The following is a 55191-nucleotide window of genomic DNA, read 5'->3' on the forward strand; positions in this document are numbered from 1 at the left end:
TCGGCTCATCCAGATAGATGTGCAGCCGGTGGGCGCCCAGGTCGAGGTGATAGGCGGCAAAATCCAGAATGGCCGTGGTGTCAGCCTTGATGGTGCTGACGATGCCCCATTTGACAGGCTCAGCCGTCATCGCGACCTGTCCTGTTCTTGTAGCGCTGGATACGGCCAAAGATGCTGCGCGGGTCGCTCATCACCATCCGCAGCATCTGCACACCCAAAGGGCGCAGAACCGCGTCATTCTCGGCATGGCGCCACAGCCGGGCGAGCAGGTTCATATCCAGGTCGCCCCGCTCCAGCGCGTAGGGGACCATGCCAAAGGCCAGATCGTCCGGTTTCGGACCGCCGCGCTGCCTGGGAAACCCGTCGCTGTTCTTGCGGCGGCTTTCGCGGCGTTCGCTGTCGTGCAGCTTGATCAGGTCGAACAGCAGCATCAGCCCCTGGCCGCCCAGGCGCTGGTCGATGGTTTCCCCGTGATCGGCAAAGGTGGTTGCAGCGGCGATCAGCCAGCGCACCGGCAGCCCGGCGGCCAGGTCTTTGCCATGCTCTGTCCAGATGCGCAGGAACAGCTGCCGGGCCAGCGGGTGCGGCGGCTGCCGACGCAGGATTGCGATGCATAACGCGTGCAGCGCCCACAGCTCCGGCTGGCTGATGAATTCAGTCCGCAGCAGAGCTTGCTTGCGCAGAGCGTTGCAGCGGTCCTCAGCCATTTCCGACGTGTCGGGAGCCTCAGAAATCCGCTGTTCGAGGAGCGCCTTCAGGTCGCAATCTGCGGGCGGCAAGGCTGCAAGCGGATTGTCAAACGGCCGCTCCCGCTTTTCCAGCCGGCGCATCAGGGTGAAGAACCCGCCAGGGTAGTTTTCTTGATCCAGGTCCATGGCGGGTTTCAATAATTTCGGGTCCAATGACTGCGCGGTTACACCATCATTTCCTTGGTCGCGGTCAGATTCAAGTCCGGATAATCGCGTACCACCCGGTCGATGTCCCATTGCAGGCGGGTCAGATAGACGATGTCGCCGTCGTGGTCATGGGCGATGTGCTGCTTGTTGGCGTTGGTGAATTTCTCCACCGCTGCCTTGTCGCCGCTGACCCAGCGGGCGGAGGTGAACTGGCTTGCCTCGAACCGCACCGGCAGGCCGTATTCCATCTCGATCCGGCTGGCCAGAACCTCGAACTGCAGCTGGCCCACGACGCCGACGATGAAGCCGGAGCCGATTGAGGGTTTGAACACCTTGGCGGCGCCTTCCTCGGCGAACTGCATCAGCGCCTTTTCCAGGTGCTTGGCCTTCATCGGGTCGCCCGCTCGCACACCCTGCAGCAGTTCCGGGGCAAAGGATGGGATGCCGGTCACCCGGATTGCCTCGCCCTCGGTCAGGGTGTCGCCGATGCGCAGCTGGCCGTGGTTGGGGATGCCGATGATATCGCCGGCCCAGGCTTCTTCCGCCAGCTCCCGGTCGGAGGCCAGGAACAGCACCGGGTTCGACACTGCCATCGGCTTTTTGGTGCGCACATGGGTCAGCTTCATGCCGCGTTTGAAGTGGCCGGAGGCCATGCGGACAAAGGCCACGCGGTCGCGGTGCTTGGGGTCCATGTTTGCCTGAACCTTGAACACAAAGCCCGCAACCTTCTTTTCCTCGGGGCTGACCTGGCGCGGTTCGGCGGACTGCGGCTGCGGCTCGGGGCCGTATGCGCCGATACCGTCCATCAGTTCCTTGACGCCGAAGGAGTTGATGGCGGAGCCGAACCAGATCGGTGTCATGTGGCCTTCCAGCACTGACTGGGGGTCCAGGGCGGGCAGCAGTTCGCGCGCCATCTCGACCTCTTCCAGCAGCTTGTCCAGCAGATGCGCTGGCACATGTTCGGCCAGCTTGGGGTCGTCCAGGCCCTCAATCGCAATGCTTTCCGCCACCTTGTTGCGGTCGGCGCGGTCCATCAGCTCCAGCCGGTCGCGCAGCATGTCGTAGCAGCCGATGAAATCGCGCCCGACACCGATGGGCCAGCTGGCCGGGGTCACGTCGATCGCCAGCATCTCCTGGATCTCGTCGATGATCTCAAAGGTGTCGCGGCTTTCGCGGTCCATCTTGTTACAGAAGGTCAGGATCGGCAGGTCGCGCAGGCGGCAGACCTCAAACAGCTTCTGCGTCTGGCTTTCCACACCCTTGGCACCGTCGATCACCATCACCGCCGCATCCACCGCCGTCAGCGTGCGGTAGGTGTCCTCGGAAAAGTCCGAGTGGCCGGGCGTGTCCACCAGGTTGAAGCGGAAACCGCTGAAATCAAAGGACATTGCAGACGCCGAGACAGAGATCCCGCGATCCTTCTCCATCTGCATGAAGTCCGACCGCGTGCGCCGCGCCTCACCCTTGGCCCGCACCTGGCCGGCCATCTGAATAGCACCGCCATAGAGCAGGAACTTTTCAGTCAGCGTGGTCTTGCCGGCGTCCGGGTGCGAGATGATCGCAAAGGTCCGGCGCCGCGCAATTTCGGCGGGCAGTTCGGGGCGGTTTGCAGCGGTGTCCAACATGCGGGTGGCTGTATCCACAAACCGCGTCAGAGGCAAGGAAAACGGAGGCTGGAGGGCGCGCTGGACCAGCATTCCGCAAAGACATCGAATGTTTTGCCTATAATTCGCTAACGCTTTTCCTGTAACACTTGCGCCGCACCTGTGTGTTACAGGATTTCAATGGCCCACCCGTTTCAGGAACGATACGTGCAGCAGGATGAATTCTCAGATCATTTTGGCGTTCTCGACGCAGTCGAAATCGCGGTGATCGTTCTGAAGGTGGGCGACGACGGCCTGCCGCGCTACGTCGCCATGAACACCAGGTCGCGGGAGTTCACCAAGTTCCAGCGCAGTGATTATGCAGGCAAGACTGCGCTTGAACTCTATGGCGGGGCAACCGGCCGCCGTGCCTTGAACCACCATCTGGCGGTCATCAGCAGCGGCAAGGAAGCCACCTACGATATTGTCCTTCCTACCCAGAACAGGGAAAAATACCTCAGCACCACGCTTCGCCCCGTGTTCAATGAAGAGGGGCGGCTGACCTATCTCGTCGGCTCTTCGACTGACGTCACGACGGAACGGGAACGCGATGAGGCGCTGGAACTGACCCGGATGGCGCTGGACAAGGCCGAGGAGGCCAGCCAGGCCAAGGAACGGTTTCTAGCCAACATGAGCCACGAGATCAGGACGCCGATGAACGGCATCATCGGCATGTGCGAGCTGCTCAAGGAGACGGATCTGGACGAACAGCAGCAGCTGTTTGCCGACACGATTTTCAACTCCGCAAACGCCCTGCTGACAGTCATCAACGATGTGCTCGATTTCTCCAAAATCCAGGCCGACAAGATCTCCCTGCACGATGCGCCGTTTTCACTGCGGGACGTGGTTCAGGACGTGGGTACTCTTCTGTGGGCCAGGGCTGCCTACAAGGGGATCGACCTTCGCACCGAATATCCCGAAGATGTGCCGCATGAGTTTGTGGGCGATGCGAGCAAGATCCGCCAGATCCTGATGAACCTGCTGGGAAACGCGATCAAGTTCACCGAAGACGGCCATGTTACCGTTAGCGCCGCCTATGACCCCCGGGCCGCCAAATTTCCCCTGCGCATTCAGGTCTCGGATTCCGGTATCGGGATCGAGCCCTCGCAAATGAAATGGATCTTCTCCGCCTTTGAGCAGGTCGACCGGCAGGCGGTCCGTGTGATCGAGGGCACCGGTCTGGGACTGGCCATCACCCGTGCCCTGGTGGAGCGGATGGGGGGCACGGTCACGGCCTCTTCTGTGCCTGGAAAAGGGTCGGTGTTCACAGTTGGCCTGAACCTGCCGCAGGCGCGAGAAGCTGCGCCTGACGGCCCGGACATGGCACCGTTTCAGGACAGCAGGCGGGCGCTGAACGCTCCGCCCGGCATGGCGGTCCCGGAGCTGCCGCCGGAGGCGCTGAATGGCATGCGCATCCTGGTGGCGGAGGATAACAGGACCAACCAGCTGCTGGTCCGCAAGATGCTGAAATCCACCGGCGCCGATTTGCGGTTTGCCGCTAATGGTTTGACTGCGCTGGAGGTTTTCACCGCCGAAGGCGCCGATCTGATCCTGATGGACCTGTCGATGCCGGTTCTGGGCGGGCTGGACGCCACCCGCCGGATCCGTGCGCATGAACGGGAGGCAGGGCTGCCGGAATGCCCGATCATCGCCCTGACCGCCAATGCCCAGCCCAGCGATGTCGAGGCCTGCCTGGCCGCCGGGATGAATGATTTTCTGGCCAAGCCCTTCCGCAAGAATGAGCTGCTGGCCAGGATCCTGCGGCAGGGAAAGTAAGCCCCAGAAGCCGGGGGTGCCAGGCGTGCACCCCCTGTGCACCCTCTGTGCACCCCCTGGTGCCGGACGGCGGGGCCAGGGGCGTGCCCGGAGGTGTTGCGCGGGCACCGTACGCACCGCTGGCGCGGAATTAACCGGACTGGGGCAGGGTGGTGCAAAGCGCGGGAGTGCCGCCGCGCACCGCAACCGCCGCCGCCAAGGGAGAGAACGATGCCCAGCAAGCGATACTACGACAATGAAATGCAGCTGGAGCTGGACGCGCTGCAGCAGGACCTGCGCCGCGACTGGCTGGATAAGAGCCTGCCCCGCGAATGGGACGGCATGGACAGCTGGGAGCGGATCGACAAGCCGAAGACCCGTGTCACAATCCGGCTGGACGCGGACATGGTGAAATGGTTCCGAAAGCTGGGCCCGAACTACAGCCGCCGGATCAACTCCGTGCTGCGAACCTACTGGATGGCGCTCATGGCGGGCTACATCCAGGCTCATGACAAGGACAACACGATCCTGCGCCTGAGCCTGCAAGCACGCTACATCGCCATGGGCCGGAACGCGGACGGGACGGAGAAGAGGTGAGGAGGAAAGGGCGGGCTGCGTTTGGCAAACCTCCCATTGTGAATTTTGCCTTCCGGTTGGGAAGCAACGTTCCACACCGATCAAGGCATTCGGCCGCTGAGAGCCCATTCCGGCTAATGCTGCGGAGGCTTTAGGCGGCCGCTTTGGGGACATGTTTGGCGACTGCGGCTGAACGTGCAGCCCCGAAGAAGTGCCGTGAGCTGGAGCTGAAACCGTGCCTGCCAGAAGCAGACACGCTGCAGTGGCCGCAAGAAATCCGCGTGTTACTCAATCCCGCCGGTCAAATCCTGCGCAAGCATCAGCGCATTGCCGTCGGGGTCGTAGAACGTCGCGGTTTTGACCATGCCCTCGACGACATCCGTCTCGCCGTCAAATTTGACTTTGGCCTGCTCCAGTTTCTGCCGGGCCGAATCCAGATCAGCGATCCCAAAGACTGGCACGCAGTTGCCGGGTGCTGGTTTGGTGTGCTCGCCAAGGCCAATGACGACACCGGGCGTGTTCGTCCGAAGCTCGGACCAGCCCGCCTCATCGGCATGATAGAGCAGCTCAAATCCCAGCATGGCTTCGTACCACTTCGCGCTCGCATGGCGATCCCTGACCGACATTGCGATGGTGATGGTTTGATCGACTGCGACAAGTGACATGGGCTTTCCTTATGACTTTAAATATACTAACTATACTTTATGGACATTAAGGCGTTTGTCAATATCACATCAAAGGCTTGGGCGCTGCCCATACTCTCGTGCCTGCATTCGGGCGTCGCCGGACGGCAAGCGCCCCTGTTGGCTGCGACCGGTGCAGGCAGAACCGCCTTCGCCCAAAGCATGGATCACCTGATTGAAATTGGATTGATTGAACGAAATCCTGGGTATGGTCATCCGCTGCGCCCGGAGTTCCGCCTTACACAGTTGGGGATTGCAGCGGCGGCCATTGCCCATAAGATCCGCGATGTTTCGGCAGAGGAAGATCAACAGTTGCTGCGCCGGTCGTGGACATTGCCGATCCTGACATCGCTCCACACACCAAGCCATTTCAGCGAGATCAAGCGAAACCTGCCGGCGATAACAGACCGGGCGTTGTCGCAATCATTGAAATCCATGGAGGCAAGAAGCTGGGTGTGCCGCAGCGTAGATGGCGCCGCCCGCCCGCCGAGGTCGATCTATTATGCGGTGAACACTGGTGGCCTGATCAGCCAGGTCATTGCACCTGAAATTTGCTTCGCTTAGAAAAAACGGCCGTTAGCCGGAAGATGACGAAAGTCAGGAAAGCCCCGCTTTTCCCAAATTGATTTTCCGCAGCCTTTGTCTGGATGGCTGCGAACTCTTGTCTTGCAGACCACGGGAATGAGGACGGATGCCGCATCGGTTTCGGCTGGTCCGGGCTGGCCGCGCCGGGGTCAGGCGCTGGCGCAGAGCGGCGGGGTGCAGACCTCCCACATGTCCTGCAGCGCGCTCAGCACTTTTTTGGTGCCCGCAGAGGAGCTCGGCTTGACGATGTAGCCGCTGACATTGCGGTGGTAGGCGCGGGCAATGTCCTTGGGGTTGTCCGAGGTGGTGAACATGAAGACGATGTTGCCGGAAATCTCTTCCTTGGCGCGCAACGCATCGAGGAACTCATGCCCGTTCATTCGCGGCATGTTGATGTCCAGCAGAATGAAGAAAGGGCGCGGCAGATCCCGCGCGCGTTCGGTGGTGAGGATGTCAAGCGCTTCCAGGCCGTCGCAGGCCCGCACGATCCTGGCTGACGGGGAATGCTTTTTCAGCGTGCGCTCCAGAATGAGAGCGTCCACGTCATTGTCCTCAACCAAAAGGATATTCATTCAGTCTTCTCCACGTCAGGCGGCCTTGTCTTGATGCCGGGCGGCGGCGGCCCCCTGGCCGGGCCAGCTAAACCGGAAATCGGCGCCTTGTCCAACCGCTGATTGCAGGGTCACCTTAAATCCGTGGCGTTCCACAGATTTCTTGACGATGGCGAGGCCAATCCCGGTGCTTTCCGGCTGGCCAGCGCGCCGCAGGGTCTGAAAGACGTCGAAGACCCGGCGGTGGTGCTCCGGCGCGATGCCGTTGCCGTTGTCGCGGACTGAGACATCGTAGCGGCCGTCCGCCTCCACCACGCTGACGGTTATTCTCAGGCGCTCCGGCTCGGGATGGTATTTGACCGCATTGCCGGTCAGATTCTCCAGCACCCGGACAAAGTTGAATGTGTCCGCAGCAATATGCGTCACGTTCCCGCACAGCTCCAGCTGGCTGGCGGACAGGCCGAGGTCGGAGCGGAGCGTGTCCATCACGTCCGGCAGGCTGATCACCTTGTCCTCGACCGCATGGTTGCCGGTGCGTGCGTATTCCATCACCCCCTGGGTCAGGTCATTCATCCGGCGCACCCGTTCCGCGATCCGCTGCAGGTTGGCGGCCACTTCCGGGTCCGCATCAGCGGAGTTGAAGTAGCCCCCAAGATCCTCCTGGATCATTTCCGTCAGCGAGCCGATGCCGCGCACCGGCGTCTTGAGGTCATGGGAGGTGATATAGACGAACTGTTCCAGCTCCTCGTTGGCTTTTTCGAGCTTTGCGGTTTCTGCCTTGAGGTCTGCCGTGACCCTGTCTGCGTAGGCGCGGGCGCGCTGATTGGAGCGGGCCATGAAGAACAGAAGCGAAATGACCAGCGCCTCGATCACCAGGCCGCCGATGAGAATGAGTGTCGGCTGCGAGTAGGAATGCGCCTGCCGGAAGCCCAGGCTGGTGCGGAAATCAATGGTCCAGTTGCGCCCGTAGATGTCCAGCTGGACGGTCTCTGCAAACTTGGGGGAGGGGTCGAACTGGGGGTCTGCCGGATCATGCTCGTCATAGATCATTTCGCCGCTGTCGCTGATGCTGAAGCGCACATTCCGGAGCTCCTTGGACAGCAGGCCTGCCATCAGCTTGCGGACCACAAACGGCGCGTAGACCATGCCGTCCAGATGCCGCTTGCCATCGGTCTGTGCACCGTTGCGGCCATCCGAGTAAAAAGGCGCGTAGAACAGGAAACCGGGGGTGCTGTTTTCATCCTGCACCAGCACGATCGGGCCGGTGATCCGGGCCTCGCCGGATGCGCTGCTGGCCAGGGCGGCCTCGCGGCGGTTGGTTTCGTGGGCAACGTCCAGGCCAACGGCGGCAGCGTTCAGCTGTTCGGGTTCGATGAAGGAGATCGGCAGGCGGATGCTGTTATCATGCGCCGGGTAGACCGAAAAATCCGGCCGTTCTCCGCGCCGGGCCTGCATGTAGGCGCCGAACTGGCCGGGCTCGACATGGTGGATGATGCCAATTCCGTTGATGCCGGGGTAGCGTTTGTCCAGCCGGAGGGTCTGCGCAAAGGCCTTCCACTGCTGGTAGGTCATGTCGCCGCCATGGGACTGGACGGCTGAAACACCGGCCCACAAGGCATCCTCATATTTTGCCATCCGTGCGGAAATCAGGCCGGTGGCCTGATCGCGGGCTTCCTTGAAGGCATTTTCGATGCGGTTTTCCGTCTGCGCATTGGCATAGTACCAAGCGCCGAAGGTCATCATCAGCGACAGGGCAATCACCAGGGCATGGATCAGGGACAGGTGGCTGTCTTTAATGAAGCGGCGCCAGCTTTCCAGTTTGGACAATGTATTCGGCATGGAAATCACAACCCTTTGCGCGTTCGTTCCATTCTGCTTTTAAGTGACTTAACAATACATAAACATTCTCTGTGGTTGTGATTGTTTTTTAGGGAAGCAGAGGCAAATTTGAACTGGCCTGCAGGGGAAATGCGGCAGCTGCCCGCATTTAAGAGCGGCTGGCATGGCCGTGCGCCTGCTGTGCTGGAAGAGCTCCCAAGCAGCGGGTTTGCCGGTCCGGCACCCGAAGCGCTGCTTCAGTTGCTGGCCACCTGCAGGCCGGCCGCGCGGCTGACGGCGCGGGCAAAGGCGTCCCCAGCCTGGGTCGGGGTCAGGTCATCGCGCAGCAGGTTGATCTGCGGCGCACGGCCCTGCCAGGGGTAGGGGTTGGCGGCAAACCAGGCGTGGCGCTCGACAAAGGGCAGGCGCTCCATCATTGCAATCGCCTTGCGGGCAAAGGCAGCGTTCTGCGCGTGGCTGGCGGCGGCGGGGCGGTTCCAGTCGATATGGGCGAACTCCGTCACCCAGACGGGGCGGCCGTATTCGCGGTGAACGGCACGCAGCCAGCGCTCAAACTCCTTCACGTTGCCATCCGTGGAATAATAGTGGACGGCCATGAAATCGACGCGCAGACCCTTGGCTTCGGCCTGATCCATGAAGCGACGCAGCCAGGAGCCGGGCCCCAGGGTGCCGTGCTGGGTGGTGGCCGGGCTGCCCAGGCGCAGCCCGTGGCGTTCCAGTTTCGGCCAAAGTTTTATGGCTTGCTGCACGCTCATCCCGGCCTGATGGCCGCCGGTGTGCCCGTCCGGCTCGTTAAAGCCCAGAAGCGCGGTGACCCTTTGGTCCGAGCGGATGCGCTTGTTCACGTCGCGGGCACCATGGATCATCGGCACAAATTCGACAGAGCGGCTTTGGCGGCCCTTGTGGTACATCTGATCCGGGCGCCAGTTGTAGTACCAGCCGAGGCCAGGGGTTTCCTCGATCCAGGCCAGGATGTTGTGGCTGGAGTTCTCCCACGCACCGACGCCTGCTTTCTGCGCCGCGGCCGGCCATGCCAATAGCATAAGCCCCAAGGTGAGGAAGATGTGCCTGATCATGCTGCTCTCTTATTATTGGCAGCAAGATAGCAGGATCTGGTGTGGGAGTCAGTCTGAAACCACTAAATACAGGTGCAATTGGCAGCAAATTGCCCGCATCCCTGCAACCGGTTGAGAGCAAAGGAAAACGGTTCGGCCTTCGGCCCGCAGCTTAGCGCAGGGAGGACCGTTTCAGCAGCCGCACCGCGTCGGGCCGGTCCAGCAGGGAGCGGCTCACGTCCAGCCCGTGGGCGCCGCGCTGGTGCGAGTCGGGCAGGGTGCCGGGGCGGGAGGCCCAGAAATCCTCGGGCAGCACCTGCCGGGTGACCGGGTCGAGGAAGGTGCTCTCAGCCGCAATGCCCTCGGCATAGATGATGTGGTGCTGGTCGAACAGGATCTGGAAGTAGTCGGTAAAGCCGCCGTCCAGCACCACCACACTGCTGCCGTTGACCAGATCGCGGGCGCGTACCAGCAGTTCCGGCGCGCCGGCGCCGATCTCGTCGCGGCGCTGGTAGACCATCAGCCGGTGGCCGGGGCTGACGATCAGGTCGTTTGAGTTGTTGAGGGCGCCTTTGCGGATCAGGATCGGGGCCATGTCGCCCACTGCCCGCAGGGTGGACTGGCCGACCCAGCGCACTTCCTGGATGCCGTCGTCGCGGGTCAGCACACGGTCGCCGGCGCGCATGTCCTCAATCGCGCGCTGTTCGCCGGTCGACAGCGTTATGCGGGTGCCGCGGGTAAAGGACACACAGGCCGATTGCGCCAGCTTGCGCCGTGCCGGCTCACGCTCTGCCTTGACCAGCGTATAGGGGGTTTGCACCTGCAGGGGCGCCAGCGGCACCAGGAAGATGGCGGCAATGTAGCCCTCGGCGTCTGCCTCCACCATCACCAGAATCTCGGTGTTGGGGCCGCGGTCGGGCATCAGGGTCAGCAGGCAATCCAGATGCAGCACCGCGCCCGGGGTGCCGATGGCGGTGCCGTCGGCAATGGTGAAGCTGCCGTCATGGTGGGCAGCGATGCCGAGGCGCTGCGGCGGGGCCGGGCTGTCGAGCAGGTAGATGTCATCGAGCACCAGATCCTCGAGCACGCCAAGCGGATCGCCCGCGTTGGCGCCGTATTCAACGCGGAAACGCTCGGCCGGGTAGGCCTGAACGGAGGAAAGGCTGGCGGTCACTGTCTGTCCCATCTGCGGGTCTGTCTTGGTCCATAATGCGGGCGCGCGCAGGGCGCTGTCCAACAGAAATGCCCGCGGAATGTGGCACAAAGGCGGTGGAACGGGGCTGTTTTTCCGGCAGCTTCACGATTGCGTCAGCCGCCGGGCGGGGCTGGTCTTTGCCAGCCACGCGGTGCAAGCTCCGGCAAACGGTGGAGAATCCGGAGGGAGATGAGCAATGGACTTGGGTATTTCGGGCAAGCGCGCGCTGGTCTGTGCCAGCAGCAAGGGGCTGGGCCTTGGCTGCGCCGAGGCGCTGGCGGAAGCCGGTGTGAACCTGGTGATGAACGCCCGCGGGGCTGAGGCGCTGGAGGCCTCGGCGCAGGCCATTCGCGATCAGTACGGGGTTGATGTGGTGACAGTGGCTGCGGATGTGGCGACGCCGGAGGGGCAGAAGCAGGTGCTGGATACGGCGGAGGGCGTCGATATCCTGGTGACCAACGCGGGCGGGCCGCCGCCGGGCATGTGGACCGACTGGGACCGCGAGGATTTCATCAAGGCGCTGGATGCCAACATGCTGGCGCCGATTGCGCTGATGAAGGCGCTGCTGCCCGGCATGATGGAGCGCGGCTGGGGCCGGGTGGTCAATATCACCTCGGTGTCGGTCAAATCGCCGGTGTCGGTGCTGGGGCTGTCAAACTCGGCCCGTGCGGGGCTGACGGGCTATGTCGCGGGCACCTCGCGGCAGGTGGCGGGCCACGGGGTTACCATCAACAACCTGCAGCCGGGCATCCATGCCACCGACCGCGCCGTGGCGCTGGACGGCGGCGCGGCCAAGGCGCAGGGGATCACCCCCGAAGAAGCGCAGAAGCAGCGGTTTGCCACCATTCCCGCGGGCCGTTACGGCACCCGCCAGGAATTCGGGGCCGCCTGTGCCTTCCTGTGCTCGCAGCACGCGGGTTTCATCGTCGGGCAGAACATCCTGCTGGACGGCGGCGCCACCAACACCACGATGTAAGGAGGAGCGGGGCGCATGGATGGCGGGTTTTCCCTGAAGGACCAGTTGTTTAACCGGGAAAAGGTTCGCCATCTGGCGGGCTTGTTCGCGGCTGCGGACGGCGGGTTTGATGCTGAACGCTTCGAGGCGCGGGTTATGGCCGATCTGCCGGCGCTGGAGCTGAAGCAGCGGATGGCGCTGATTGCAGATGTGCTGGCAGAGCATCTGCCGGCGGATCTGCCCGACGCCGCGCCGGTTCTGTTGAAGGCGCTGCCGCCGCCGCTGGATCCGTCCAAGACCGACGATGATTTCGGCGACTTCATCTATGCGCCATTGGGGGAATATGTGGCCGCCAAAGGCATCGAGGCGCACCCGGAGCTGTCGCTGGACCTGCTGGAGGAAATCACTCAGCGGTTTTCCATGGAATGGGCAATCCGCCCCTTCCTGAACCGGTGGCGGGGTGAGGTGCTGGCGCGGATGGAGGTGTGGGCCAGCCACTCCAGCTATCACGTCCGCCGACTGGTCAGCGAAGGCACCCGGCCGCGGCTGCCCTGGGGCGAAGCGGTGGGATTGCAGCTGGATGAGCCGCTGCCGCTGCTGGACCGCCTGCATTCCGACCCGACCCGCTATGTCACCCGCTCGATCGCCAACCACCTGAACGACATCGCCAAGAAAGATCCGGATCTGGTGATGGACCGTTTGGAGGCGTGGCAGGCCGCCGGGGCGCAGTCGGCCAAGGAACTGGGCTGGATGACCTCCCACGCGCTGCGCGGATTGGTCAAGGCAGGCCACCCGCGGGCGATGAAGATGCTGGGATATGACCCGGATCTGGAGCTGGGCGCCGAAATCGTGCTGAAATCGCAAAATGTAAGGATTGGTGACGCGCTGGAGTTCTCCGCGCAGCTGCAGGGGCAGGCAGGGTCGCCGGTTCTGGTCGATTATATCCTGTATTTCCAGCGTCCTGGCGGGAAAGTGTCCGCCAAGGTGTTCAAATTGAAGCAATCGAAAATTTCAGGCAAATTATTGCAATTGGACAAGCGCCACAAGCTGAAGGGCAACGCCACGACCTTCAAACTGGTGCCGGGGCTGCACCGGATTGAGCTGATGGTGAACGGCAGAGTGCGGGCCGAGGCGGCGTTTGAGCTGCTGCCGGAGGGGTGAGATTTACACCAGCAACTGAATGTTCGTTCCGCCTGGCCGAAGGCCGGGCAGCGCCCGTCCCGCCCTCACCGGGGCGGGCGTTTTGCTTCCTGCCCCGGCGGGACGGGCGCTGCCCTCAGTGACTTGTCCGCACGTGCCATCACAGTTGCGTCAAGCCTCCCGCCGGCCCGATTGCCGGAGTGCCTGAGGGGCGCTATCCCGATGGTCCGGAACCATCAGGAAGGGCGCTCCCATGAAACATGAAAACGTGCAGGCTTATTACGGCGAGGTGCTGCAGGGCAGCGAGGATCTCCAGACCAATGCCTGCTGCACGCCGGGCGACATGCCGGATCATGTGAAGGCGGTGCTTTCAAAGATTCACGATGAGGTGCTGACCCGCTACTACGGCTGCGGCCTGATCGCGCCGGAGGCGCTGGAGGGCGCGCGCATCCTTGATCTCGGCTGCGGTGCGGGCCGGGACGTCTATGCGCTGTCGGCGCTGGTGGGCGAACACGGCAGGGTCGTCGGCGTCGACATGACGCCTGCCCAGCTGGAGGTGGCGCGCCGCCATCAGGACTACCATGCTGAGGCATTTGGCTATGCCAAGTCCAACGTCGAGTTTCACCACGGGTTTATCGAGACGCTGGAGGAACTGGAGCTGGAGCCCGGCTCCTTTGACATCATCGTCTCCAACTGCGTGATCAACCTGGCCACCGACAAGGGCGCGGTGCTGCGCGGCGCGCATCACCTGCTGAAAGAGGGCGGGGAGATGTATTTCTCCGACGTTTACGCCGACCGGCGGGTGCCGGAAGAGATGGCGCAGGATGAGGTGCTTTATGGCGAATGCCTGTCCGGGGCGCTGTATTGGAACGATTTTCTGACAATCGCGAAAGAGTCGGGGTTCAAGGACCCGCGGATGGTGACCTCACGCCTCCTGACCATTGAGAACCCGGTGCTGGAGAAGCGGGTGCAGCCGCTGAAGTTCCTGTCGGCCACTTACCGGCTGTTCAAGCTGTCCGCCTTGGAGCCGGCATGCGAGGATTACGGGCAAGCGGTGATCTACAAGGGCACCATTGATCATGCGCCGCACCGGTTCATGCTGGACGGCCACCATGTGATCGAGGCGGGCAAGGTGTTCCCGGTCTGCGGCAACACCTGGATGATGCTGCAGGACAGCCGCTTTGCCCCGCATTTCGAGTTTATTGGCGATTTTGAGACCCACTACGGGATCTTTGCCGGCTGCGGCGGCAGTTCGCCCTTCAACGGGCTGGAGCAGGACGGTGCGGCGTCGGGGTGCTGTTAACACGGTCAATTTGCCACTGAATCCAACCGCCCGGCGGTGCCGCCGGGCAGCGTCCGTCCGCCCTCACAGGCGGGCGCTTCGCTTACCCGCCCTCGGACGGACGTTGCCCTCAGCGCGATTTCATGGCCGACCGCTGCTTTTCTGACCGCTTGCGGCCCTGCCTCTGGGTTGCTATCCCGTCGAGACCCCAAGCGTTTTCATCGGAAACAGCCCCGAGGCCTCATGAACACTGCCCCCGCCGGCATCAGCCGAACGATCGCCCCGCCGCGGCTGGAAATCCGCAATATCCGGCGCTTCTTCGAAGGGCGCGCGGTGGTCGACGATGTCTCGCTGCAGATCCAGGCGGGGCAGGTGACCTGCCTGCTGGGTCCCTCGGGCTGCGGCAAATCCACCACCCTGCGGATGATCGCGGGCGTGGAGATGCAGGACAGCGGCGAGATCTATGTCGATGGCAAGCTGATCTGCGACACCGTGTTCAGGGTGCCCCCCGAACGGCGCGAGATCGGGCTGATGTTCCAGGACTTCGCCCTGTTCCCGCACCTGAGCGTCGCCGACAACGTGGGCTTTGGCCTGAAGGGCAGCAAGGACGAGAAACGCGCACGGGTCGAGGAGCTTTTGAACCGGGTCTCGCTCAAGCGCTTCATCGATGGCTACCCGCACCAGCTGTCGGGCGGCGAGCAGCAGCGGGTGGCGCTGGCCCGGGCGATTGCGCCGCGCCCGCGCATCATGCTGATGGATGAGCCGTTCTCCGGCCTCGACAACCGGCTGCGCGACGGCATCCGCGATGAGACGCTGAGCCTCTTGAAAGAAGAAGACACCGCCGTTCTGCTGGTGACGCATGAGCCGGAAGAGGCGATGCGGATGGCCGATGAGATCGCGCTGATGCGCGGCGGCCGGATCGTGCAGCAGGGCGCGCCCTACAACGTCTATACCCACCCTGCGGACAAGGCCGCGGTCTCCTTCTTCAGTGACGTGAACGTGCTGAAGGCGGAGGTGAACGGCGCGCTGGCCAAGACGGCCTTTGGCGAGTTCCTGGCGCCCGGCGTGGCGGATGGCACCGCGGTGGAAATCGTGTTCCGCCCGCAGCATCTGCGCATCGACTTCGACCGCGGCGGACAGGGGCCGCTGCCGACCCCCAGCGACGGGGTGCCGGCCCGCGCAACTGTTGAGCGGGCGCGTTTCCTGGGCAGCGAGAGCCTGGTGGAGTTCCGTATGGATTTCGATGGCTCGGTGCTCAAGGCCACGGTGCCCAACGTGTTCCTGCCGGAAGCGGGGCGGGTGATGTGGCTGACGGTGCGCCGCAACCGCTGTTTTGTCTTTCCTGCCTGAGCGTTAGCGGGCATTCTGCAACTGAGGAATCCGGAGGTGCAGATGCAGGGCAGCTATCAGATCCGGGCGTTGACGCTCGCGGAAATCCAGACCGCTGTGGACTGGGCCGCGCGTGAGGGCTGGAACCCGGGCCACCGGGATACGGCCTGCTTTGCGAGCGTTGATCCGGAAGGCTTCTGGGGCGGGTTCCTGGGCGGGCAGATGATTGCCTGCATCTCTGTAGTGAACTACGGCGCGGCGTTCTCCTTCCTCGGCTTCTACATCGTGGCGCCGGAGCATCGCGGGAAGGGCTTCGGCTATGCGCTTTGGCAGCGGGCGCTGGAACACGCCGGGAGCCGGGTTGTTGGTCTGGATGGTGTGGTGGACCAGCAAACGAACTACCGCCGCTCCGGCTTTGAGCTGGCGTACCGCAACATCCGTTTTGGCGGGGTGCCGTCGGCCGGGCTGGCGGTTTCCACCGAGTTCAATCTGCAACAGCTGACTGCCCCAACGGCGGAGCTGGAAGCGATGGATGCCCGCGTCTTTCCGGCGCCGCGCCGGGGGTTCTGGCAGCAGTGGCTGGGGGCGGAGGGGCATCACTCCTTTGCCGCTTTCAAGGATGGCCAGTTGGCTGGCTTCGGCACGCTGCGGCCGTGCGGCAGCGGCTGCAAGATCGGGCCGCTGGTTGCGGTCTCCCGCGTGGCGGCCGAGGCGGTTCTGGCGCGGCTGCTGCAGGACCTGCCTGCGGGACAGGAGGTGTTTCTGGATGTGCCGGAGCCCCAAGCTGCGGCGGTTGAACTGGCGCGCTCGCTGGGGCTGGCGCCGGTGTTTGAAACCGCCCGGATGTACCGCGGGCCTGCTCCGCAGTTGGAGACGGACCTGATTTACGGGGTGACCTCGTTTGAACTGGGGTAGGGGGCGCTGACCCCGGCCCGCCGGGCCTCCCCCGGGATACTTTCAGCCAGATGAATGAAGGATCTCAGGAGCTGTAGGGATCATAGTCCTGCAGCCGCTTGCCGGGTTCGTCCACGAACAGCTCGGGCAGGGCGGAGGTGTCCTCGATGAGGTCGACGCGGAACACCCGGAAGTCTCCGCGCGTCTCGCACCAGGCGGTCAGGGTCCAGACCCGGCCCCAGTATTCCATGTGCAGCGGGCGGATCTTCCGCTCTGTCAGGGTGCCGTCGATGCGGCGGTAGGTCAGCTGCAGTTTCTGCCGCGCCTTGATGGCGGCGCGCAGCGTGGGCATATGGGCCAGGGCGCGGGCGGCGTCGGAGAAGGGGTAGACCGCGAATTTCCAGGCGTCTGCCTCGGCGATGGTCTGTTCCGGCAGCACCGCGTCCACCTTGGCGGCCAGCGACAGGGCGGCGGCCTTCAGGTCCGGGTCGGCGGCCTCAGCAACAATGGCCATGCCGAGGTTCAGCGCCTCCAGCTCCTCTGGCGTCAATGTCAGCGGCGGCAGGCTGATCTGCTCGCGCACCATGTAGCCGACGCCGCGCTCCCCCTCCACCGGCACGCCGGAGGCCACCAGCGTGTCCATGTCGCGGTAGATGGTGCGGGTGGAAACCTCCAGCCGTTCGGCGATGTCCTGCGCGCGGTGCAGTTTCCCGTCGCGCAGGATCTGGATGATTTCAAAAAGGCGGTCGGTGCGGCGCATGGGGCTAGCCTTTGCGCGGTGGCGTCAGGAGGTCAAGGGCTGCGCCCGGCCCGCAGGCGCAGCCTGCAGTGTTTCGGGCCTTCAGGCGCAGCCCGGGAGGCTTAGGGCGCCATCTGCCACCGCACCTCTTCATGGCGCATGCTGGCGCTGTCCGGGGCAATGGCCGCCATCACCTCCGGCGTGAAGTCCTGCTGCATGAATTCCTGCGCCACTTTCTGCGCCGTCGCCATGTCCTTCCAGACCACATAGTCGGTCCAGCTGCCATCCTCGCCCTGGCTAAGCTGGCGGGTGACAAAGCCGTCCTGCGCGCGCACGAAGCCCTCGGTGCGCTGCATCAGGGCGGTGAAATCGGCGGGACTCACGCCATCGGTCAGTTTGAAGGTTACGATTTCGGCGACATGTTTGCTCATCACGTTTCTCCTTTGTTCATGTGATGGGCTGGATTTACCGCCCTCCAACTGACATAAACCTGTCAGTTGGGTGCAAGCGGCTGTCAAAAACTTCGGATTCCCGCGCTTGCAGGCGCTTTCTGCGTGCGGAGTTGCTTTCGCTCAAAGCCGCGCCCGCGCTAAACCCGTAGCGAACAATTCTACCGGCGCCGCCAATCCGCGCCGGATCAAGTAAGGAGAGACTCACATGCTCAACAACATCGGCCTGCCTGGCCTGCTGCTCATCGCTGTCGTGGTGCTGGTCCTGTTCGGCCGCGGCAAGATTTCCTCGCTGATGGGTGAGGTCGGCAAGGGCATCACCTCGTTCAAGAAGGGCATCAACGAAGGCAGCAAGGAACTGGAGCAGGACGCCGCGGACGTGGCCAAAGACGTGACCCCCGAGTCCGAAAAAGACAAGGCCTAAGCGCGGATGTTCGATCTTGGGTGGACCGAACTGCTGGTCATCGGCGTTGTCGCGCTGATCGTCGTCGGCCCCAAGGACCTGCCGGTGCTGTTCCGCAACGTGGGGCGGTTTGTCGGCAAGGCCAAGGGGATGGCGCGCGAGTTCAGCCGGGCGATGCATGACGCGGCGGATGAGGCCGGGGTCAATGAGGTCGCCAAGGGGCTGAAGGCTGCGTCGAACCCGATGAGCACCGCCATGGACGGGGTCAAGCAGGCGGCGCAGGAGATGGCGACGTCGATCGACCCGACCAAATACGACCCCAACAGCGAGACCGGCAAGCTGGCGGCGGAACGCGCCGAGGATGCCAAGAAGATCCAGGCATCAACCGCCCGCGCCGCGGCGGAGCGCAAGGCGCGCGAGGCCGAGGAAGCGCTGGCCAAGGCGGAAGCGGCTGAGGCGGCGCTGAAGCCTGCGGCAGCGAAGGAAGAAGAGGCCAAGTCATGAGCAAGACGGATGAGATCGACGACTCAACCGCGCCGCTGATCGAGCATCTGGCCGAACTGCGCAACCGGCTGATCCATTCGGTCGCCGCCTTTATCGTCGGCATGGTGATCTGTTTCACCGTGGCAACGCCGGTGTTCAACTTCCTGACCGCGCCGCTGTGCCAGGTACTGGCCGAAGGCGGGCAGGACTGTGCGCTTATCTTCATCAGCCCGCAGGAAGGCTTCTTTGTCGCAATCAAAATCTCCTTCCTGGGCGGCTTCATCCTGGCGTTCCCCTATATTGGGTTCCAAATGTGGCGGTTCGTGGCGCCGGGGCTGTATAAGTCCGAGAAGGGGGCGTTCCTGCCCTTCCTGATCGCCTCGCCCTTCATGTTCCTCTTGGGCGCCAGCTTTGCCTTCTATGTGGTCACGCCGCTGGCCTATGACTTCTTCCTGGGGTTCCAGCAGTTCGGTTCCGGCGGCGAGGCGGTGGTTGGCGAGCAGGTCAATCAGGGCCTCAGCGTGGTGTTCCAGGGCTCCGCCCAGGAGTATCTGAACCTGACGATCAAGTTCATCGTGGCCTTTGGCCTGTGTTTCCAGCTGCCGGTTCTGCTGACGCTGATGGGCAAGGCCGGTCTGGTAAGCGCCGAGGGACTTGGCTCTGTCCGCAAATACGCGGTGGTGGCGATCCTGGTGCTGGCGGCGCTGGTGACGCCGCCGGATGTGATCACCCAGATCATCCTGTTTGTGGTGGTTTACGGGCTCTATGAGATCTCGATTTTCCTGGTCCGCCGGGTAGAGGCCAAGCGCGAGGCGAAGCTGCGCGCGGAGGGCTACTATGACGACGAGGAAATGGAGGCGCATCCGGATGAACCGGTGCCTGCCGAAGCCGAGGACGGCAAGGGCTGACGGGCCGGAGAGAGTTTGAAATGGAAAAGCGCGCCTGAGAGGGCGCGCTTTTTTTATAGGAAGTGCTGGTCTGCATTGAGCCCTTTGCGGTCGTCCGCCTCCTGGCATCCTCTCGCGCCTGCAGCAAGCCGCGAACGGCGCAAAACGGCCGTTCAGGGCTCGTCGCCAAAGATAGCAGGGCGGGACGATGCGACCGTTCGATGAATCTCCGCTGCAAGAATCGCAAACCCGTGTTAGCTCTTGCGCATGGCAACGGCATCAACACAAAGCAGACCAGCAGTACCGTACGCGCTAGCGATTGCCGGTGTTCTGTTCGCATCAGTTTGTTTTGGATTGGTTCCCTACTTTAGCCGAGGGCTGACCGAGCAGGGTGTCGCACCATATGCCGTCGCATTCTATCGCTACATCGTAGCTGCAATTCTGCTGTTGCCTGTTCTCTTTAAGCACCGTCAAGCGTGGCGCGAGATTATTTGGGGTCTTTCGGCTGGGGCGGTGATGGGGCTGGGGTGGATTGGTTATGTGATGGCTCTGGAGACACTGCCCGCATCGACAGTGGGCGTGCTTTATATGACCTACCCGGTTTTCACGCTGGTGATAGCCTGGGCTTTCTTCTCCGATGCACCAACGAAGCGCGCTTTGCTCGCCTCAGGCCTCATTACGGTAGCGGCCGTTATAGCTGGCTCGCCTGCATCGGTGCCCCTGCAGCACATTCCTATGCTTTTGTTGTCGTTGGCAGCCCCCTTCGGCTTTGGCTTCGGTATTTGTGTTTTAGTCCACAGGCTGTCCCGCATCCCGCCGCTTGCACGCATTGCCTCCGTTTCCTTGGGATCGGTTCTTGGGCTTTTGCCGCTGATGGCGGGTGCCGACATCGCTGAGTTGCTCCCGGCGGGGCAGTCCGACTGGGTATTAATTGTCGGAATTGGTTTGATCACGGCTCTTGTACCGCAGCTCGTATACACGATCTGTTCGCCCCTGATCGGCGCTTCCCAAACTGCGGTCGTCGGAAGCATCGAATTGCCGACGATGTTTGCGGTTGGAGTTATTGCATTCGATGAAGTGATCACAATGCACCAAGCCGTAGCCTGCGTCCTGGTTTTGGGTGCGATAGCGATTACCAGAAGCCGGAAGACGCGCACTGTAACAACCGTTATTTCGAGAGAGCCAAAAAAGTAAGTTCGGGCTCGCACCCGCCTTACGCTGCGGCGAGACTAGGCGACCGGATCGAGCCCAAAATCACATATGCGGCGCATTGTTCGAAGGGCCGCTTTATGGGATAAGTCTCGACAGTCATCGGCTGCTGATACACTGGCTGAGCCTTCGGATTTTGCAGAAAGGCACGTTCTAGACCATTGGCACGAAGTGTTAGCAACCCGCCCAAAGTGAGCAAACCGAGACTTGGTGAGTTACCAACTCTTTGGTCAAAAATTGTCGGCATCAAATGCCCGGAATGTGGTCGCCCGCAGTCTCCAAGAAAGATGGGTTCAACCAACCCTTATCGCGGACACAATCGAACTGATTTTCATAAGTGCGGTGGGTGCGGCTCACTGCTCTATTTGACTGGCGAGCGGCGTCTCAGGAGGTTTTTCTTGCTGGATTTGCCGACATTTCTTGTAGTCGGCAACTTTGGATTTGCTCTTCTTAGAAATGTCGACGGATTGAACATATACCGTGAAGCTAGGGAAGCCTACGAACCAAATTTTGTAGGTTTTCTTCTGATCTGCGCTGCCATCTACATTAGTGTGAGTTTGCTGAGGCGATTTGAAATCGTCCGCATTGCGGCCTCACCAGATGTTGAGGACAAAGAAACGGATTCCAACTCCTGAACTATGCCGTACTGCAGGTCAACGAACCGCTGCAAACTGCTATCCCTCGTTCTGGTGTCGGAACGCATAACTGACATTCGCACAACCGCAGCGAATTCACACTTCGTCCCGCTCAATTGCCCTTCGCGGTTTCAGGCTATTCAGTCGATCTCCGTATAAGTGTAAGGCCAAGCCGCAGGAAGGACGTCCACATTCCCAACACTCTTTCGTGAAACCCCGCCCTCTGGCGTATCCATGCCCCGCCCCATGAGGCATCCTGCGGCCAGTCCTGGAATAAGGGAGGTTTCCATGAACAAGTTTCTTGCTGTCCTGACCTGCTCTGCGGCCTGCGCGCTGACCTCTGCGTCCTACGCCGAAGATCTGCCGATGGGGTTCTTTGTTACATCCGTTGGCCTTGGCGACGGCGGCAATCTGGGCGGGCTGGAGGGGGCGGATGCCCATTGTGCCAGCCTGGCTGAGGCGGCGGGCTCCACTGGCCGGACCTGGCGCGCCTATCTCAGCACGCAGGAAGAGGGCAAACGCGGCATCTCCGCCCGCTCCCGCATCGGCACCGGCCCCTGGTACAACGCCAATGGCGAGCTGATCGCTGTGGATCTGGACCAGCTGCACATCATGCCCAATATCTATGCCCGCACTGCGGTGGATGAGAACGGCAACCGCATCAAGGGCCGCGGCGATGATCCGAATGAGCATGACATCCTGACCGGCACCCAGGAGGACGGCACCGCCTATTTCCCCTGGCAGGAAGGCGACAAGACCTGCTCTAACTGGACCTCCAATGGCGAGGGTTCGGCCACGGTCGGCCACCACGACCGCCACGGCGGCGGCAACACGTCGTGGAATGCAGCGCATAACTCGCGCGGCTGCAGCGCCGAGAACCTGCGCTCCACCGGCGGCAACGGCTATTTCTACTGCTTCGCGGCGGATTGAGGCGGCAAGGGCGGGCTGGCTGGAGAGGTCAGCAACCACTGCGGTGCGCGGGTTTCGGCGTGCCTTTTCATGCGGCGGGACCGCGCAGGAAAAAGATCTCGACCGGATCGGAAACCCCGCGCACATTGTGGCGGCCGCAGCTGGCAAACAGACCGGGGGCGGCCGCGGCGACAGAGGCGGATGCCAGAACGGGATGCCCGGTGGATTTCGTCAGGCCTTCGATCCGGCTCGCCAGGTTCACCGCGGCGCCAAGGACGGTGAAATCCAGCCTGCCGGGGCTGCCGATATTACCATAGCTGACGCGGCCCGCGTTTAAGCCGATACCGATTTCCAGCGGCGGTTTGCCTGCTTCCGTGCGGGAGGTGTTCACCGTGGCAAGCCCGGCGAGCGCCGTTTGCGCGGCCTGTGCGGCTTGACGGCACTGTTCCGCGTGGCTGCTTCCGTCAGCGGCGGGGAAGATCGACAGAATGCCGTCGCCCATGAACTTCAGCACGTCACCGCCTGCGTCCTCAACCGCCTGCACCACCACGTCGAAATAGGTGTTCAGGGCGTCGAACACGTCCTCTTCGCTGGCACTGTCCGAGAGGGCCGTGAAGCCGCGCAGATCGGTGAACATGACAACAGCGTCCAGCGCCGTGCGCTCGCCGCGCTTGATGGAACCATTCCAGACCGCGTCCGACGGCCCATCGCCGAGATAGGTCCGCAGCAGGCTGCGCGAGGACTTGCGCATGGTGACGGGTTCCAGGGCTGAGGAGAGGCCGGGCAGGGAGGCCTCGATCATTGCCAGGTTCTCCGCCGTGAAGCCGCTGTCAGCCTGAGTGACAAAGGTGCAGCCGTGCATAGACCCGTCGCCGTAATACAAGAGCGTGGCATAGTAGTCGGTGCCGCCAGCCTCCGCGAACTCATGATAGGAAATGTGGTCGGCCTCAGGGTCTAGGCCGCGCAGGCTTTTGTGCAGCGGGCGGCGATGAGCCAGAATGTACTCAAAGGAGCTGCCGACATAGCTGTCCGTCAGCATCACATCATGGGTGACGTCGTAGCTCTCCGTGCTCTCTGGCGTCCAGACAACGCCCCAGGCAATCAGCAGCGGGTTTGCAAACCGCTGCCCGATGTTGACCCGCCACAGCGGCACCCCGGCCTCGATCAGCGTTGTGCAGAAGTGCGAGACAACCTTGACCGGATCGCCGCAACAGCGGCCTTCGGTCATCATCCAGCGGGAGAGAGCATCCATGGCGTCCATAGGGACAGGGTATACTTAAGGCTCGCAGCAGAACAGGTGCTGGCTTCCCCTTGCCGCTTGCCCCTGAACATGCTTTGAAACCCGGCAAAGACGGCCCGATGACGAAGGGAGGCACCACATGGACCAGATCGCATTGACCCGCATTGCCGAGGCGCTGGAGCGGATGTCGCCCGCGCCGTTGGAAACCCCTGATTTCAACGCGGCCGCCGCCTTTGTCTGGCATGTGGGGCCGGAGCGGCTGGAGCCGGTGGAGGCGGTGAACCGGGTTGATCTGAACCTGCTGGTCGGCATCAACCGCTCCCGCGATACGCTCTTGGAGAACACACGCCGGTTTGCGCAGGGCTTTGCCGCCAACAACGCGCTGTTGTGGGGTGCGCGGGGGATGGGCAAGTCGAGCCTGGTGAAAGCGGTGCACGGGGCGCTGGCAGGGGATCACCCGCAGCTCAAACTGGTGGAACTGCAGCGCGAAGACCTGCCCTCGGTCGCGCGGTTGCTGGGGCACCTGCGCGGCTCGGAGCACCGGTTCATCCTGTTCTGCGATGACTTGTCGTTCAGCCATGACGACCAGCACTACAAGAGCCTCAAGGCGGTGCTGGACGGCGGCATCGAGGGGCGGCCGGAAAACGTGGTGTTCTATGCCACTTCCAACCGCCGCCACCTGATGCCGCGGGACATGATCGAAAACGAGCGCTCCAGCGCCATCAACCCGTCGGAAGCGGTGGAGGAGAAGGTCTCTCTGTCGGACCGCTTCGGGCTTTGGCTGGGCTTCCACCCCTGCGATCAGGACGAATACCTGGCGATGATCGAGGGCTATTGCGCGGCCTATGGCGTTGAGGTGGAGGCAGAGGAGTTGCGTGCCGAGGCGGTTGAATGGCAAGCGACACGCGGCGCGCGCTCGGGCCGGGTGGCCTGGCAGTTCTTCACCGATTTGGCCGGGCGGCACGGGGTAAGCTTGCGCTGAGACAGTGCAAGCCTGAAATCGGAAAAGCCCGGCCAATCAGCCGGGCTTTACTTTGTTAGCAAGTCTTTACCGCCGTCAGTTCAGGTAGCTCAGCGGGTCGATGCTCTCGAACCCGTCACGCACTTCGAAATGCACATAGGCATCATCGCCGCCGCGCAGCGAGGCGATGCGCTGGCCGCGGACCACACTGTCGCCTTTCTTGACGGTGATGTTGCCGACGTTCTGATAGACCGTCAGCAGCTTCTGGCTGTGGCGGATAACCACGATCGGCACATTGTTGGAATCCTTGGTGATCGCCGCCACCGTGCCGGCCTCGGCCGCGTTGACTGGCGCACCAGCGGCGGCCGCAATGTCGATGCCGTCATTGCGGCCCTTGGAATAGGTCTTGATGATCTTGCCCTGCACCGGATAGGCCATCGCCGCGCTGCTGCTGCGGGTCGGTTCAGGCAGTTCCGGCTTGGGCAGGGTTTCGGCGGCGGGCTTCACTGCGGCGGGCTCGACCTTTTCCTCCGGCAGCGGCTTGCTGGCGCTGGGCGGCACCGGAGTCTCCGATCCGGCGCCCGGCTCAGTCACCACCACGGGGGCTGCTGCAGCGGCAGGCGTCACCTCGGCGGCGGGCTGCTCTTTCAGGGGGATCAGCAGGTACTGGCCCTCACGCACTGCAAAATCGCTGCCGAGGCCGTTCCACTCCGCCAGCGACTTCACCGGCACCTGATAGAGCCGCGAAATGGTATAAGCGGTTTCGCCGCGCTTCACCTTGTGGCGCACCGGTTCCGGGCCGGCCTGCACCGCGGCGGGCTGCGGTTTGGGGGCGGGCTGGATTTCGGTGGTGGTCACCGAGCCTGCATTGGGGGAGGTCAGCGGCGCGGTGTCGATGGCCTGGCCTGCAAGGCTGGCGATATCGACCGAACCCGGCGTGGCATTTCCCGGCACGCTGCCCGGCGCGCGGCGCGGCAGCGCCAGAACCTCGCCCTGGCGCATCTTGTCGCCAGTCTCCATGCCGTTAAAGCGTGCAACCTCGTCGGCAGGCAGGCCGATGCGGGCAGCCACATCCCCCACAGTGTCGCCGCGCTGGGCGACGGCCACCTGGTAAGACGGGTAGGAGATCAGCCCGCGGGAGTCGGGCGCGGGGCGGTTCGCCGTGGCTGATTGCGCGGCACCTGCGGTGTTGAAAGCACCGATCTGGCCGCGCAGGTCGTAGTCCAGCGGGCTCTGGCAGGCCGCCAGCACACCGGCCAGCGGCAGCAGGGCCAGCATCCGGGCCCGGGGCAGTACCGTATGGGACAGGCCGCGGAACATCGTCCGGGCGGGGGGGATCCGGGTCATTTCGCTCTCCTCAAAACACGCATCCCCTTTTTCGCGGGGATTCTCTCGCGTCAATCACTATAGCCGATGCCATTTGCGGCTCGGCTGAAATCCGCCGCCAGTTTACGTGTCTTTCCCCAGGCCCTCAAGCAGCGGAACAAAGCGCACCGGGCGCAATTCGTCATACTCCAGCCCGTCCTCGGTCTTGCGCACCCGGATCAGGGTCTGGACGTGGTCAGACTGGCCCACCGGCAGCACCATGATGCCGCCCGTCTTGAGCTGCGCCAGAAGCGGTCCGGGCGGATCTTCGGCAGCCGCCGTCACGATGATGCGGTCAAAGGGCGCCTGTTCACTGAGCCCGTGGCTGCCGTCGCCCACCAGCGAGGTCACATTGGCCAGCTGCAGCTGCTCAAACACCGCCCGCGCTTCGCGCACAAGCCGGGCGTGGCGGTCGATGGTATAGACCCGGCGCGCCAGTTTCGACAGGATTGCGGCCTGGTAGCCGGAACCGGTGCCGACCTCCAGCACGGTGTCGCGGGGGGAGATCTGCAGCGCCTGGGTCATCATGCCCACCACCGAGGGCTGCGAAATGGTCTGGCCGCAGGCAATCGGCAGCGGCACGTCCTCATAGGCGCGTTCCGAGAAGATGCCGCGCACGAAAAGCCCGCGGTCGATCTGTTCGATCGCCTCCAGCACCTTCTGGTCGGTCACCCCGCGCGAGCGCACGGAGTAGACGAACTGCATCTTGGTTTGCGCGTCGGGCCCGCTCATGCGCCGGGGCCCTCGATCGCTTTCAGCGCCTCCATAGCGTCCCGCGCGGTCAGATCGGCGCGCATCGGAGTGACGGAGATGTAGCCGTCCAGGTTCACTGCCGCATCAGAGCCGGGTGCGGTCTCCACATGCTGGTTGCCGCCGCGGATCCACAGGTACCGCCGCCCGGTGGGCGACAGCTGCTCCTCGGCGGAGAAATGGGTGCCAGGGCGGACTCCCTGCGGTGCGACGCGGGCGCCCTTCACGTCCGCGGCCGGGACCGGCGGGAAGTTGATGTTGTAAAACAGCCGGTAATCCTGATTGTCCTGCGGCTGGGCTGCCAGGATCTTTTTCACCAGCGCGGCACCATGCACGGCAGAGGCCTCAAACGGATTGTCCGTCTCGCGGTTGGCCGGGCCGTAATACTGCGACAGCGCCATCGCCGGGATACCCTGCAGCGCCGCTTCCATCGCGCCGCCCAAAGTGCCGGAATACAGCGCGTTTTCAGCGGAGTTGTTGCCGCGGTTCACGCCTGACAGCACCAGATCCGGCTTTGCCCCCTGCATCGCCACATGAATGCCCGCCAGCACGCAGTCGGCGGGCGAGCCTTCGGCGGCAAAGCGGCGCGCGCCCAGCTGGCTCAGCATGGTGGGGCGGGTATAGCTGATGCAATGGCCGACGCCGGACTGTTCAAACGCGGGCGCCACGGTCCAGACCTCGCCTTCGGGGCCTGCGACCTCATGGGCAATGGCGTCCAGAACCTTGAGCCCCTCGGCGCTGATGCCGTCGTCGTTGGTGATCAGAATGCGCATGAAAAGCCTGCCTGCCGTCTTCAACCGGGTTTTCGATTGAATAGGACCTGCATCCGAACGGAGCAAGGTTTTCGCAGGCAGAAGCCGGATCCGCGGCAAAGCGGGGCAGGGAGGCAACAGGCGGGATGGCCGGGCGGAGCTCGGCGGGCTCCCGCGCCCTTGGGCTGCATCAAAGATGCCGTCCAAAGCCTTGGGCCGAGCGCCGCGCGGATGCGCGGCGCGGGCCGGTCTCGGAGGTCAGTCCGCCAGGATCAGCGGCAGCAGGCGTGCGGCCTCGTCCTGGATCGGGGTCAGCGCATCGCGGTCCTCGCCCGGATGGAAACGGGCGCGCAGGGCTGTGGCCATCGGCTGCGGCTCCAGGATCTTGACCTTGGGGCCGGTGCGCTCCGTCTCGGCCTGCCAGCTGCGGGCCAGCGCCATCTGCGCCGCCTTGGTGGCGCCGTAGGTGCCGTAGAACTTCTCGCCGGCTTTGGGGTCATCAAAGAACACCGCACGCCCCGTCTGGCCCAGGAGCGGCGCCACATAGGGGATCAGAACCGAGGTGGCCGTGGCGTTGATCGCCAGGGCCTTGGTCCAGTCCTTGGGCGCAACCGAGGGCGCCGGGCACAGGGCGGTTGCGTGGATCGCGGTGTGCAGCCACAGGTCCAGCTTGCCCCAGCGGTCATGGATGCCGCGGCAGAGCGTCGCCATCGCCTCCGGTACGGTGATGTCCATCGGCGCCAGGGTGGCAGAGCCGCCTGCCGCTTTGATGCGGTCATCCAGCTCTTCCAGCGCGCCGGTGGTGCGGGCGACGGCAACGATGTGATGGGTGGGCGCAAGCGCCTCGGCGAGGGCATTGCCCAAGCCGCGCGATGCACCGGTGATGAGAGCGATTTTGTCTGTCATGGCCGCCTTCTTGGGCCGCCCGCGCGGGCAGGTCAAGAGGCGGAAGGCAGCGCCAAGGATTTTCGAAAATCCTTGGCAAATTTCTTGGAAGAAATTTGGGCGGGCCGCTGGCCTAGCTGCCCGGCATCACCAGGCGCCTGGTTTCGCCGCGCTGGTTCAGCACCAGGCCGTGGGCGTCGATGGCAATGATCTGACCCTGTGACAGCTTGGTTCCGCGCTTGACTTCGCGGGTGCGGCCAGAGGGCAGGCGGATCAGCGCGCTCATGCTGTTTTCCGGCCCGTAGACGCCCAGCAGGCTCAGGTTGCTGCGGTTCACCGCATTGGGCTGGGTTGCCAGCCCCGCCACTTTGGCGGAGGTCTGCTCGTTCGCCATTTTGTCTGTCCTTCGTTGATCCGGATGGCATCTGGCGTGCCGGCGCAGGTGTTTCAAGCAGGCAAAACGGTCCTCGGCGGAAAGCTGCAGCCGGCTGAGAGGAGGACCGCCGATGATCCCGCGTCAGGCTGCTTGCAGCGGCCCCTTCGTCATGCCTCAGGCGTCATAAACCAGCGACGGCAGGTCGTGCCCGTAGGCATAGAGCAGCTCCAGCAGCTCCTCCAGCTCCGCGCCGTCCTTCTGCAGCGGGTAGAGCGGGTGGTTCTGTTCGGTGACCTTCAGTTCCGGGTACTGGCCGCCAGGGCGCATTTCCAGCATGCAGCCCGCGGGCATCGGCATATCCGGCGGGATCGCATTGGCCAGCCAGGCCGGCCGGTCGCCCAGCTTGTCGGTCTCGCGCATCTCAAAAAGGTCGAGATAGGCGTCAAAGTCATCGCGGCTGATGCTGGCCCAGGTGCCCAGGATGAACTCCTCGCCCCTTGTGCCGGACAGCGGGATTGCCAGCACTGCGCGGACAAAGCGCAGATCGCCAAGGCGGCAGAAATCCTCGGTCAGGATGTCGCCGCGGGTGGCGAGGACGGCAGAGTTGTCCTCCACCTCCAGATCCTCGGAACAGATGTCGGGCCGGTCGCAGCTGAGGCTGAGCAGCTGCGCAAACGTCGCGCCGCAGCAGCGGCACTGGCGCGGGGAGGTCAGCATGCGGGCAAGATGCGCGTCCAAGGGGCGGCCTTTCGTCAGGAGCATAGGAAAAGGCGCGGGCCGTCATGGCCAGCGCCTCCCCATGCAAAGTTCCGGGCCCTCATAGACGGATGCGGGCCAAAGTTCAAACCCCTGGTGGGGCAGGGCGCCCGCCTCAGCCGGTGGCCAGCTTGGAGGCGTTCCACGACGCGCCCGGTGCGGGCATGTCCTTGATCTTGGCACTGACCCGGCTGCTGCCTTCCAGCGCGTCCAGATATTCGTCGGTGACGCCGGTGATGTAGTTGCCGTCAAAGCAGGAGCAGTCAAAGCCCTGGATGTCCGGGTTGCCTTCCTGCGCCGCCCAGATCAGATCTTCGAGTTTCTGGTAGAACAGCGCATCGGCACCCAGTTCCTCGCGGATTTCCTCGATGCTGAGGCCGTTTGCGATCAGCTCATGCTTGGTTGGCATGTCGATGCCATAGACGTTCGGGTAAACCACCGGCGGCGAGGCGGAGGCGATATAGACCTTCTTGGCGCCGGCCTCGCGGCACATCTGCACGATCTTCTTGATGGTATTGCCGCGCACGATGGAATCGTCGATCAGCAGCACGTTGCGGTCCTTGAACTCCAGTGGGATCGCGTTCAGCTTGCGGCGCACCGATTTCTGCCGCTCCGCCTGGCCCGGCATGATGAAGGTGCGGCCGACGTAGCGGTTCTTCACCAGCCCCTCGCGGTAGCGGATGCCGGTGGAGTTGGCGACTTCCAACGCCACGGGGCGGGCCGAATCAGGTACCGGGATGATGCTGTCGATTTCCAGCCCCGAGTCCTGAATTTGCTTGGCCAGCGCCTGGCCCATGCGCAGCTGGGTCTTGTAGACCGAGACGCCGTCCATCATCGAGTCCGGACGCGCCAGGTAGACATATTCAAAGATGCAGGGGGTCAGCTTGCCCTCGACCGCCTGGAAGGTGTGCAGGTTGCCATCGAGGTCAATCAGCACCGCCTCGCCGGCTTTCACATCGCGGACTTTCTCGAAGCCGTTGATGCCAAAGGCCACATCTTCGGAAGCAATGCAGTAGTCGTCACCATCGCCCTGTGCCGGGCGCTTGCCCAGCGACAGCGGCCGGATGCCGTGCGGATCGCGGAAGGCCAGCATGCCGACACCGGCAATCATGCACAGCACCGAATAGGCACCCTGCACCCGCTCCATGGTCATCTTCACGCCGGCAAAGATGTTGCGGATCGGCTCGGCGTTGCCGTTGACCTTGATCGCATCGGCGACCTTGTCGGCCAGGACGTTCAGCAGGATTTCGGAATCGGAAGTCGTGCGCAAATGGCGGCTGTATTTGCCGGTCACCTTCTCGCGCTGCTCGGCGGTGTTGGTGATATTGCCGTTGTGGACCAGGTAGATGCCATAAGGCGCGTTCACGAAGAACGGCTGCGCCTCGGCGGCGCTGAGAGAGCCCGCAGTGGGGTAGCGCACATGGCCCATGCCGACCCGGCCGGTCAGGGTTTCCGCATCCGACGGCCCGAACACATCCTTGACCAGCCCGTTCGCCTTGCGCTCGCGGAAGAACTCGCCGGTGTAGGTCACGATGCCCGAGGCGTCCTGGCCGCGGTGCTGCAGCATCAGAAGCCCGTCATATATCTCTGCAAAGACTTCTGTGTCCCGGCTTGCGATCCCCAAAATCCCGCACATTGGCTGGCTCCAATCCCGATTAGTCCGATGGCTGATGGAAGCGGCTTGGCCGGCAGTCTAGCGCATTTTTCCGCGCCCGCGCCATTCCGGAGACACCAAAGCAGCTTGCCGGCAAAACGTCCGGAGCCTGATGGCCGGTTGCAGCCCTGCTCCCCAGCGCCGCGCGCATCGGGTCAGGTCCACAAGGGCAGGCGGGCAGCGTCTGCAGCAGCGGCAAGGCGGTGTGGCTCCGAATCCGTTTCCTGTTCGCGCCCTCACATAGAGGCTTTCGCAGCTGCTGTCATCACAGGATCACAAATGGCGCGGCGGCTCGCCTTGAAGGCTGTTGCCAATGGGGAGTTGCGGCTGCCGGGTGAGCACCAGGCAATTCATCGCGCCGGATCAAAGGCGGGCGGCAAAACGGCGGGAATACTGCTTGAATGGACCGGTTTCCCGAAGGACACTCAAGTCATGATTGCTTATGTCACAGTTGGCGCGGATGACATCGCGCGCGCAAAAGAGTTTTATTCGGCCATCCTGCCAGCCCTTGGCTACGCGCTGGAGGAGGGGCCTGCCGGGCTGAGCTACACGCTGCCAGCAAAGCCGGGCCGCCTAGCCGCCCAGCCTGATTACTACGTCAAACCGCCTTTCGATGGGCGTCCGGCCTCAGCCGGCAACGGATCCATGGTCGCCTTTGAAGCCCGCAGTCAGAATCAGGTCCGCAAGCTTCACGCCGCCGCGCTTGCCGCTGGCGGCTCCGACGAGGGCCAGCCGGGCTTTCGCGCCTCCTATGGGCCTCGTTTCTATGTCGGCTATCTTCGCGACCCTCATGGCAACAAGATCGCTTTGTTCTCCAGCAACCCGGATGAACCGGGGCGGGACGGGTAGGGAAAATTCTTTCAAGTAGCATGTGCTGCGTGGACTAGACGGAGCATATGCGGCAGTTCCAGCCCCAATCCGAAACCAAAGAATAGGCCCGCACGATGGCGGGCCCGAGGGGGGGAGGAATATCGTTGGGTGTGATCAGGCCGCGAGGATGCGGTCCAGAAGGTTGTCCAGCGGGCTGGGCAGGCGGGCGTCAATCTCGCCCATGCCGGTCTGCGACAGCGCGCGGCCGTCATCGCTGGCCAGCACCTGGCGGGTCTCGGTCAGCGACAGCTGGTGGAAGGCGGAGTCCTCAGCGGCGTCACCGGCGGGCAGCAGCATGCCGCTTTCGGCCCAGACCAGCTCTTCTTCTGCGAATTCGAAATGGATGCGGCCCAGGCGTTCCGGCGCGGCTGCGGTAATACCCTTGTAGCCGGCCAGGGCGATCAGCTTGGCGACGACAACCGGCAGGCCGAACAGCCGTTCCGCGGTGTCCATCTCCAGCGCCACTTTCTGGTCCGACGGCAGCATCAGGTCGGTGTCATTGCCCAGGGCGCCAGCCGGGATGTGCATCAGGGTGGTCAGGCGCGGCACCGCGTGCTTCACCGCTTTCACTTCCTGGGCACCGCCGTCAAAGGTGAACACCATGTCGCCAGGCTTGACGTCGCGGGCCTGCTTGAAGCCCTCTTCGGTCTCCACCAGCGTATCAGGCAGGAAGCCGCCGCTGCGGATGCGGGCGCGCTTGGGCGCCGGCTTCACGGACTGCGGCAGGGGATTGGTCAGCAGCAGAACATCAACCGGCAGGTAGTCGGCGAAATCTGTGGTGTGATCCAGCTGCATTTTGGTGTCCCTTCTGAGCGTCTTCGTCCCGGCGTTTTGCCGTTGAAGCCATGTGGCCCCCGAATTGGGACCAAATTGGGGCAGGCTTGCGTCGCATTTCGGGATGACGCGATTTTTTGGGGACAAAAGCCGCTTTTTCAGGGGTATTGTTAACCTTTTCACGGTGCAGGCTGAGGATTTATTAAGGTTTGACGCAATTTTTGAGACGCGCTCAAATGGCCTCCGGAGCCCGATTCTCTTTGGTTAACAAAGTGTTAATGTGAATTTGCGGTGTTAACGGCTGAACCCGTCATCCTGTGGATAACTGTGTGAACACATTGAAATTCAAGCAAAACGGGCGCCCCTTGGGCGCCCGTGCTTCTGCCTGAAGGTGGTAATCCCTTGGAATTACTGGCCGCAAGTACCGATCAGCGCTTCATATTGCTCGGTCACCCAGCCCAGAGCCTGCTCCGGATTGCGCTCCTCGATCTTGCCGGTCATGCGCGCGAACACCTCGGCAGAGCGGCTTTCGTCAACAATGGTAAAGGACTGCCCGGTCATCACCACGTCATAGAGGAAGAAGGCAATCGCAATCAGAAGAATGCCGCGCAGGACGCCGAAGAAGAAGCCCGCGCCCTGGTCCAACCCGCCAAGCGCAGAGCGCTGCACCAGGGTGGAGAACAGCGGCGTGAAGAAGGAGACCACAATCAGAGCCAGCGCAAAGACTGCGGCAAAGGCGGCGATGATCGACAATTCGCAGCTGTCGGCGATGAATTCGCCCACCACCGGGATCTCTGCCATCAGCGGCTCGACCTGCGGCGCAAAGATGAAGGCCAGCACACCCGCGGCGATCCAGCCGGCAATCGCCATCGCCTCGCGCACGAAACCGCGCGAATAGGCCAGCAGCGCCGATACCACGATGACCAGGGCCACGACCCCGTCGATAATTGTGAAACCTTCCATGTCCCTCGCCCGTTTGCCTGCGATCTCAAATTTTTTGCATCTTTAACCGGCCCCGAAGAATTCGCCAACAAAACCTGCCAGATCGCCTGATTTTCGCAAATTCAGGCCGTTCACGGACACGGTTTTGCTGCCGCCGGGGGCAATCGCCGCCGTGAAACCAAGTTTTTGCGCCTCTTTCAACCTGTTTTCGGTCTGCGGCGCCGGGCGAAGGGCGCCGGATAGCGAAATTTCTCCGAAAACCACCGTATCGGCGGGCAGGGCGACGTCTTCCCGCGCACTGAGAAGCGCTGCCGCCACCGCAAGGTCGGCGGCGGGTTCGGAGATCTTCATGCCGCCCGCCACGTTCAGATAGACGTCGAGGCCGGCAAAGGGGATACCGCAGCGCGCCTCCAGTACCGCCAGGATCATCGCCAGCCGCGATGAATCCCAGCCGACCACTGCACGGCGCGGCTGCGAATGCGGCGAGGGCGCAATCAGCGCCTGCATCTCGACCAGAACGGGCCGGGTTCCTTCGATCCCCGCAAACACCACCGATCCCGGCGACGGCTCGCCGCGTTCCGACAGGAACAGGGCAGAGGGGTTGATCACCTCGCTGAGACCGCTGCCGGTCATTTCGAAGACGCCGATCTCATCCGCCGGGCCAAAGCGGTTCTTGACCGCCCGCAGGATGCGGAACTGATGGCCGCGCTCACCCTCGAAATACAGCACCGTGTCGACCATATGCTCGACCACACGGGGGCCTGCGATCTGGCCCTCCTTGGTGACATGGCCAACCATGATAATGGAAATCCCGTGCCGCTTGGCAAAGGTTGTCAGCTCATGCGCGGCGGCGCGCACCTGGCTGACGGAGCCGGGCGCGCTGTCCACATGATCCGCCCACATGGTCTGGATGGAATCGATAATGGCCAGCTGCGGCCTTTCCGCTTCCAGCGTGGTGAGGATGTCGCGCAGGTTGGTTTCCGCCGCCAGCTGCACCGGCGCATCCGCCAGCCCCAGCCGCTGCGCCCGCATCCGCACCTGGGCAGAGGCCTCCTCGCCGCTGACATAGACGGTTTTGACGCCGGCCTGGGCAAACCGCGCCGCCGCCTGCAGCAACAGGGTGGATTTGCCGATGCCCGGATCGCCGCCCACCAGGATGGCGGAGGCGGCAACCAGCCCGCCGCCCAGCACCCGGTCCAGCTCACCGACGCCGCAGCAGGCGCGCGGCGGCGGGGTTTCCCGGGTGGACAGATCGGTCAGCTGGATGGTGCGGCCGCGCTTGATGCCCAGCGACTTCTTGGCGGGGCCGGAGGACAGCCCCTGATCCTCGCTGATGGTGTTCCACTCGCCGCAGCCCTCGCAGCGGCCCGACCATTTCGAAAAGCTGGCCCCGCAGGCGGAGCAGGAGAAAGATGTTTTTGCCATGGCTCTGACCAGTGGCAGATGTTTCCCTTTTGTTCAAGAGGTGTCGCGCGTGGCTCTGGCAGGATGCGAGGCGCTGCCTCGCGCTCCGGGGTATTTGCAACCAGAAAGAAGCGGTTTCTTTCTGGCCCATTATACACCGCGGGCAGCGCCCTTAGCGGCGCGTCAGTCGGCGCGCCGCGGCGGCTGGATCGGCACCACGCTGCCGCCTTCGGGATCCGATCCGTCGGGCTGCCCCTGCAATTGCGCCGACAGTTCCGGCAGCAGTTCGAACAGCTCGCCGCGCAGCCGGCCCAGATGCGACTTGGCGATGCTTTCCTCGATCTCCACGTCGCGGGTCCACTGGCGCAGCTCATGCATGATGATCTGGGCATCCTCCAGCCGCGCCTTGAAGGTTTCCAGCTCCTCCTGCCGCTGTTTCAGGAACATGCGGGCGCGGGCCACCTTGGCATCGGAATAGGTCTCTGCCAGTTCACGGCTCACCTGGCTCATCTGCGCGGCTGTCTCCAGCACATCCGGCTCCAGCCCCTGCAGATCCGGGTGGTCGCGCAGAAACGCCAGCCGTTCCTTCACCGCGTCAAATTCGGAGGCCAGGGTGAACACCCCGGCACGGTCGCCCGCGTGGGCCAGCTGATAGGCCTGCTTGACGTCCTCCATATTCAGGGCAAAGCGCCGGTGCGAGTGCTCCAGCGCCAGGACCCGCCCGTTGGCGGGCAGAAAGAACACCAGCATCACCGCCAGTGCGGTCAGCGCGATCTGCGCCATCATGCCGGCCTGCGGGTGGATGTCCGCGCCGAGGCCCGCCTGCAGCGACAGCCAGGGCCATATGCCCAGAGCGGCCAGTACCGTGGCCGTCAGCGCCGCCGCGGCCCCCAGGCAGATCATCAGGAACGAAAGCCGCATCAAGGCGGTCTGTGCGGTGAACAGGATGGATTGAATGCCGGCCATTGGCCCCCTCCAGCAGATACACGTGCAGACGCGGGGCCGGCGGGGCAGGGGGAATGCCCGGTCAGGGCGCAGCGTGCCGGTCCCATCGAAATGGTTTCACTTATCCGGCTTTATGAAATGGTGCGGTTTGCCGCCGGATCAAGCGCTTACCCGGCTTGCTGCCCCTTGGCGGCACGCTCTGTCAGCAGCCCCAGCACGATCGAGGCCAGGATACAGGCGGTGAACATGTAAAGCCCCCAGGCGGTCTCGATGGTCGCCAGGCCAATGCCCTTGGCCAGGGTGATGTAAAGCGCGATCAGGAAGATATCGGCCATCGCCAGCTTGCCCAGCACATGCAGCACCTTCTGCACCCGCGTGTCCATCAGGTTCCACTGCACCAGCGCGGTGCCGATGGTCTTGAGGTAGGGGGCAAAGATCGCAAAGAAGGTGACGATCAGCGCCAGCACCGCGTCGCTGCCCCAAAGGCTTTGCAGGCCCGTGATCACCGAGATCTCGCTGAGGCCGAAAATGGGCAGCAGCCCCGCCCGCATCAGGGGCGCAAACCAGGCGACAGGGTAGAGGATCAGGAGCGACAGGGTGAGAAGGCGGAGGGTCATGGCGGCTCGTTTTCTGCGGTTCCGCCAAGACTTGTGTGTTTTCCTACTGATTTGAAAGGGGGAAAACGGGAGCGGCCAACATCAGCCGGGCCGTTTGCGGCCCGGCCAGCGCCGTCCGCCCCCGTCAAACCGCAGGTTTGCCTCCGGCAAAACGGCGGGTGCTCCGCTTTCGCCCGCGGACGGACGCTGGCCTTGTGTTGGAAGCCGCTGGCGGGAGTATTTGAGTGCAGGTGAACTGGTGAAGGGCTGCCAGCTGTTCGCCGGGGTGTTTTAGTTGCATGTGAAACTTGGTACCGCGATTGCATGACACATTCTTTTCCTATTCCTCAAAGCAAATTTGATGTGCAGGCTGTTGAGCGTGCCTTGAACCTTGGCTCCCTGCCGGACAATGAAACCATTTCAGAGCTTTTTGAGTGGACGCAGGACGAAAACTGGCCGGTTGCCGGACCGGTTGCGAAACTGCTTTTGTCCTTTGGAAGCAGCATTGCGCCAACTCTTAGCGAAGTTCTCAATGGCGGCGACGCCACATGGAAGCTTTCGCTGCTGCGAGGCTTGGTATTACAACTTGAACCCGACACTTGGGTGTTTGTAGAGCCTGCCGTACGGCGCTTAGCAGAACATCCTACTGATGAGGAAGTCAGCGAGGATGTGAATAGTGCTGCGCAACAGGCGCTGGTGCAGCACTCAAATTTATCCGGCTGAGGCTTAGTCTACCGCACTGCCTCGATCGGCCCCTCCGCGCGGCCATGGATGAATTGCTCCATGTAGGGATCGCCCGAGCTGTCCATTTCGCTCACCGGCCCGGTCCACTGGATCACCCCGCCGTGCAGCATCGCCACGTTATCGGCAATGGCGCGCACCGAGGTCATGTCGTGGGTAATAGTCATGGCTGTGGCGCCCATCTCCACCACGATCTCGCGGATCAGGTCGTTGATGACGCCCGACATGATCGGGTCGAGGCCGGTGGTCGGCTCATCGAAAAAGATGATCTCCGGCTCTGCCGCAATCGCGCGGGCGAGGCCCACGCGTTTCTGCATGCCGCCCGACAGTTCCGAGGGGAAGAGGTCGGCCACTGCGGCGCGCAGACCCACCCGGCGCAGCTTCTCTATGGCGATTTCGCGGGCTTCCTCCTGCGGGCGTTTCAGCGCGCCGCGCAAGAGGCGGAAGGCGACGTTCTGCCAGACCGGCAAGCTGTCAAACAGCGCACCGCCCTGAAACAGCATGCCAAAGCGGGCCAGGAACTTATCCCGGTCGCCCGATCCGGCAGGCTTGCCATCAACGTAGATCTGGCCCGAGTCCGGCTGGATCAGCCCCAGAATGCTTTTCAGCGCCACCGACTTGCCGGTGCCGGAACCGCCGATGATCACCATCGAGGTGCCCTTGGCAATCTCCAGGTTCATGCCGTTCAGCACGCGGTTGTCGCCAAAGGCCTTGTGGACGTTTTCCATGCGGATCATAGCGAGAAGAACACCCCTGTGAGGACAAAGTTGGCGGCCAGGATCAGGACGGCAGCGGATTCCACCGACCCCTTGGTGGCGCGGCCCACGCCTTGGGCGCCGCGGCCTGACTGCATGCCGTAGTAACAGCCCATCATCGCCGCGATGGTGCCAAAGGCGGCGCCCTTGACCAGCGAGGAGATGATGTCGAGCGCTTCCAGGAAGTCGACCGTGTTCTTGAGGTAGGCCGCCGGGTTGAAGCCGAGGTTCTGCACCGCCACGGTGTAGCCGCCCATGATGCCGATGATGTCGCCGACACCGACCAGCACCGGCACTGTGATCAGCGCCGCCAGCACCCGCGGCGCCACCAGGTATTTCATCGGATGGGTGGAGAGCGTCACCAGCGCGTCAATCTGCTCGGTCACCTTCATAGTGGCGATCTCGGCGGCGATGGAGGAGGTCACCCGTGCTGCGATCATCAGCCCGACCAGTACCGGGCCAAGCTCGCGCACCATGCCGATGGCGACGATCTGCGGCACCACGGCCTCAGCATTGAAACGGGCGCCGCCCGCGTAAATCTGCAGCGCAAGCGCGCCGCCGGTGAAGATCGCGGTGAGGCCGACAACCGGCAGCGACAGCCAGCCGACGTTCAGCAGCGCCTGAAAGAACTCGCGCGGGTAATAGGGCGGGCGGATCATGTGGCTGAAGGCAGACAGTGCAAACAGCGCCGCGCGGCCAACCGCCGACATCCCGGCCAAAGCGGTGCGGCCCAGCCGGGCCAGAAGAGCAAGCGGATTCATCCCAGATATGTCCTCGCCGAACGGTGGCCGGAGGAGGTCAGGATCTCATATCCGATTGTGCCGGCCGCATCGGCCAGCATGTCCACGGTCTGACGCTCATTGAGGATTGCCAGCGTCTCCGGCACCTCGGCTAGGTCGGTGACATCCACCGTGATCAGATCCATTGAGACGCGGCCCACAACGGGGCAGGGGGTCTCGCCTGCGTAGACCTGGATGCCGCCCTGGCCCATCGCCCGGTGCAGCCCGTCGGCATAGCCGGCGGCAACAGTTGCGATGCGGCTGGGGCGCCGGGCGACCCAGGCATTGCCGTACCCGGCGCTTTCGCCCACTTCCATATCGCGCACCTGAATGACCGGCAGGTCCAGCTGAACCACCGGCACCGCGTCGGTGAACGGCAGCCCGCCATAAAGCCCGACTCCGGGGCGGCAGAGGTCAAAGTGATAGTCCTTGCCGAGCAGCATACCGCCGGTGGCGGCCAGCGAGCGCGGCACCTCCAGCCCGTCGGTCATTTCGCGGAAGGCCTTGAGCTGCTGCGCGTTCATCTCGTGCGAAGGCTCATCGGCGCAGGCCAGATGCGACATCAACAGCACCGGGTTCTGGCCCAGGGCGATCTCTGCCACCGCAGCCCATTCGCCATGCTCCATCCCCAGCCGGTTCATGCCGCTGTCCAGCTGCACGCCAAAGGGATGGCCCGGCAGCGTCTCGAAATGGCGCAGCATCTGATCCAGCGAGTTCAGCATCGGCGTCAGCTGGAAATCTTTGAGCAGCTTCGCATCGCCCTCCATGTGGCCAGAGAACACCGAGATGCCGGGGCCAGGCCCCAGCGCACGGCGCAGCGCGCCGCCTTCCTCGGCTGCCGCCACAAAGAAGTTGCGGGCGCCCGCCTTGGCCAGCGCCTTGCCCACCCGGCCTGCATCCAGGCCGTACCCGTTCGCCTTCACCACGGCTGCAGTCTCGCAGCCCGTCAGCGCATCCAGATTCCGCCAGTTGGTGACCAGCGCATCCAGGTTGATTGTCAGTTTTGCCGTGCTCATGGCGTGTTCATGACATGGGAGGGGCGCACGTCAAGGGGGAAAACCGCAGGAAAGCGGCGAACCGGCAGCTGCATGCCGCAATCGCCGGATCACACGGCTGTGCGCCGCAGATTTCAGGCGGGCATCTGGTGGGTGGCGCAATGGATGCCGCCGCCCAGCTCTGCCAGCAGATCGGTGTCCAGCATCACCAGCTCACGCCCGGGATAATGGCGGCGCAGAGCCTCCGCGGCCAGTGCATCGGTGCGTTTGTCGCCGCTTTCAGGCGCGATCAGCCCGCCGTTGCAGACGTAATAGTTCACGTAACTGCACTGGCTGTTCACGTCCCTGATCCGCCCGGCCTCGGGCCAGGGCAGGGTGTCCACCTGAAGGCCCGCCTCCTGCAAGCGCTGCTGCAACTGCCGGGCCGAGGCATCAAAGGGATCATCCGGCACAGGTGCCTCTGCCAGCATCATCAGCACGCGGCCCCCGCCGGAAAAGCGGGCCAGTCCGTCGATGTGGTCATCGGTCACATCCTGGCCCTTGACGCCCTTGCCCCAGATCATCCGGTCGGCGCCATAGGCGGCCAGCAGCGCCCGTTCGATCTGATCGCGGCTCAGACCGGGATTGCGGTTCTTGTTCACCCAGCTGCTTTCGTTCGCCATCAACAGGCCATGGCCGTCCGCCTCCGCCCCGCCGGCCTCGCCCCTGATGCCGCTGTCAAACAGCGGCAAGCCCAGCCGTTCCGCCACCCGTGCAGCGATGCGTTCGTCATTGGGCAGATGGTAGCGGCCCCAGCCGTTGAAATTCAGCTGCCGCAAAGAGAGCTGCCCGCGCCCGTCGCGCGCGAACAGCGGCCCGGAGTCGCGGCACCACAGGTCGTCTGCCGGAATGTCCCACAACTCCACATTGCTGGACAGCTTGCGCCGGGCGCGTGCGTGTTCCTCTGGCGCGGCCAGCATCACCACCGGCTCAAACGCCGCCACCGAATTGGCAATCCGCGCGATCTGCTTCTGCACCTGCTTGCGGTAGCGCCCGGTGCCATAGACCTGCGGCGTCACCGGCCATTGCATGAAGGTCAGCTGATGCGGCGCTTCTTCGGGCGGCACCCGGAACCCGTCCTGTGCCATACCCGGACCTCCCGCAATGGTCAGTACGCCGGCGCCCGCGGCACCAGCCATTGAACCGGCCAGAAACCGGCGGCGGTTAATAGCCGCCGTCCTCATGCCCCTGCTGCCAGGCCTTGGCGAGGTTGCCGAAGCGGGTGAACTGCGCCTCAAACGACAGCTCCACCGTGCCGATAGGACCGTGACGCTGCTTGCCGACGATGACCTCGGCCTTGGCGTGCAGCCGCTCCATCGCTTGCTTCCATTCTTCCATCTTTTCCAGCTCGTGGTCGCCGGGCTTTTCCCGTTCCTTGTAGTATTCCTCGCGGAACACGAACATCACCACGTCGGCGTCCTGTTCGATAGAGCCGGATTCCCGCAGGTCCGACAGCTGCGGGCGTTTGTCTTCGCGGTTTTCCACCTGACGCGACAGCTGCGACAGCGCGATCACCGGGATGTTCAATTCCTTGGCAATCGCCTTCATCCCCATCGAGATTTCGGCGATCTCGTTCACGCGGTTGTCCGACATGCCGCGGCAGAGCTGCAGATAGTCGATCACCAGCAGGTCCAGCCCGTGGGTCCGCTTCAGGCGGCGGGCGCGCGCGGCCAGCTGCGAGATCGGGATCGCGGGCGTGTCATCAATGAACAGCGGGCAGCTTTCCAGATCCTTGGCCGCCTGCACAAAGCGGCGGAATTCGCTTTCGGTCATGTCGCCCTGGCGGATCTTGTGCGATGAGATCTCAGACGCTTCCGCCAGAATACGCCCGGCCAGCTGCTCGGCGCTCATCTCGAGGCTGAAGAACCCCACCACGCCGCCGTCCAGCGCGCCTTCCGATCCGTCGGGTTTCACCCCGCGTTTATAGGCCTTGGCAACGTTGAAGGCGATGTTGGTCGCCAGCGACGTTTTCCCCATAGAGGGGCGGCCTGCGAGGATAAGAAGGTCCGAGGGATGCAGGCCGCCAAGTTGCTTATCGAGGTCCATCAGGCCCGTCGAGATGCCGGCCATTCCGCCACCCCGCTGATACGCCTCGTTGGTCACATTGACCGCTTCTGTGACGGCCTTCAGGAATGACTTGAACCCGCTTTCCGTCTGGCCCTGCTCGGCCAGCTGGTAAAGCGACTGCTCTGCCTCAACGATCTGCTCTTTAGGTTCTGATGCCACGTCAACGCGGCGCGCCTTTTCTGCAATCGACTGACCCAGGGCAATCAGCTCGCGCCGGATCGCCAGGTCGTAAATCATCTGCGCGTAATCCCGAACCGCAAAGGCAGAGATCGACGCGCCAGCAAGCTTGGCCAGATAGGCCGGCCCGCCCAGTTCCTTCAGCCCCTCGTGGTCCTCCAGAAACGCTTTCAGCGTCACTGGCGAGGCCAGCGCGTTCTTGGAGATCCGCGCAGCCGCAACCTCATAGATGCGGGCATGGACCGGGTCATAGAAGTGCGACGAGTCGATGATCAGTGCGATCTTGTCGTAGACCTCGTTGTTGGTCAGGATCGCGCCCAAGAGCTGCTGTTCCGCCTCCACCGAATGCGGCAGCTCGTTGTCCGGCATCGCCTGGTCCGCTTGCGCGGGGGCCGGCAGATGCTCCGGCATCGGGGCGGGGGGCGGCATGTCGCCGTCGAAAGGGGTAATCTCGTTCATCACTGCTCTCGTCACTCGGCCCGCTTATACGGTGCCGCGCGGGGTTCTCCTATCTGGGAATCTCTGTGGATTCCCTGTGGATAAAGCCGCAGGGTTTGTGGGCCGTTTACCATAAAAGGCCAGTAAGCCTGTCCTATCCAGGCTACATGATGCGGTGCTGCCTGGGAAGGCCCCAAGATCTGCGCTTCAACCTGCGCGGGAAGCGATTCGAGCCGGGCTTGTCCACAGCCCGGCCTGTAACGCTTTCCCTTGCGTAAGGCGAATGTCCGCCTGTGCGGCATCCGGCTTCGGAATGCAGGGCAAACTGCCCGCCCACCGAAGCCGTTGATCTGCTTTACGCTTTATGGGCTTCCTGCCAGGCGCGCGGGTCTTTCAAGAACTTCTCCACTTCGGCCAGCGTCTCCTCGCTGAAGCTCTTCTGCGCCTTGGCTTCGGCCAGAACATCCCACCAGGTGCACAGGTAGTGCAGCTCAACACCGTGGTCGCCCAGGCGTTTGGTGGTTTCGGGGAAGATGTCGTAATAGAAAATCACCGCGGTATGGCCGCAGGAGGCGCCGGTTTCGCGGATCGCATCGACAAAGGACAGTTTGGAACCGCCGTCGGTGGTCATGTCTTCCACCAGCAGCACGCGCTGCTCCTCGGTCATCACCCCTTCGATGCGGGCATTGCGGCCGTAGCCCTTGGGCTTTTTGCGCACATAGGTCATCGGCAGCGCCATGCGCTCGGCCACCAGCGCGCCAAAGGGAATGCCCGCCGTCTCACCGCCCGCAATATTATCAAACGCCTCGAACCCCGCGTTGCGCATCACGGTCACGGTCAGGAAATCCATCAGCGTGGTCCGGATGCGCGGAAAGGAGATCAGCTTGCGGCAGTCGATATAGCTGGGCGAGGGCAGGCCGGAGGCCAGCGTGTAAGGCTCATCCGTATTGAAGTTCACCGCGCCGATTTCCAGCAGCATCCGGGCTGACAGGCGAGCGATTTCTTCACGGGAGGGGTATGAGGTGGGGATCATGGTCGGGTCCTTTCAGGCGCCAGGAAAATTCGAATTTTCCTAGCAAATTTCTTTGAAGAAATTTACGGCTCAGCCGCCGGCGGTCCAGTAGACCGGGAAGCCCGGATCAAACACCGTAACCGGCCCGTCGCCGCTCTCGATCTTCTCCGGGAACTGAACCGGCGCATCCTGCTTGGTCAGCGTCAGCGTCTCGCCGCTCACCGGCAGGCCATAGAACGCCGGACCGTTTTCCGAGGCAAAGCCCGCCAGCTTGTCCAGCGCGCCCTCTTCCTCGAACACATGCGCCAGCAGGGACATGGTGTTGGTGGCGGTGAAACAGCCGGCGCAGCCGCAGGCGCTTTCCTTGTTGGGGTCGGTGTGCGGCGCCGAGTCGGTGCCCAGGAAATAACGCGCATCACCAGAGGTTGCAGCGGCCCGCAGCGCCAAACGGTGCTCCTCGCGCTTGGCCACCGGCAGGCAGTAGTAATGCGGCTTGATGCCGCCCACCAGGATGTGGTTGCGGTTGATGATCAGGTGGTGCGTGGTGATCGTCGCGCCCAGGTCCTTGTCCTGGCTTGCCACGTAATCAGCAGCGTTCTTGGTGGTGATATGCTCCATCACCACGCGCAGGCCGGGGGTGGAGGTGCGGATCGGGTCCAGCACCCGGTCGATGAACACCGCTTCGCGGTCAAAGATGTCGATGTCGTGGTCAGTCACTTCGCCGTGGGTGCACAGCGGCAGGCCAATCTCGGCCATCTTCTCCAGCACCGCGCGGACGTTGTCGAAATTGGTCACGCCGGAGGCCGAATTGGTGGTCGCGCCCGCCGGATAGAGCTTCACCGCCTTCACCAGCCCGCTGGCATGGGCCGCGGCGACATCCGCCGGGTCGGTGTCCTCGGTCAGGTACAGCGTCATCAGCGGCTCAAACGCCATGCCTTCCGGCAGCGCCGCCAGAATGCGGTCGCGGTAGGCCGCGGCCTGCGCCCCGGTCACCACCGGCGGCACCAGATTCGGCATGATGATCGCGCGGCCGAAATGGCGGGCGGTTTCGGGCAGCACAGCCTGCAGCATGGCGCCGTCGCGCAGGTGCAGGTGCCAGTCATCGGGGCGGGGGATGGTCAGCGTCTGGGTCATGCGCGTGCGTTAGCACATGGCGGCGGGGAAACAAAGCGGCTGAATGCGCCCGCCCGCCGCCCGCTCAGCGTTTTTCCGGGATCCTGAATTCACCGCTCTCGGCGCGCTTCTTCATCTCTTCCAGGCGGCGGCGGAACCGCGGTGCCCGCATCCGCTCCGTCACATTGCGGCACAGCAGCGCCATCAGCACCCCGCGGTCCTCCCGCTCCAGCCGCCCCAGGAGGTTGCGCAGGAAGAAGGAGTTGTTGCGGCGGCTTCTGAACAGCTTGTAGAAAGCGGCGCCCGTCAGCTTGCCGCTGCCCGCCAGCGACAGGATGTGATAAAGCATCTCCATCTCGATCAGCCGGGTCTGCACCGCGCCGCCCATATTGGTGGCCCGCAGCCGGGTCACGTTCTTGCGGGCAAACAGCGCCCCATGCATCGCGTCCAGCCGCTCATAAGGGTCATAGATCACAAAGGCCTGGCCCGCCGCATCCAGCATGTCCGGGGCATAGCCGTAGCGGTCGGTGAAGGACAGCCGCCGGTTCTCGGTGAAACGGTCGTCCCATTCGGTCATCCGCGGATCCAGCGTCGCCTGCGGCTGAACCGCCACCACGGTGGCACCGGGCGAAGCCACCGAATAGGCCGCCGCCGCATAGCCGCAGGGGCCTGCGCCGTAGAAGATCACATTGTCGAATTCATCAAAGAACCCGTCGTCGATCAGCTGGTCGAAAAAGCCGTAAATGCGCCCCTCGCGGAACCAGGTGTCGCCGTCAGAGACCACGCACATATGCGACCAGCCCAGGTTCTTCACCAGATCAAAGCCCAAGGGCTGCGCCTGATCCGACAGGTTATGGATGCCCTGCATGGTCTCAAACGTCACCAGAAGGGTGTTGCCCTGGTCGATGAAGGTGGCGAAATGCTTGTCGCCCAGCGGCTGATACATGCCATGCTCTTCCGCCAGCGCCGCCATCCGGGCCTTCCATTGCGGCGGTTTCAGACCGGAGAGGTCCTCATCCAGATTTTCGAGTCCGTCCTGCATTACAGCCACCTTTGATACCCCCGGTACGCCTAACGGCGGATTTGTTAATTTACGGTTAGGTGACAAATAAGGCTAAAATTGGAAAAACTAGGGCCGCTTTGCTGTCTGGGACCGGGCTATCGGCGGGCATCTGCCCGCTTGCCTGGCCCGTAACTGCGCCCTCAATCCTGCAGTTTTCCGCTTTCCGCCGCCAGCCCCAGCATCGCAAAGCGGCGCATCTCCGCGCCCTCCGCCGCCGTCAGCACCCGCGCAGGCGGTGTCATCAGCAGGCGGGCAAACAGCGCCCGGTTTTCCTCCGCCAGCATCAGTTCCTTGAACCGGGCCTTGCGCCAGGCCACCGCAGCGCCGTGCAACCGGGCCAGGTCCGCGTCTGCCATCAGCTCCGCCTGCAGTGCCGCGCGTGCGGGCGCACAACGGGCTATCGAGCGGTCTTCACAGGCCGCATAGTTGCGCTCCACCCAGTAATCCATGCCCAGCCGCGCCTGCCGGTTCACCCGGCCGCGGTCCGCCTTCAGCACATAACTCTCCATCGCACCCAAAGGGTAATGGTTCAGCTGCGCCAGGCGGTAATTCGGCTGGCCGTAATCGGAAAACAGCCGCTTGGTCTTGAAGTCCCCGCCCAGCTCGCGCCCTTCGCAATCGAACCAGCGGTAACGCTCCAGCCGCGCCTTGTCGCGGATGCTGCGGGGCCGGTGCACACCGCATTTTCCATAGGTGCCGTTGTTGCGGTAGAGCGTCTTGAACATCACTGCCCGCCAGGGCCAATGGATCACCTCGGGCGCGCAGCACGTGAACTGCCCCGTCACCGGGCGGTCTTCGTAGGCCACAACGCCGCCATTGCCGAACAGCCGCCACGTGAGGGTGATGGCATCCGCATCCGGCAGCGACGCCAGCAGGTCCGCCACCGTGCCATCGCCGGTCTTGATGCAGGGAAACTCGTCAATATCCGCGACCAGCACCCAATCCGCGGCCTTCATCAGCGGATGCTTGTCGGCCACCTTCAGCGCGGTGAATTGAATACCCTCGCTGCCATATGGCCCGTCGTTGCGCACATGCGCCAGCTGACCCATTGCCTCCAGACGGTCCAGCATGTGATCCGTGCCGTCCTGGCAATCGTTGGAAAACACCAGGAAATCGGTGAAGCCGGCGGCGCGGTAATGGGCAAGCCATTCCAGCAGAAACGCACCCTCGTTGCGCACGCAAAGGACCGCGAGCACCCGCATCGTCACACCCGCCCGCAGCGCAGCACTGCAGGTTGAAACCGCATGTAAGGGGTCTTGCTCATGCCTCAGCCTTCTTTGCTTTGCCGCCAGTCTTACCCGAAGGCGGCAGCGATACAAACCTTTGCGTGCCACTGCAGGGCCGCAGCGTCGCGGCCAGCCGCCGCTTGACCGATGCGCCCGCCCATGGCCTGTTGGGCGGGGTTAGGGGAGGCTCCACATGCAGGCACAATCCATCGAACAGGTGCAAGAGCTGCTGTCGCAGCAGGGCTACGTTTGCGGCCGGGCGCTGGCCACCGTGGTCTTCCTGTCGCTGAAACTGGGCCGCCCGCTGTTCCTGGAGGGTGAGGCCGGCACCGGCAAGACCGAGATCGCCAAGGCACTGGCCGCCAGCCTCGGCCGCCGTCTGATCCGCCTGCAATGCTACGAAGGTCTGGATGCCGCCAGCGCCGTCTATGAATGGAACTTCGCCGCCCAGATGGTCGCCATCCGCACTGCTGAGGCCGCGGGCAGCGCCGACCGCGCCGCGCTGCAGAATGAACTCTTCTCGCAGGACTACCTGATCGAACGTCCGCTGTTGCAGGCGATGCGCCCGGACGAACACGGCGCCCCCGTCCTGCTGATCGACGAGCTGGACCGCACCGACGAACCGTTTGAGGCCTTCCTTCTGGAGGCGCTCAGCGACTTCCAGGTCACCATCCCCGAGCTTGGCACCATCCAGGCGCCGGAGCCGCCGATCGTCATCCTCACCTCCAACCGCACGCGGGAGGTGCATGACGCTCTCAAACGCCGCTGCCTCTACCATTGGGTCGACTACCCCGATTTCCAGCGCGAACTTGACATCCTGCACGCCCGCGCGCCCCAGGCCAGCGAACAGCTCAGCCGCGAGATCGTCGCCTTCGTGCAGTCCTTGCGCACCGAGGATCTGTTCAAGAAACCGGGCGTTGCGGAAACCATCGACTGGGCCAACTGCCTCTTGGCGCTCGATGTCATCGCCCTCAGCCCCGAGGTGATCGCCGACACCCTCGGCGCCATCCTGAAATACCAGGACGACATCGCCCGCCTGCACGGCTCCGAGGCCAAGCGCATCCTTGATGAGGCCAAGGCCAGCCTGGACGCGGCCTGATGCTTCATCTTTCTGGAAATACTCCGGGGGTATGGGGGCAGCGCCCCCATGAGCGCTAGTGCCTGACTACCCGCCGCTCTCCCTGCCGGACGACCCCAAGCTGCTCCGCAACATCACCCACTTCGCCCGCGCCCTGCGCAAGGCCGGGCTGCCCGTCGGCCCTGGCTGTGTGCTGGATGCGGTGCGCGCGGTGGCTGCCGCAGGCTTCACCAGCCGTCAGGACTTCTACTGGGCCTTGCACGCCTGTTTCGTTACCAAGCCGGAACAGCGGGTGGTGTTTGCCCAGGTCTTCCGCCTGTTCTGGCGTGATCCGCGGTATCTGGAGCAGATGATGGCCGCGATGCTGCCCGCCATCCGCGGCGTGCAGGAGGAGCGGCCCGCAAAACCTGCGGAGAAACGCGCGGCAGAGGCGCTGCTGGACGGCATGCTGGAGCAGCCGGAACTTCCGGAAGCAGAGCCGGAAGGAACAGAGATTGAGATCGACGCCTCCCGCACCATGTCGGTAGAGGAACGCCTCAGGACGCTGGACTTCGAACAGATGAGCACGGCTGAGATTGCCGCCGCCAAGCGCATCCTGGCGCAGCTGAAATTGCCGGTGACGCCGATCCAGTCCCGCCGCCTGATGGCCGCGCCGCGCGGGCAGCGGGCCGACTGGCGCCGCACCTTGCGCCATGCCGCGCGGCAGGGTGGTGACTTGCAAGAGATCGCCCGCGCCAAGCGCCGCATCCGCTGGCCCAATCTGGTGGTGCTCTGCGACATCTCCGGCTCGATGAGCCAGTACAGCCGCATCATCCTGCATTTCCTGCACGCCGCGGCAAATGCAAAGGGGCAGGGCTGGGCACGGGTACACGGCTTCACCTTCGGCACCCGCCTGACCAACATCACCCGGCATCTGCAGCAGCGCGATGTGGACGCGGCGCTGGCCGCAGCGGGGGCAGAGGCGCAGGACTGGGAGGGCGGCACCCGGATCGGCGATTGCCTGCATGCCTTCAACCGCGACTGGTCGCGGCGCGTCATGGGGCAGGGCGCAGTGGTGCTGCTGATCACCGACGGGCTGGACCGCGGCGACCCCGAGGGCCTTTCACGCGAAATGCAGCGCCTGCAGCTGTCATCGCGCCGCCTGATCTGGCTGAACCCTTTGCTGCGCTGGGACGGCTTTGCCCCCAAGGCGCAGGGCATCCGTGCGATGCTGCCCTATACCGACAGTTTCCGCGCCGGCCATTCCATCGCTTCGCTGCAGGACCTCGCACAGGTGATATCCAGCCCGTCGGACGCGGGCGAGAAGGCACGGCTGATGGCGCTGCTCTGAGACGCATGCCGCTTGAAACCAGCGCCGCAAGCGCCGATGTTTGAACGCAAACCCACCCGACACCGGAAGGCCCGCCGATGCAGACCATGACCCCCTTTGAGCACGCCCCGGAAACCGCGCTGCACTGGCACCGTTCCGGCACCGGCGCTGCGCTGGCCACCGTGGTGCAGACCTGGGGCTCCGCCCCGCGCCGCACCGGGTCGCAGCTGGTTGTGTCCGGGGAGGGGCAGATCGAGGGCTCGGTCTCCGGCGGCTGCGTCGAGGGTGCGGTGGTGGGCGAGGCGCTGGAGGCGCTGCAGGACGGCCAGCACCGGCTCTTGGAATTCGGCGTCAGCGACGAGGACGCCTTTGCCGTCGGCCTCGCCTGCGGCGGCACCATCAAGGTGCTGGTGGAGCCGGTGGGCTCTGCCCTGCCGGTGGAAATTCTGGAGGAGCTGGTGGCGGCCCGCGCCAGCCGCACCCCTGTTGCCTATGAGGTGAACCTCGCCACCGGCGCCCGCCATCTCACCCGCACAGAATACCCGGACCGCATGCGCATGGACCGCTCCGGGCTGGAAGACGACAGCGAGACCTTCGTGGCGGTCCACAACCCGCCCCTGCGGCTGGTGGCAGTGGGCGCAGTCCACATCACCCAGGCGCTGGTGCCGATGGCGCGGATTGCAGGTTATGATCCGGTTATCATCGACCCCCGCGCGGCCTTCGCTTCTCCTGAGCGTTTCCCCGGCGAAACCCTGATGGACGACTGGCCGGATGAGGCGGTCGCAAAGCTGGGGCTGGACACCCGCACCGCGCTGGTGCTCTTGACCCACGACCCGAAACTGGACGACCCGGCGCTGGAGGCAGCTCTCAGCGCTGATGTGTTCTATTTCGGCGCGCTGGGCAGCAAGAAGACCCATGCCGCCCGCGTCGCGCGGATGCAGGAGGCCGGGTTCAATGAAGACCAGATCAACCGCATCCACGGCCCCATCGGCCTCGACATCGGTGCCGCCAGCCCGGCGGAAATTGCCGTTTCGATCCTGTCGGAAATGACCGCCGTCCTGCGCGGCAAGCAGCCATGAGGTTTGGCCCGGTCCCCTTGGATGACGCGCAGGGCGCCATCCTCGCGCATTCCCTGCAGGGCGCCAACGGCAAGATCGCCAAGGGCACGGTGCTGAGCGCAGACGACCTCGCGGACCTTTCTGCCGCGGGACATGACACCCTGACCGTTGCCCGGCTCGACCCTGCCGACCTGCATGAGGACGCCGCGGCGGAGGCGCTGGCAAACGCTCTGGTGCCGGACCCCTCCGCGCAGGGCATCCGCATTTCCGGCGCCGGCACGGGGAGGGTGAACCTCTATGCCACTGGCGCCGGGCTGGTGCGGCTGAACCGGGACAAGCTGGAGGGGGTCAACGCAGTTGATCCGATGATCACCGTTGCCACCGTGCCGGACTATCACCGCGCCGATGCGCGCGGCATGCTGGCCACGATCAAGATCATCTCTTATGGCGTGCCGGCCGACGCCATCCGCCGTGCCAGCGAGGGGGCAGGGGATGCGATCCGGGTGCTGCCGCCGGTCCTGTCTTCCGCCACGCTGATAGAAACGGCAGTCACGGAAGACACCCCGCCGGATAAGGGCCGCGCCGCGATGGCGGGCCGCCTGCACCGGATGGGGATCTCCCTGTCGCCGCGCGTAGTGGTGCCGCACCAGGAGGACACGCTGGCGGAGGCCATCACCCAGGCACCTGGGCAACTGGTGCTGATCCTCACCGGCTCCGCCACCTCCGACCCTCACGACGTCGCGCCGCAGGGGCTGCGGCAGGCAGGCGGCACGGTGACTCGTTTCGGCATGCCCGTGGACCCCGGCAACCTGCTGTTCCTGGGCGCATACGAGGACAAGCCGGTGATCGGCCTGCCGGGCTGTGCACGTTCGCCGGCGCTGAATGGTGCCGATTGGGTGCTTGAGCGGATCGTCTGCGGACTGCCTGTCAGCTCCGCCGATATCGCCGCCATGGGCGTCGGCGGCCTGTTGAAAGAAATCCCCACCCGCCCGATGCCGCGCCGCGATGCAGAAGGCTGAATGCGGCGCTGCAGCGCGGGATTTGTGACGCAAGGTCACAACCATGGGTAAGCGGCTCTGACGCGAATTTGCGCTGCATCCCCGCCGGAAAACACTTCGCGGAAGGCTGGCGGCGTGCTTAACTCCCCCCAGCCAGACAAAAACAAGCTAAAGGGAGGGTACTATGGCCAAGGTCTCCATGACCGTGAACGGCAAGGCTGCCAGCGGCGACGTTGAAGGGCGCACGCTGCTGTCATCATTCCTGCGCGAGCAGCTGGGGCTCACGGGCACCCACGTGGGCTGCGACACCAGCCAGTGCGGCGCCTGCGTGGTGCATGTGGATGGCAAGGCGGTGAAAGCCTGCACCATGCTGGCGCAAGAGGCCGAAGGCGCCGAGGTTGCCACCATCGAAGGCCAGGCCAATGCCGACGGCTCTTTGAACACCATCCAGCAGGCGTTTCAGGACCATCACGGGCTGCAATGCGGCTTCTGCACGCCGGGTATGGTGATGTCGGCGGCGGCACTGCTGAAAGACAACCCCAAGCCCACTGAGGCGGAGGTCCGCGACTACTTGGAAGGCAACCTGTGCCGCTGCACCGGCTACCATAATATCGTCAAGGCGATCATGGCGGCCTCGGGACAGGATGTCTCAAGCATAGCGGCGGAATAACCGGACGACCCCAGGCCGGTACCCGGCCTGAGCTGAACAAGGAGTGACTGACAAAGAGGTGCGCCACGGCAGCACCCTCCAGGGAGGAAGACCAGACATGCCCAAGGATAACGGCATCGGCGCCAGCCCCAAGCGGCGCGAGGACGTGCGGTTCCTGACAGGAGCCGGAAACTATACCGACGACATTAACGTGAACGGCCAGGCCCATGTGCATTTCCTGCGCGCCGATGTGGCCCATGCGACCATCAATTCCATCGACACATCCGCGGCTGAGGCGATGCCCGGCGTGGTGAAGATCTTCACCGGCGCCGATTTCGCCGAGGTGGGCGGCATCCCCTGCGGCTGGGGCGTGACCGACCGCCACGGCAACCCGCAGCAGGAGCCGCGCCACCCGATCATCGCGCATGATACGATCCGCCACGTGGGCGAGATCGTCGCTGCCGTGGTTGCGGACACGCTGGAACAGGCCCGCGATGCGGCGGAAGCGATTGAGCTTAGCCTCAGCGACAAGCCCGCGGTGGTCAGCATGGGTGCAGCTCTGGCGGACGGCAGCCCTAAGGTGCATGAGGATCTGACCTCAAACCTCTGTTATGACTGGGTGTTCGGCAATCCCGATGACGATGCGGTGCAAGCGGCCTTTGACAGCGCCGCCCATGTGACAACGCTGGAGCTGGTCAACAACCGCCTGGTCGCCAACCCGATGGAACCGCGCGTGGCCATCGGCGATTACAGCCGCGCCACGGATGAGCACACGCTTTATACCACCAGCCAGAACCCGCATGTGATCCGCCTCTTGATGTGCGCCTTTGTGCTGGGCCTGCCAGAGCACAAGGTGCGGGTGATCGCGCCGGATGTGGGCGGCGGCTTCGGCTCCAAGATCTTCCACTACGCCGAGGAAGCCTTCTGCACCTTCGCCGCCAAGGCCTGCGGCCGGGCAGTGAAATGGACCTCCACCCGGGCAGAGGCGTTCATCTCCGACGCCCATGGCCGCGACCATGTGACGAAGATCGAGCTGGCGCTGGATGCTGACAACAACTTCACCGCGCTGCGCACCAACACGATGGCCAATATGGGCGCGTATCTCTCGACCTTCTCCACCTCGGTGCCCAGCTACCTGCATGGCACCCTGATGGCCGGAAACTACAAGACGCCCATCGTGCAGGTGAACGTGAAAACGGTCTTCACAAACACGGTGCCGGTGGATGCCTACCGCGGTGCCGGCCGGCCGGAGGCGACTTATCAGCTGGAGCGGGTGATCGACAAGGCCGCGCGCGAGCTGGGCGCCGACCCGATTGCCCTGCGCCGCCAGAACTTCATCACCGAGTTCCCCTATGAAACCCCGGTGGCGCTGACCTACGACACCGGCGATTACGCGGCGACGATGGACAAGCTGGAGCAGGTCGCCGATGTGGCAGGCTTCGCCGCCCGCCGCGCCGAAAGCGAGAAAAACGGCAAGCTGCGTGGCTTTGGCATCAACTGCTATATTGAGGCCTGCGGCATCGCTCCCTCCAACATCGTGGGCATGCTGGGCGCCCGGGCGGGGCTTTATGATGCCGCCACCGTGCGGGTGAACGCCACCGGCTCCATCAGCGTGATGGTCGGCGCGCATTCCCACGGGCAGGGGCATGAAACCTCCTTCCCGCAGGTTGTCGCCGACATGATCGGCATTGATGAGAGCATGGTCGATATCGTGCACGGCGACACCGGACGGGTGCCGTTCGGCATGGGCACCTACGGCTCGCGCTCCATCGCGGTCTGCGGCTCCGCCATGGTACGCGCGACAGAGAAGATCATCAGCAAGGCCAAGAAGATTGCCGCCCATCTGATGGAGGCCTCGGACGCCGATATCGAGCTGAAGGACGGCCAGTTCACCGTTGCGGGCACCGACAAGTCGGTGGCCTGGGGCGATGTCTGCCTGACCGCCTATGTGCCCCACAACTACCCGCTGGAGGAGCTGGAACCGGGGCTGGAGGAGACCGCGTTCTATGACCCGGCGAACTTCACCTATCCGGCTGGCGCCTATGCCTGCGAGGTGGAGGTGGACCCCGACACCGGCAAGGTCAGCATCGAACGGTTCGCGGCGGCGGACGATTTCGGCAATATTATCAACCCGATGATCGTTGACGGTCAGGTCCATGGCGGGCTGGGGCAGGGCATTGGCCAGGCGCTGCTGGAGAACGCCGCCTATGACGAGGACGGCCAGCTCTTGTCGGCCTCCTTCATGGACTACGCGATGCCCCGGGCCGATGACGTGCCGTTCTACCAGGTGGACCATTCCTGCCAGACCCCCTGCACCCATAACCCATTGGGCGTGAAGGGCTGCGGTGAGGCCGGCGCCATCGGCTCGCCGCCGGCGGTGGTCAATGCGGTGATCGACGCGCTGCAGTCGGGCGGCAAGAACGTGGCCCACATTGACATGCCGCTGTCGCCTGCTCGGGTCTGGGCGGCGATGAACGGGTAAGGGCTCATGGGGGCGCTGCCCCCATACCCCCGGAGTATTTTCGGAAAGATGAAAGCCGGCGGGCCGGTTTTCAGAAAGGATACGAAATGTATGAATTCGAATTCGAGAAGCCCTCAACCGTTGCAGAGGCGGTTGCCGCGCTGGCGGATGAGGACGCGCAGGCGCTGGGCGGCGGGCAGACGCTGATCCCGACGCTGAAACAGCGGCTGGCGATGCCGTCGAAACTGGTCTCCCTCAGCGGCATTCCGCAGCTGAAGGAGCTGAGTGACAATGGCGGCATGCTGACCATTGGCGGCGCAGTCACCCATGCAGAAGTGGCCGCTGCCGCGGCGGACAGCTATCCGGCGCTGGCGGAACTGGCCAGCCATATTGGGGACCCGGCGGTCAGGAACCGCGGCACAATCGGCGGTTCGCTGGCCAACAACGACCCGGCGGCCTGTTATCCGGCGGCGGCGCTGGGCAGCGGTGCGACCATCGTCACCAACGCCCGCGAGATCACTGCCGATGACTATTTCCGCGGCCTGTTCGAGACTGCGCTGGAAGAAGGCGAGATCATCACCGCAGTGCGCTTCCCGGTGCCGGAAAAGGCCAATTACCAGAAGTTCCTGCAGCCCGCATCGCGGTTTGCCCTGGTGGGCGTCTTTGCGGCGAAATATGCGGCGGGCGTCCGGGTGGCTGTCACCGGCGCGTCAGAGGAGGGCGTGTTCCGCTGGCATGAGGCCGAGGCGGCGCTGGATGCCAATTTCGCACCGGACGCGCTGGACGGGCTGAGTGTGGATGCCGGCGGCATGATCGGTGATCTGCATGGCACCAAGGAATACCGCGCCCATCTGGTTGGGGTGATGGCAAA

Annotated in this window: 56 protein-coding genes (2 of these 56 cut by a window edge); 24 read left to right on the forward strand and 32 right to left on the reverse strand. The window is 63.8% G+C overall.

Translation table 11 applies throughout. From position 1 onward, the window contains the following. The 3 genes in view from RA21_RS00270 to RA21_RS00280 are tightly spaced (at most 38 nt apart) and all read right to left on the reverse strand, a layout consistent with a single transcriptional unit that may run on beyond the window. Positions 1–130: the beginning of a glycosyltransferase family 2 protein gene (locus tag RA21_RS00270; RefSeq protein ID WP_039145431.1), read on the reverse strand. 812 nt of this gene lie to the left of the window's left edge; the window shows 130 of its 942 coding nt (coding positions 1–130); its start codon is at positions 128–130; the stop codon falls past the left edge of the window. Next, positions 120–875: a hypothetical protein gene (locus RA21_RS00275; RefSeq protein WP_039145433.1), complete on the reverse strand. Its 756-nt coding sequence runs from the start codon at positions 873–875 to the stop codon at positions 120–122. The genes RA21_RS00270 and RA21_RS00275 overlap by 11 nt, the downstream gene beginning before the upstream one ends. Before the next feature lie 38 nt (positions 876–913). Continuing rightward, complete coding sequence (locus tag RA21_RS00280) at positions 914–2521, reverse strand: peptide chain release factor 3 (protein WP_039146392.1); 1608 nt, start codon at positions 2519–2521, stop codon at positions 914–916. A 186-nt stretch (positions 2522–2707) separates the two neighbouring features. On the opposite strand from RA21_RS00280, the gene RA21_RS00285 reads away from it, so the two are divergent. Both RA21_RS00285 and RA21_RS21910 read left to right on the forward strand, forming a co-directional pair. After that, positions 2708–4315 carry an ATP-binding protein gene (locus tag RA21_RS00285; protein ID WP_039146395.1) on the forward strand — a complete coding sequence of 536 codons (1608 nt, stop codon included), beginning with the start codon at positions 2708–2710 and terminating at the stop codon, positions 4313–4315. A 210-nt stretch (positions 4316–4525) separates the two neighbouring features. Then, the gene (locus tag RA21_RS21910) at positions 4526–4891 is read left to right on the forward strand and encodes a BrnA antitoxin family protein (RefSeq protein WP_052254164.1); all 366 of its coding nucleotides are present in this window, start codon (positions 4526–4528) and stop codon (positions 4889–4891) included. Between the two features lie 263 nt (positions 4892–5154). Here the strand turns inward: RA21_RS21910 and RA21_RS00295 are convergent, their stop codons facing one another. Then, entirely contained in the window at positions 5155–5535 is a 381-nt protein-coding gene (locus RA21_RS00295; protein ID WP_039145434.1) for a VOC family protein, read from the reverse strand. A 39-nt stretch (positions 5536–5574) separates the two neighbouring features. Here RA21_RS00295 and RA21_RS00300 point away from each other — a divergent pair, with 39 nt between their 5' ends. After that, entirely contained in the window at positions 5575–6117 is a 543-nt protein-coding gene (locus RA21_RS00300; protein ID WP_039145435.1) for a winged helix-turn-helix transcriptional regulator, read from the forward strand. 170 nt (positions 6118–6287) lie between these two features. Here the strand turns inward: RA21_RS00300 and RA21_RS00305 are convergent, their stop codons facing one another. From RA21_RS00305 to RA21_RS00320, 4 genes are all read right to left on the reverse strand, one after another. Beyond that, the gene (locus tag RA21_RS00305) at positions 6288–6710 is read right to left on the reverse strand and encodes a response regulator (protein WP_039145437.1); all 423 of its coding nucleotides are present in this window, start codon (positions 6708–6710) and stop codon (positions 6288–6290) included. A 15-nt stretch (positions 6711–6725) separates the two neighbouring features. Continuing rightward, positions 6726–8528, reverse strand: a complete 1803-nt coding sequence (locus RA21_RS00310) for a CHASE domain-containing protein (protein ID WP_039145439.1) — start codon at positions 8526–8528, stop codon at positions 6726–6728. 236 nt (positions 8529–8764) lie between these two features. Continuing rightward, positions 8765–9604 (reverse strand): glycosyl hydrolase, encoded by an 840-nt coding sequence (locus RA21_RS00315; protein WP_241477362.1) that lies wholly within the window; start codon positions 9602–9604, stop codon positions 8765–8767. Between the two features lie 151 nt (positions 9605–9755). After that, the gene (locus RA21_RS00320; RefSeq protein ID WP_039146401.1) at positions 9756–10769 is read right to left on the reverse strand and encodes a Hint domain-containing protein; all 1014 of its coding nucleotides are present in this window, start codon (positions 10767–10769) and stop codon (positions 9756–9758) included. A gap of 205 nt (positions 10770–10974) precedes the next feature. On the opposite strand from RA21_RS00320, the gene RA21_RS00325 reads away from it, so the two are divergent. The 5 genes from RA21_RS00325 to RA21_RS00345 all read left to right on the forward strand — a co-directional run bounded on the left by RA21_RS00325 (position 10975) and on the right by RA21_RS00345 (position 16399). Beyond that, complete coding sequence (locus RA21_RS00325) at positions 10975–11754, forward strand: SDR family oxidoreductase (RefSeq protein WP_039145441.1); 780 nt, start codon at positions 10975–10977, stop codon at positions 11752–11754. Between the two features lie 15 nt (positions 11755–11769). Further along, a complete protein-coding gene (locus RA21_RS00330) occupies positions 11770–12894 on the forward strand; it encodes a hypothetical protein (RefSeq protein WP_039145443.1) in 1125 nt (374 codons plus the stop codon). Between the two features lie 232 nt (positions 12895–13126). Beyond that, positions 13127–14176, forward strand: a complete 1050-nt coding sequence (locus RA21_RS00335; protein WP_039145444.1) for a methyltransferase domain-containing protein — start codon at positions 13127–13129, stop codon at positions 14174–14176. Between the two features lie 222 nt (positions 14177–14398). Beyond that, positions 14399–15505, forward strand: coding sequence for an ABC transporter ATP-binding protein (locus tag RA21_RS00340; protein ID WP_039145446.1), 1107 nt, complete (start codon positions 14399–14401; stop codon positions 15503–15505). A gap of 42 nt (positions 15506–15547) precedes the next feature. Next, a complete protein-coding gene (locus tag RA21_RS00345; protein ID WP_039145448.1) occupies positions 15548–16399 on the forward strand; it encodes a GNAT family N-acetyltransferase in 852 nt (283 codons plus the stop codon). A gap of 64 nt (positions 16400–16463) precedes the next feature. On the opposite strand, the gene RA21_RS00350 is transcribed toward RA21_RS00345, so the two are convergent. Beyond that, positions 16464–17138 (reverse strand): helix-turn-helix transcriptional regulator, encoded by a 675-nt coding sequence (locus RA21_RS00350; RefSeq protein WP_039145450.1) that lies wholly within the window; start codon positions 17136–17138, stop codon positions 16464–16466. 101 nt (positions 17139–17239) lie between these two features. After that, positions 17240–17548 carry a hypothetical protein gene (locus RA21_RS00355; protein WP_039145452.1) on the reverse strand — a complete coding sequence of 103 codons (309 nt, stop codon included), beginning with the start codon at positions 17546–17548 and terminating at the stop codon, positions 17240–17242. Between the two features lie 226 nt (positions 17549–17774). Here RA21_RS00355 and RA21_RS00360 point away from each other — a divergent pair, with 226 nt between their 5' ends. From RA21_RS00360 to RA21_RS00380, 6 genes are all read left to right on the forward strand, one after another. Further along, the gene (locus RA21_RS00360; RefSeq protein ID WP_019295955.1) at positions 17775–17990 is read left to right on the forward strand and encodes a twin-arginine translocase TatA/TatE family subunit; all 216 of its coding nucleotides are present in this window, start codon (positions 17775–17777) and stop codon (positions 17988–17990) included. A 6-nt stretch (positions 17991–17996) separates the two neighbouring features. Next, complete coding sequence (tatB, locus tag RA21_RS00365; protein WP_039145454.1) at positions 17997–18473, forward strand: Sec-independent protein translocase protein TatB; 477 nt, start codon at positions 17997–17999, stop codon at positions 18471–18473. Beyond that, positions 18470–19360, forward strand: coding sequence for a twin-arginine translocase subunit TatC (tatC, locus tag RA21_RS00370; protein WP_019295953.1), 891 nt, complete (start codon positions 18470–18472; stop codon positions 19358–19360). Before tatB ends, tatC begins: the two co-directional genes overlap by 4 nt. A 246-nt stretch (positions 19361–19606) precedes the next feature. Continuing rightward, positions 19607–20533: a DMT family transporter gene (locus RA21_RS00375; RefSeq protein WP_039145455.1), complete on the forward strand. Its 927-nt coding sequence runs from the start codon at positions 19607–19609 to the stop codon at positions 20531–20533. 206 nt (positions 20534–20739) lie between these two features. Next, a complete protein-coding gene (locus tag RA21_RS22490) occupies positions 20740–21183 on the forward strand; it encodes a hypothetical protein (RefSeq protein ID WP_152610457.1) in 444 nt (147 codons plus the stop codon). A gap of 288 nt (positions 21184–21471) precedes the next feature. Further along, on the forward strand, positions 21472–22113 hold the full coding sequence (locus RA21_RS00380; protein WP_039145457.1) for a hypothetical protein: 642 nt from the start codon (positions 21472–21474) through the stop codon (positions 22111–22113). Between the two features lie 67 nt (positions 22114–22180). Here RA21_RS00380 and RA21_RS00385 read toward each other — a convergent pair whose 3' ends face one another. After that, positions 22181–23344, reverse strand: coding sequence for an adenylate/guanylate cyclase domain-containing protein (locus RA21_RS00385; protein WP_241483454.1), 1164 nt, complete (start codon positions 23342–23344; stop codon positions 22181–22183). A gap of 127 nt (positions 23345–23471) precedes the next feature. On the opposite strand from RA21_RS00385, the gene RA21_RS00390 reads away from it, so the two are divergent. Continuing rightward, positions 23472–24314, forward strand: coding sequence for an ATP-binding protein (locus RA21_RS00390; protein ID WP_019295950.1), 843 nt, complete (start codon positions 23472–23474; stop codon positions 24312–24314). A gap of 75 nt (positions 24315–24389) precedes the next feature. Here RA21_RS00390 and RA21_RS00395 read toward each other — a convergent pair whose 3' ends face one another. The 7 genes from RA21_RS00395 to purF all read right to left on the reverse strand — a co-directional run bounded on the left by RA21_RS00395 (position 24390) and on the right by purF (position 30813). Continuing rightward, positions 24390–25640, reverse strand: coding sequence for a M23 family metallopeptidase (locus RA21_RS00395; RefSeq protein WP_019295949.1), 1251 nt, complete (start codon positions 25638–25640; stop codon positions 24390–24392). A gap of 102 nt (positions 25641–25742) precedes the next feature. After that, positions 25743–26390, reverse strand: a complete 648-nt coding sequence (locus RA21_RS00400; RefSeq protein WP_019295948.1) for a protein-L-isoaspartate(D-aspartate) O-methyltransferase — start codon at positions 26388–26390, stop codon at positions 25743–25745. Continuing rightward, positions 26387–27181, reverse strand: coding sequence for a 5'/3'-nucleotidase SurE (surE, locus tag RA21_RS00405; protein ID WP_039145461.1), 795 nt, complete (start codon positions 27179–27181; stop codon positions 26387–26389). Before surE ends, RA21_RS00400 begins: the two co-directional genes overlap by 4 nt. 237 nt (positions 27182–27418) lie before the next feature. Further along, the gene (locus RA21_RS00410) at positions 27419–28066 is read right to left on the reverse strand and encodes an SDR family NAD(P)-dependent oxidoreductase (RefSeq protein WP_039146405.1); all 648 of its coding nucleotides are present in this window, start codon (positions 28064–28066) and stop codon (positions 27419–27421) included. Positions 28067–28178: 112 nt separating this feature from the next. Continuing rightward, positions 28179–28439 (reverse strand): hypothetical protein, encoded by a 261-nt coding sequence (locus RA21_RS00415; RefSeq protein WP_019295945.1) that lies wholly within the window; start codon positions 28437–28439, stop codon positions 28179–28181. Between the two features lie 156 nt (positions 28440–28595). Next, positions 28596–29183 (reverse strand): DUF2199 domain-containing protein, encoded by a 588-nt coding sequence (locus tag RA21_RS00420; protein WP_019295944.1) that lies wholly within the window; start codon positions 29181–29183, stop codon positions 28596–28598. A 109-nt stretch (positions 29184–29292) separates the two neighbouring features. Beyond that, complete coding sequence (purF, locus tag RA21_RS00425; RefSeq protein ID WP_019295943.1) at positions 29293–30813, reverse strand: amidophosphoribosyltransferase; 1521 nt, start codon at positions 30811–30813, stop codon at positions 29293–29295. 450 nt (positions 30814–31263) lie between these two features. Here purF and RA21_RS00430 point away from each other — a divergent pair, with 450 nt between their 5' ends. Then, complete coding sequence (locus RA21_RS00430) at positions 31264–31680, forward strand: VOC family protein (RefSeq protein WP_039146407.1); 417 nt, start codon at positions 31264–31266, stop codon at positions 31678–31680. Between the two features lie 135 nt (positions 31681–31815). Here RA21_RS00430 and RA21_RS00435 read toward each other — a convergent pair whose 3' ends face one another. From RA21_RS00435 to RA21_RS00455, 5 genes are all read right to left on the reverse strand, one after another. Then, positions 31816–32496, reverse strand: a complete 681-nt coding sequence (locus tag RA21_RS00435) for a Hint domain-containing protein (RefSeq protein ID WP_019295941.1) — start codon at positions 32494–32496, stop codon at positions 31816–31818. Positions 32497–32883: 387 nt separating this feature from the next. After that, positions 32884–33438: a CvpA family protein gene (locus tag RA21_RS00440; protein WP_019295940.1), complete on the reverse strand. Its 555-nt coding sequence runs from the start codon at positions 33436–33438 to the stop codon at positions 32884–32886. A gap of 42 nt (positions 33439–33480) precedes the next feature. After that, a complete protein-coding gene (gene radA / locus RA21_RS00445) occupies positions 33481–34842 on the reverse strand; it encodes a DNA repair protein RadA (protein ID WP_039145462.1) in 1362 nt (453 codons plus the stop codon). Between the two features lie 162 nt (positions 34843–35004). Beyond that, on the reverse strand, positions 35005–35787 hold the full coding sequence (locus RA21_RS00450) for a hypothetical protein (RefSeq protein WP_019295938.1): 783 nt from the start codon (positions 35785–35787) through the stop codon (positions 35005–35007). Between the two features lie 146 nt (positions 35788–35933). Continuing rightward, positions 35934–36383, reverse strand: coding sequence for a paraquat-inducible protein A (locus RA21_RS00455; RefSeq protein ID WP_039145464.1), 450 nt, complete (start codon positions 36381–36383; stop codon positions 35934–35936). Between the two features lie 303 nt (positions 36384–36686). Here RA21_RS00455 and RA21_RS22180 point away from each other — a divergent pair, with 303 nt between their 5' ends. Continuing rightward, positions 36687–37085, forward strand: a complete 399-nt coding sequence (locus RA21_RS22180) for a DUF5071 domain-containing protein (RefSeq protein WP_082008865.1) — start codon at positions 36687–36689, stop codon at positions 37083–37085. 8 nt (positions 37086–37093) lie between these two features. On the opposite strand, the gene RA21_RS00460 is transcribed toward RA21_RS22180, so the two are convergent. The 9 genes from RA21_RS00460 to RA21_RS00500 form a co-directional block, all read right to left on the reverse strand. Then, the gene (locus tag RA21_RS00460) at positions 37094–37840 is read right to left on the reverse strand and encodes an ABC transporter ATP-binding protein (protein ID WP_039145466.1); all 747 of its coding nucleotides are present in this window, start codon (positions 37838–37840) and stop codon (positions 37094–37096) included. Continuing rightward, the gene (locus RA21_RS00465) at positions 37837–38619 is read right to left on the reverse strand and encodes an MlaE family ABC transporter permease (protein ID WP_039145468.1); all 783 of its coding nucleotides are present in this window, start codon (positions 38617–38619) and stop codon (positions 37837–37839) included. The genes RA21_RS00460 and RA21_RS00465 overlap by 4 nt, the downstream gene beginning before the upstream one ends. Then, positions 38616–39653: an alanine racemase gene (gene alr, locus RA21_RS00470; protein ID WP_039145470.1), complete on the reverse strand. Its 1038-nt coding sequence runs from the start codon at positions 39651–39653 to the stop codon at positions 38616–38618. The genes RA21_RS00465 and alr overlap by 4 nt, the downstream gene beginning before the upstream one ends. A gap of 113 nt (positions 39654–39766) precedes the next feature. After that, positions 39767–40759 (reverse strand): agmatine deiminase family protein, encoded by a 993-nt coding sequence (locus tag RA21_RS00475; protein ID WP_342586508.1) that lies wholly within the window; start codon positions 40757–40759, stop codon positions 39767–39769. A gap of 76 nt (positions 40760–40835) precedes the next feature. Further along, positions 40836–42374 carry a replicative DNA helicase gene (locus tag RA21_RS00480; RefSeq protein ID WP_019295931.1) on the reverse strand — a complete coding sequence of 513 codons (1539 nt, stop codon included), beginning with the start codon at positions 42372–42374 and terminating at the stop codon, positions 40836–40838. A gap of 334 nt (positions 42375–42708) precedes the next feature. Continuing rightward, positions 42709–43386: an orotate phosphoribosyltransferase gene (locus RA21_RS00485; RefSeq protein ID WP_039145472.1), complete on the reverse strand. Its 678-nt coding sequence runs from the start codon at positions 43384–43386 to the stop codon at positions 42709–42711. Positions 43387–43455: 69 nt separating this feature from the next. Beyond that, positions 43456–44499 carry a dihydroorotase gene (pyrC, locus tag RA21_RS00490; protein WP_039145473.1) on the reverse strand — a complete coding sequence of 348 codons (1044 nt, stop codon included), beginning with the start codon at positions 44497–44499 and terminating at the stop codon, positions 43456–43458. 64 nt (positions 44500–44563) lie between these two features. Continuing rightward, the gene (locus RA21_RS00495) at positions 44564–45520 is read right to left on the reverse strand and encodes a hypothetical protein (protein ID WP_039145475.1); all 957 of its coding nucleotides are present in this window, start codon (positions 45518–45520) and stop codon (positions 44564–44566) included. A 161-nt stretch (positions 45521–45681) separates the two neighbouring features. Beyond that, on the reverse strand, positions 45682–46743 hold the full coding sequence (locus RA21_RS00500; protein ID WP_082008867.1) for a glycosyltransferase family 2 protein: 1062 nt from the start codon (positions 46741–46743) through the stop codon (positions 45682–45684). 217 nt (positions 46744–46960) lie between these two features. On the opposite strand from RA21_RS00500, the gene RA21_RS00505 reads away from it, so the two are divergent. The 7 genes from RA21_RS00505 to RA21_RS00535 form a co-directional block, all read left to right on the forward strand. Further along, the gene (locus RA21_RS00505) at positions 46961–47866 is read left to right on the forward strand and encodes an AAA family ATPase (RefSeq protein ID WP_039145476.1); all 906 of its coding nucleotides are present in this window, start codon (positions 46961–46963) and stop codon (positions 47864–47866) included. Positions 47867–47924: 58 nt separating this feature from the next. Then, positions 47925–49175 carry a vWA domain-containing protein gene (locus RA21_RS00510; RefSeq protein ID WP_039145478.1) on the forward strand — a complete coding sequence of 417 codons (1251 nt, stop codon included), beginning with the start codon at positions 47925–47927 and terminating at the stop codon, positions 49173–49175. A 77-nt stretch (positions 49176–49252) separates the two neighbouring features. Beyond that, positions 49253–50233 (forward strand): XdhC family protein, encoded by a 981-nt coding sequence (locus RA21_RS00515; RefSeq protein ID WP_446720188.1) that lies wholly within the window; start codon positions 49253–49255, stop codon positions 50231–50233. After that, on the forward strand, positions 50230–51231 hold the full coding sequence (locus RA21_RS00520; RefSeq protein WP_019295923.1) for a molybdopterin-binding protein: 1002 nt from the start codon (positions 50230–50232) through the stop codon (positions 51229–51231). The genes RA21_RS00515 and RA21_RS00520 overlap by 4 nt, the downstream gene beginning before the upstream one ends. A gap of 163 nt (positions 51232–51394) precedes the next feature. Beyond that, positions 51395–51880 (forward strand): (2Fe-2S)-binding protein, encoded by a 486-nt coding sequence (locus tag RA21_RS00525; protein ID WP_039145480.1) that lies wholly within the window; start codon positions 51395–51397, stop codon positions 51878–51880. A gap of 97 nt (positions 51881–51977) precedes the next feature. Beyond that, on the forward strand, positions 51978–54341 hold the full coding sequence (locus RA21_RS00530) for a xanthine dehydrogenase family protein molybdopterin-binding subunit (protein ID WP_039145482.1): 2364 nt from the start codon (positions 51978–51980) through the stop codon (positions 54339–54341). 86 nt (positions 54342–54427) lie between these two features. After that, positions 54428–55191: the 5' portion of an FAD binding domain-containing protein gene (locus RA21_RS00535; protein ID WP_039145483.1), read on the forward strand. Its footprint extends 25 nt past the window's final position; the window shows 764 of its 789 coding nt (coding positions 1–764); it begins with the start codon at positions 54428–54430; its stop codon lies beyond the right edge, outside the window.

Origin of the sequence: Leisingera sp. ANG-DT (assembly GCF_000813785.1) — a bacterium.
Classification (GTDB): Bacteria; Pseudomonadota; Alphaproteobacteria; order Rhodobacterales; family Rhodobacteraceae; genus Leisingera.

Excerpts from the sequence above, each read along its gene's own strand:
- RA21_RS00275 (WP_039145433.1), bottom strand. The coding sequence starts at position 875 with ATGGACCTGGATCAAGAAAACTACCCTGGCGGGTTCTTCACCCTGATG.
- RA21_RS00280 (WP_039146392.1), bottom strand. The coding sequence starts at position 2,521 with ATGTTGGACACCGCTGCAAACCGCCCCGAACTGCCCGCCGAAATTGCG.
- RA21_RS21910 (WP_052254164.1), top strand. The coding sequence starts at position 4,526 with ATGCCCAGCAAGCGATACTACGACAATGAAATGCAGCTGGAGCTGGAC.
- RA21_RS00295 (WP_039145434.1), bottom strand. The coding sequence starts at position 5,535 with ATGTCACTTGTCGCAGTCGATCAAACCATCACCATCGCAATGTCGGTC.
- RA21_RS00300 (WP_039145435.1), top strand. The coding sequence starts at position 5,575 with ATGGACATTAAGGCGTTTGTCAATATCACATCAAAGGCTTGGGCGCTG.
- RA21_RS00305 (WP_039145437.1), bottom strand. The coding sequence starts at position 6,710 with ATGAATATCCTTTTGGTTGAGGACAATGACGTGGACGCTCTCATTCTG.
- RA21_RS00310 (WP_039145439.1), bottom strand. The coding sequence starts at position 8,528 with ATGCCGAATACATTGTCCAAACTGGAAAGCTGGCGCCGCTTCATTAAA.
- RA21_RS00315 (WP_241477362.1), bottom strand. The coding sequence starts at position 9,604 with ATGATCAGGCACATCTTCCTCACCTTGGGGCTTATGCTATTGGCATGG.
- RA21_RS00320 (WP_039146401.1), bottom strand. The coding sequence starts at position 10,769 with ATGGGACAGACAGTGACCGCCAGCCTTTCCTCCGTTCAGGCCTACCCG.
- RA21_RS00325 (WP_039145441.1), top strand. The coding sequence starts at position 10,975 with ATGGACTTGGGTATTTCGGGCAAGCGCGCGCTGGTCTGTGCCAGCAGC.
- RA21_RS00330 (WP_039145443.1), top strand. The coding sequence starts at position 11,770 with ATGGATGGCGGGTTTTCCCTGAAGGACCAGTTGTTTAACCGGGAAAAG.
- RA21_RS00335 (WP_039145444.1), top strand. The coding sequence starts at position 13,127 with ATGAAACATGAAAACGTGCAGGCTTATTACGGCGAGGTGCTGCAGGGC.
- RA21_RS00340 (WP_039145446.1), top strand. The coding sequence starts at position 14,399 with ATGAACACTGCCCCCGCCGGCATCAGCCGAACGATCGCCCCGCCGCGG.
- RA21_RS00345 (WP_039145448.1), top strand. The coding sequence starts at position 15,548 with ATGCAGGGCAGCTATCAGATCCGGGCGTTGACGCTCGCGGAAATCCAG.
- RA21_RS00350 (WP_039145450.1), bottom strand. The coding sequence starts at position 17,138 with ATGCGCCGCACCGACCGCCTTTTTGAAATCATCCAGATCCTGCGCGAC.
- RA21_RS00355 (WP_039145452.1), bottom strand. The coding sequence starts at position 17,548 with ATGAGCAAACATGTCGCCGAAATCGTAACCTTCAAACTGACCGATGGC.
- RA21_RS00360 (WP_019295955.1), top strand. The coding sequence starts at position 17,775 with ATGCTCAACAACATCGGCCTGCCTGGCCTGCTGCTCATCGCTGTCGTG.
- tatB (WP_039145454.1), top strand. The coding sequence starts at position 17,997 with ATGTTCGATCTTGGGTGGACCGAACTGCTGGTCATCGGCGTTGTCGCG.
- tatC (WP_019295953.1), top strand. The coding sequence starts at position 18,470 with ATGAGCAAGACGGATGAGATCGACGACTCAACCGCGCCGCTGATCGAG.
- RA21_RS00375 (WP_039145455.1), top strand. The coding sequence starts at position 19,607 with ATGGCAACGGCATCAACACAAAGCAGACCAGCAGTACCGTACGCGCTA.
- RA21_RS00380 (WP_039145457.1), top strand. The coding sequence starts at position 21,472 with ATGAACAAGTTTCTTGCTGTCCTGACCTGCTCTGCGGCCTGCGCGCTG.
- RA21_RS00385 (WP_241483454.1), bottom strand. The coding sequence starts at position 23,344 with ATGGATGCTCTCTCCCGCTGGATGATGACCGAAGGCCGCTGTTGCGGC.
- RA21_RS00390 (WP_019295950.1), top strand. The coding sequence starts at position 23,472 with ATGGACCAGATCGCATTGACCCGCATTGCCGAGGCGCTGGAGCGGATG.
- RA21_RS00395 (WP_019295949.1), bottom strand. The coding sequence starts at position 25,640 with ATGACCCGGATCCCCCCCGCCCGGACGATGTTCCGCGGCCTGTCCCAT.
- RA21_RS00400 (WP_019295948.1), bottom strand. The coding sequence starts at position 26,390 with ATGAGCGGGCCCGACGCGCAAACCAAGATGCAGTTCGTCTACTCCGTG.
- surE (WP_039145461.1), bottom strand. The coding sequence starts at position 27,181 with ATGCGCATTCTGATCACCAACGACGACGGCATCAGCGCCGAGGGGCTC.
- RA21_RS00410 (WP_039146405.1), bottom strand. The coding sequence starts at position 28,066 with ATGACAGACAAAATCGCTCTCATCACCGGTGCATCGCGCGGCTTGGGC.
- RA21_RS00415 (WP_019295945.1), bottom strand. The coding sequence starts at position 28,439 with ATGGCGAACGAGCAGACCTCCGCCAAAGTGGCGGGGCTGGCAACCCAG.
- RA21_RS00420 (WP_019295944.1), bottom strand. The coding sequence starts at position 29,183 with ATGCTCCTGACGAAAGGCCGCCCCTTGGACGCGCATCTTGCCCGCATG.
- purF (WP_019295943.1), bottom strand. The coding sequence starts at position 30,813 with ATGTGCGGGATTTTGGGGATCGCAAGCCGGGACACAGAAGTCTTTGCA.
- RA21_RS00430 (WP_039146407.1), top strand. The coding sequence starts at position 31,264 with ATGATTGCTTATGTCACAGTTGGCGCGGATGACATCGCGCGCGCAAAA.
- RA21_RS00435 (WP_019295941.1), bottom strand. The coding sequence starts at position 32,496 with ATGCAGCTGGATCACACCACAGATTTCGCCGACTACCTGCCGGTTGAT.
- RA21_RS00440 (WP_019295940.1), bottom strand. The coding sequence starts at position 33,438 with ATGGAAGGTTTCACAATTATCGACGGGGTCGTGGCCCTGGTCATCGTG.
- radA (WP_039145462.1), bottom strand. The coding sequence starts at position 34,842 with ATGGCAAAAACATCTTTCTCCTGCTCCGCCTGCGGGGCCAGCTTTTCG.
- RA21_RS00450 (WP_019295938.1), bottom strand. The coding sequence starts at position 35,787 with ATGGCCGGCATTCAATCCATCCTGTTCACCGCACAGACCGCCTTGATG.
- RA21_RS00455 (WP_039145464.1), bottom strand. The coding sequence starts at position 36,383 with ATGACCCTCCGCCTTCTCACCCTGTCGCTCCTGATCCTCTACCCTGTC.
- RA21_RS22180 (WP_082008865.1), top strand. The coding sequence starts at position 36,687 with ATGACACATTCTTTTCCTATTCCTCAAAGCAAATTTGATGTGCAGGCT.
- RA21_RS00460 (WP_039145466.1), bottom strand. The coding sequence starts at position 37,840 with ATGATCCGCATGGAAAACGTCCACAAGGCCTTTGGCGACAACCGCGTG.
- RA21_RS00465 (WP_039145468.1), bottom strand. The coding sequence starts at position 38,619 with ATGAATCCGCTTGCTCTTCTGGCCCGGCTGGGCCGCACCGCTTTGGCC.
- alr (WP_039145470.1), bottom strand. The coding sequence starts at position 39,653 with ATGAGCACGGCAAAACTGACAATCAACCTGGATGCGCTGGTCACCAAC.
- RA21_RS00475 (WP_342586508.1), bottom strand. The coding sequence starts at position 40,759 with ATGGCACAGGACGGGTTCCGGGTGCCGCCCGAAGAAGCGCCGCATCAG.
- RA21_RS00480 (WP_019295931.1), bottom strand. The coding sequence starts at position 42,374 with ATGAACGAGATTACCCCTTTCGACGGCGACATGCCGCCCCCCGCCCCG.
- RA21_RS00485 (WP_039145472.1), bottom strand. The coding sequence starts at position 43,386 with ATGATCCCCACCTCATACCCCTCCCGTGAAGAAATCGCTCGCCTGTCA.
- pyrC (WP_039145473.1), bottom strand. The coding sequence starts at position 44,499 with ATGACCCAGACGCTGACCATCCCCCGCCCCGATGACTGGCACCTGCAC.
- RA21_RS00495 (WP_039145475.1), bottom strand. The coding sequence starts at position 45,520 with ATGCAGGACGGACTCGAAAATCTGGATGAGGACCTCTCCGGTCTGAAA.
- RA21_RS00500 (WP_082008867.1), bottom strand. The coding sequence starts at position 46,743 with ATGCGGGTGCTCGCGGTCCTTTGCGTGCGCAACGAGGGTGCGTTTCTG.
- RA21_RS00505 (WP_039145476.1), top strand. The coding sequence starts at position 46,961 with ATGCAGGCACAATCCATCGAACAGGTGCAAGAGCTGCTGTCGCAGCAG.
- RA21_RS00515 (WP_446720188.1), top strand. The coding sequence starts at position 49,253 with ATGCAGACCATGACCCCCTTTGAGCACGCCCCGGAAACCGCGCTGCAC.
- RA21_RS00520 (WP_019295923.1), top strand. The coding sequence starts at position 50,230 with ATGAGGTTTGGCCCGGTCCCCTTGGATGACGCGCAGGGCGCCATCCTC.
- RA21_RS00525 (WP_039145480.1), top strand. The coding sequence starts at position 51,395 with ATGGCCAAGGTCTCCATGACCGTGAACGGCAAGGCTGCCAGCGGCGAC.
- RA21_RS00530 (WP_039145482.1), top strand. The coding sequence starts at position 51,978 with ATGCCCAAGGATAACGGCATCGGCGCCAGCCCCAAGCGGCGCGAGGAC.